This is a genomic window from Cupriavidus sp. GW823-FHT07B10 (assembly GCF_058794355.1).
Window position 1 is genome coordinate 474892 of record NZ_JBXAGS010000003.1, and the last position, 47958, is coordinate 522849.

Annotated in this window: 45 protein-coding genes and 1 pseudogene; 27 read left to right on the plus strand and 19 right to left on the minus strand. The window is 68.2% G+C overall.

Annotated elements, in window-relative coordinates; genetic code table 11:
- Positions 1-118: 118 nt before the first annotated feature.
- The gene (locus AC1Q6V_RS09950) at positions 119-1378 is read left to right on the plus strand and encodes an IS256 family transposase (protein WP_454750600.1); all 1260 of its coding nucleotides are present in this window, start codon (positions 119-121) and stop codon (positions 1376-1378) included.
- A gap of 514 nt (positions 1379-1892) precedes the next feature.
- Here the strand turns inward: AC1Q6V_RS09950 and AC1Q6V_RS09955 are convergent.
- Entirely contained in the window at positions 1893-2894 is a 1002-nt protein-coding gene (locus AC1Q6V_RS09955) for an AraC family transcriptional regulator (RefSeq protein WP_010810820.1), read from the minus strand.
- 116 nt (positions 2895-3010) lie between these two features.
- On the opposite strand from AC1Q6V_RS09955, the gene AC1Q6V_RS09960 reads away from it, so the two are divergent.
- From AC1Q6V_RS09960 to AC1Q6V_RS09975, 4 genes are read left to right on the plus strand one after another with little or no spacing between them, the layout of a single operon-like run.
- A complete protein-coding gene (locus tag AC1Q6V_RS09960) occupies positions 3011-4069 on the plus strand; it encodes a beta-keto acid cleavage family enzyme (protein ID WP_010810819.1) in 1059 nt (352 codons plus the stop codon).
- Between the two features lie 58 nt (positions 4070-4127).
- The gene (locus AC1Q6V_RS09965) at positions 4128-4328 is read left to right on the plus strand and encodes a DUF1289 domain-containing protein (protein WP_010810818.1); all 201 of its coding nucleotides are present in this window, start codon (positions 4128-4130) and stop codon (positions 4326-4328) included.
- Entirely contained in the window at positions 4325-5041 is a 717-nt protein-coding gene (locus AC1Q6V_RS09970; protein ID WP_454750709.1) for a DsbA family oxidoreductase, read from the plus strand. Before AC1Q6V_RS09965 ends, AC1Q6V_RS09970 begins: the two co-directional genes overlap by 4 nt.
- Before the next feature lie 53 nt (positions 5042-5094).
- Positions 5095-6069 carry a Bug family tripartite tricarboxylate transporter substrate binding protein gene (locus tag AC1Q6V_RS09975; protein ID WP_439672223.1) on the plus strand — a complete coding sequence of 325 codons (975 nt, stop codon included), beginning with the start codon at positions 5095-5097 and terminating at the stop codon, positions 6067-6069.
- 67 nt (positions 6070-6136) lie between these two features.
- Here the strand turns inward: AC1Q6V_RS09975 and AC1Q6V_RS09980 are convergent, their stop codons facing one another.
- Genes AC1Q6V_RS09980 through AC1Q6V_RS09990 form a run of 3 tightly spaced genes read right to left on the minus strand, consistent with a single transcriptional unit; the run spans position 6137 to position 9649 of the window.
- A complete protein-coding gene (locus AC1Q6V_RS09980; RefSeq protein ID WP_454750708.1) occupies positions 6137-7783 on the minus strand; it encodes a fatty acid--CoA ligase in 1647 nt (548 codons plus the stop codon).
- 11 nt (positions 7784-7794) lie between these two features.
- The gene (locus AC1Q6V_RS09985) at positions 7795-8643 is read right to left on the minus strand and encodes a TauD/TfdA dioxygenase family protein (protein WP_011617934.1); all 849 of its coding nucleotides are present in this window, start codon (positions 8641-8643) and stop codon (positions 7795-7797) included.
- Between the two features lie 25 nt (positions 8644-8668).
- On the minus strand, positions 8669-9649 hold the full coding sequence (locus AC1Q6V_RS09990; RefSeq protein ID WP_010810813.1) for a quinone oxidoreductase family protein: 981 nt from the start codon (positions 9647-9649) through the stop codon (positions 8669-8671).
- A 190-nt stretch (positions 9650-9839) separates the two neighbouring features.
- Between AC1Q6V_RS09990 and AC1Q6V_RS09995 the strand changes: the two genes are divergently transcribed.
- Positions 9840-10838, plus strand: coding sequence for an AraC family transcriptional regulator (locus AC1Q6V_RS09995; RefSeq protein ID WP_037024847.1), 999 nt, complete (start codon positions 9840-9842; stop codon positions 10836-10838).
- A gap of 14 nt (positions 10839-10852) precedes the next feature.
- On the opposite strand, the gene AC1Q6V_RS10000 is transcribed toward AC1Q6V_RS09995, so the two are convergent.
- Both AC1Q6V_RS10000 and AC1Q6V_RS10005 read right to left on the minus strand, forming a co-directional pair.
- Positions 10853-11986, minus strand: coding sequence for an NADH:flavin oxidoreductase (locus tag AC1Q6V_RS10000; protein WP_454750707.1), 1134 nt, complete (start codon positions 11984-11986; stop codon positions 10853-10855).
- Complete coding sequence (locus AC1Q6V_RS10005) at positions 11983-12381, minus strand: RidA family protein (protein ID WP_010810810.1); 399 nt, start codon at positions 12379-12381, stop codon at positions 11983-11985. The genes AC1Q6V_RS10000 and AC1Q6V_RS10005 overlap by 4 nt, the downstream gene beginning before the upstream one ends.
- Before the next feature lie 146 nt (positions 12382-12527).
- On the opposite strand from AC1Q6V_RS10005, the gene AC1Q6V_RS10010 reads away from it, so the two are divergent.
- The 3 genes from AC1Q6V_RS10010 (at position 12528) to AC1Q6V_RS10020 (ending at position 15137) form a co-directional block, all read left to right on the plus strand.
- Positions 12528-13415, plus strand: a complete 888-nt coding sequence (locus AC1Q6V_RS10010; protein ID WP_454750706.1) for a LysR substrate-binding domain-containing protein — start codon at positions 12528-12530, stop codon at positions 13413-13415.
- Positions 13416-13484: 69 nt separating this feature from the next.
- Positions 13485-14441, plus strand: a complete 957-nt coding sequence (pip, locus tag AC1Q6V_RS10015) for a prolyl aminopeptidase (protein WP_011617931.1) — start codon at positions 13485-13487, stop codon at positions 14439-14441.
- Between the two features lie 42 nt (positions 14442-14483).
- Positions 14484-15137: a glutathione S-transferase family protein gene (locus AC1Q6V_RS10020; RefSeq protein ID WP_058698797.1), complete on the plus strand. Its 654-nt coding sequence runs from the start codon at positions 14484-14486 to the stop codon at positions 15135-15137.
- Here AC1Q6V_RS10020 and AC1Q6V_RS10025 read toward each other — a convergent pair.
- Positions 15095-16402, minus strand: a complete 1308-nt coding sequence (locus AC1Q6V_RS10025; protein WP_439669484.1) for an SGNH/GDSL hydrolase family protein — start codon at positions 16400-16402, stop codon at positions 15095-15097. The two genes, AC1Q6V_RS10020 and AC1Q6V_RS10025, sit on opposite strands and share 43 nt — an antisense overlap.
- Positions 16403-16538: 136 nt before the next feature.
- Here AC1Q6V_RS10025 and AC1Q6V_RS10030 point away from each other — a divergent pair, with 136 nt between their 5' ends.
- Positions 16539-17444, plus strand: a complete 906-nt coding sequence (locus AC1Q6V_RS10030) for a LysR family transcriptional regulator (RefSeq protein ID WP_454750705.1) — start codon at positions 16539-16541, stop codon at positions 17442-17444.
- Positions 17445-17459: 15 nt separating this feature from the next.
- Here the strand turns inward: AC1Q6V_RS10030 and AC1Q6V_RS10035 are convergent, their stop codons facing one another.
- The 3 genes from AC1Q6V_RS10035 to AC1Q6V_RS10045 all read right to left on the minus strand — a co-directional run bounded on the left by AC1Q6V_RS10035 (position 17460) and on the right by AC1Q6V_RS10045 (position 20734).
- Complete coding sequence (locus AC1Q6V_RS10035; protein ID WP_454750704.1) at positions 17460-18677, minus strand: cation:proton antiporter; 1218 nt, start codon at positions 18675-18677, stop codon at positions 17460-17462.
- A gap of 25 nt (positions 18678-18702) precedes the next feature.
- Complete coding sequence (gene fabG, locus AC1Q6V_RS10040; RefSeq protein ID WP_011617927.1) at positions 18703-19434, minus strand: 3-oxoacyl-ACP reductase FabG; 732 nt, start codon at positions 19432-19434, stop codon at positions 18703-18705.
- A 70-nt stretch (positions 19435-19504) separates the two neighbouring features.
- Positions 19505-20734, minus strand: a complete 1230-nt coding sequence (locus AC1Q6V_RS10045) for an NAD(P)/FAD-dependent oxidoreductase (protein WP_011617926.1) — start codon at positions 20732-20734, stop codon at positions 19505-19507.
- Positions 20735-21030: 296 nt separating this feature from the next.
- On the opposite strand from AC1Q6V_RS10045, the gene AC1Q6V_RS10050 reads away from it, so the two are divergent.
- Both AC1Q6V_RS10050 and AC1Q6V_RS10055 read left to right on the plus strand, forming a co-directional pair.
- Positions 21031-22065 carry an aldo/keto reductase gene (locus AC1Q6V_RS10050; RefSeq protein ID WP_439669481.1) on the plus strand — a complete coding sequence of 345 codons (1035 nt, stop codon included), beginning with the start codon at positions 21031-21033 and terminating at the stop codon, positions 22063-22065.
- A 223-nt stretch (positions 22066-22288) separates the two neighbouring features.
- Positions 22289-25555, plus strand: a complete 3267-nt coding sequence (locus tag AC1Q6V_RS10055; RefSeq protein WP_454750703.1) for a transglycosylase domain-containing protein — start codon at positions 22289-22291, stop codon at positions 25553-25555.
- Here AC1Q6V_RS10055 and AC1Q6V_RS10060 read toward each other — a convergent pair.
- A complete protein-coding gene (locus AC1Q6V_RS10060; RefSeq protein WP_011617924.1) occupies positions 25528-25779 on the minus strand; it encodes a GlsB/YeaQ/YmgE family stress response membrane protein in 252 nt (83 codons plus the stop codon). The two genes, AC1Q6V_RS10055 and AC1Q6V_RS10060, sit on opposite strands and share 28 nt — an antisense overlap.
- Before the next feature lie 122 nt (positions 25780-25901).
- Positions 25902-27458: a methyl-accepting chemotaxis protein gene (locus AC1Q6V_RS10065; protein WP_011617923.1), complete on the minus strand. Its 1557-nt coding sequence runs from the start codon at positions 27456-27458 to the stop codon at positions 25902-25904.
- A 460-nt stretch (positions 27459-27918) separates the two neighbouring features.
- On the opposite strand from AC1Q6V_RS10065, the gene AC1Q6V_RS10070 reads away from it, so the two are divergent.
- From AC1Q6V_RS10070 to AC1Q6V_RS10095, 6 genes are all read left to right on the plus strand, one after another.
- The gene (locus AC1Q6V_RS10070; RefSeq protein ID WP_454750702.1) at positions 27919-28575 is read left to right on the plus strand and encodes a PepSY-associated TM helix domain-containing protein; all 657 of its coding nucleotides are present in this window, start codon (positions 27919-27921) and stop codon (positions 28573-28575) included.
- Positions 28576-28630: 55 nt separating this feature from the next.
- Entirely contained in the window at positions 28631-29155 is a 525-nt protein-coding gene (locus AC1Q6V_RS10075) for a DUF2271 domain-containing protein (RefSeq protein WP_454750701.1), read from the plus strand.
- A gap of 18 nt (positions 29156-29173) precedes the next feature.
- Entirely contained in the window at positions 29174-30013 is an 840-nt protein-coding gene (locus AC1Q6V_RS10080; RefSeq protein WP_058698784.1) for a DUF4198 domain-containing protein, read from the plus strand.
- Positions 30014-30027: 14 nt separating this feature from the next.
- On the plus strand, positions 30028-31035 hold the full coding sequence (locus tag AC1Q6V_RS10085; RefSeq protein ID WP_174549445.1) for an FAD:protein FMN transferase: 1008 nt from the start codon (positions 30028-30030) through the stop codon (positions 31033-31035).
- 11 nt (positions 31036-31046) lie between these two features.
- On the plus strand, positions 31047-32630 hold the full coding sequence (locus AC1Q6V_RS10090) for a sulfite reductase subunit alpha (RefSeq protein ID WP_454750710.1): 1584 nt from the start codon (positions 31047-31049) through the stop codon (positions 32628-32630).
- A 125-nt stretch (positions 32631-32755) separates the two neighbouring features.
- Entirely contained in the window at positions 32756-35188 is a 2433-nt protein-coding gene (locus tag AC1Q6V_RS10095; RefSeq protein WP_454750700.1) for a penicillin acylase family protein, read from the plus strand.
- Positions 35189-35296: 108 nt separating this feature from the next.
- On the opposite strand, the gene AC1Q6V_RS10100 is transcribed toward AC1Q6V_RS10095, so the two are convergent.
- Positions 35297-35974, minus strand: coding sequence for a type 1 glutamine amidotransferase domain-containing protein (locus AC1Q6V_RS10100; protein ID WP_439669474.1), 678 nt, complete (start codon positions 35972-35974; stop codon positions 35297-35299).
- A gap of 119 nt (positions 35975-36093) precedes the next feature.
- Here AC1Q6V_RS10100 and AC1Q6V_RS10105 point away from each other — a divergent pair, with 119 nt between their 5' ends.
- Positions 36094-37050 (plus strand): LysR family transcriptional regulator, encoded by a 957-nt coding sequence (locus AC1Q6V_RS10105; RefSeq protein WP_010810773.1) that lies wholly within the window; start codon positions 36094-36096, stop codon positions 37048-37050.
- Here AC1Q6V_RS10105 and AC1Q6V_RS10110 read toward each other — a convergent pair.
- Together AC1Q6V_RS10110 and AC1Q6V_RS10115 are read right to left on the minus strand one after the other, a co-directional pair.
- The gene (locus AC1Q6V_RS10110; protein ID WP_454750699.1) at positions 37037-37729 is read right to left on the minus strand and encodes an SDR family NAD(P)-dependent oxidoreductase; all 693 of its coding nucleotides are present in this window, start codon (positions 37727-37729) and stop codon (positions 37037-37039) included. The two genes, AC1Q6V_RS10105 and AC1Q6V_RS10110, sit on opposite strands and share 14 nt — an antisense overlap.
- Before the next feature lie 184 nt (positions 37730-37913).
- Complete coding sequence (locus AC1Q6V_RS10115) at positions 37914-38876, minus strand: LysR family transcriptional regulator (RefSeq protein ID WP_010810771.1); 963 nt, start codon at positions 38874-38876, stop codon at positions 37914-37916.
- A gap of 217 nt (positions 38877-39093) precedes the next feature.
- Between AC1Q6V_RS10115 and AC1Q6V_RS10120 the strand changes: the two genes are divergently transcribed.
- The 8 genes from AC1Q6V_RS10120 (at position 39094) to AC1Q6V_RS10155 (ending at position 45925) form a co-directional block, all read left to right on the plus strand.
- Positions 39094-40041 carry a hydroxymethylglutaryl-CoA lyase gene (locus AC1Q6V_RS10120; protein ID WP_011617915.1) on the plus strand — a complete coding sequence of 316 codons (948 nt, stop codon included), beginning with the start codon at positions 39094-39096 and terminating at the stop codon, positions 40039-40041.
- An 8-nt stretch (positions 40042-40049) separates the two neighbouring features.
- Entirely contained in the window at positions 40050-41207 is a 1158-nt protein-coding gene (locus tag AC1Q6V_RS10125; RefSeq protein ID WP_010810769.1) for a CaiB/BaiF CoA transferase family protein, read from the plus strand.
- A 76-nt stretch (positions 41208-41283) separates the two neighbouring features.
- Entirely contained in the window at positions 41284-42276 is a 993-nt protein-coding gene (locus tag AC1Q6V_RS10130) for a tripartite tricarboxylate transporter substrate binding protein (RefSeq protein WP_011617913.1), read from the plus strand.
- Positions 42277-42377: 101 nt separating this feature from the next.
- The gene (locus AC1Q6V_RS10135; protein ID WP_010810767.1) at positions 42378-42758 is read left to right on the plus strand and encodes a DUF427 domain-containing protein; all 381 of its coding nucleotides are present in this window, start codon (positions 42378-42380) and stop codon (positions 42756-42758) included.
- Between the two features lie 107 nt (positions 42759-42865).
- Positions 42866-43690, plus strand: coding sequence for an ABC transporter substrate-binding protein (locus AC1Q6V_RS10140; RefSeq protein ID WP_010810766.1), 825 nt, complete (start codon positions 42866-42868; stop codon positions 43688-43690).
- Positions 43691-43719: 29 nt separating this feature from the next.
- Entirely contained in the window at positions 43720-44460 is a 741-nt protein-coding gene (locus AC1Q6V_RS10145) for an ABC transporter permease subunit (protein WP_010810765.1), read from the plus strand.
- Positions 44453-45238: an amino acid ABC transporter permease gene (locus AC1Q6V_RS10150; RefSeq protein WP_246840230.1), complete on the plus strand. Its 786-nt coding sequence runs from the start codon at positions 44453-44455 to the stop codon at positions 45236-45238. The genes AC1Q6V_RS10145 and AC1Q6V_RS10150 overlap by 8 nt, the downstream gene beginning before the upstream one ends.
- Before the next feature lie 171 nt (positions 45239-45409).
- Complete coding sequence (locus AC1Q6V_RS10155; RefSeq protein ID WP_010810763.1) at positions 45410-45925, plus strand: DUF2306 domain-containing protein; 516 nt, start codon at positions 45410-45412, stop codon at positions 45923-45925.
- A 12-nt stretch (positions 45926-45937) separates the two neighbouring features.
- Here the strand turns inward: AC1Q6V_RS10155 and AC1Q6V_RS10160 are convergent, their stop codons facing one another.
- From AC1Q6V_RS10160 to AC1Q6V_RS10175, 4 genes and pseudogenes are all read right to left on the minus strand, one after another.
- On the minus strand, positions 45938-46288 hold the full coding sequence (locus AC1Q6V_RS10160; RefSeq protein ID WP_037024831.1) for a hypothetical protein: 351 nt from the start codon (positions 46286-46288) through the stop codon (positions 45938-45940).
- Between the two features lie 55 nt (positions 46289-46343).
- A complete protein-coding gene (locus AC1Q6V_RS10165) occupies positions 46344-46763 on the minus strand; it encodes a cupin domain-containing protein (RefSeq protein WP_010810761.1) in 420 nt (139 codons plus the stop codon).
- A 115-nt stretch (positions 46764-46878) separates the two neighbouring features.
- Entirely contained in the window at positions 46879-47697 is an 819-nt protein-coding gene (locus tag AC1Q6V_RS10170; protein WP_010810760.1) for a GntR family transcriptional regulator, read from the minus strand.
- Positions 47698-47787: 90 nt separating this feature from the next.
- Positions 47788-47958, minus strand: a pseudogene (locus AC1Q6V_RS10175) (allantoinase); the annotation flags it as partial.

Here is a 47958-nt window from a genome sequence, read left to right on the forward strand (position 1 = left end):
TAGCCGGCGAGTCACTTTTTGTCCGAGCGACAAAAAGCGTAGGCCGCCTGCTGCCAGCCGCATCGGGACCTGTCAGAAATTTTGTGTTTAGGGCATAACATGTCGCCAAGGAGCATGTATGCCACGCAAGACGAAGACCAGCCAAGCCGCAGGCCGTGAACTGCCGGCTATTCCCGAGGACCTGATCGCTCATTTCGTTAAGGGTCCGATGACCGCCGAAGCGGTTCAGGACGCCTCGATGGCATTCAAGAAGGCCCTGATCGAGCGGGCCCTAGGCGCCGAGCTAGGCCATCACTTGGGCTACCAGCCGGGCGCGGAGCGCCCGGCTGGCACAGCCAACCAGCGCAACGGCAAGAGCGCCAAGACCGTTCTAACCGAGGATGGCCCGCTGCGGGTCGACATCCCGCGCGACCGCGACGGCAGCTTCGATCCGATCCTGATTCCCAAGCACGAACGGCGCTTCACTGGGTTCGATGACAAGATCATCGCCATGTACGCCCGTGGCATGACCGTGCGCGAGATCCAGGCGTTTCTGGCCGAACAGTACGGCACCGAAGTCTCGCCCGAGTTCATCAGTTCGGTGACCGATGCAGTGATGGACGAGGTCACCGCCTGGCAGGCCCGCCCGCTTGAGGCGCTGTATCCGGTCGTGTTCTTCGACGCGCTGCGGGTCAAGATGCGCGAGGATGGCGTGGTGCGCAACAAGGCCGTCTACCTGGCCTTGGGCGTGCTGCCAGACGGCACCCGCGACATCCTGGGCCTGTGGATCGAGACCACCGAAGGCGCCAAGTTCTGGATGAAGGTGTTCAACGACCTGAAGACCCGCGGCACGCAGGACATCCTGATTGCGGTGACCGATGGGCTCAGGGGCATGGAGCAGGCCCTGAACGCGGTGTTCCCGAACACGACATTGCAGATCTGCATCGTGCATCTGATCCGCAACAGCCTGGAATACGCCAGCTGGAAGGAGCGCCGGGCCGTGGCGGCGGCGCTCAAGCCCGTGTACACGGCCCCCAGCGCGGAGGCGGCGCTGGCCGAGTTGGAGGCCTTCGAGCAAGGGCAATGGGGTGAGCGGTACCCCCCGATCGCCGCGTCCTGGCGCCGCGCCTGGGATCAGGTGATCCCGTTCTTTACGTTCCCGCCGGCGATCCGCAAGATCATCTACACGACCAACGCGATCGAGAGCATCAATGCGCAACTGCGCAAGATCATCAAGACGCGGGGCCACTTCCCCAGCGATGAGGCGGCGACCAAGCTCCTGTGGCTGGCCCTGCGCAACATCACCGGGAAGTGGGGCAGTTCAACGCATGACTGGAAGGCTGCCATGAACCAGTTTGCGATCCTCTACGAGGACCGCTTCACCCATCCGCATCGTTGAGATAATGCTGGCTCACCGGTCGAATTGACGGTGAGCCTTTACCTGCCCTGCACACAAAAAAACTGACAGGCCCCCGCATCGCGGGGACGCCTACGGCTGCTACGCAGGCTCAAAATGCGTTGACGGTCATTGGGCGCTTGCGCGGAGCGCAGCCGAAGGCGTTGATGCGATATCGCTCGAGAGCGCGGGCCACCGCCCGACTTGGGGATCGTTCAAAAGCCGGTTATCGCAGGCACTGTCCCTGACTCACATGGCGTAGCAGGGTCGAACCGCGATCACATCCAAACGGCAAGCACCGCCGCCCATATGACCGACGCCGCGTAATTGATTGCCAGCCGCATAGGCGACGCGTTTCTTGCCTACTTCTTGTCGCTTGGACAAGAAGTAGGTCGCCGGCTACGCCGGCGAAACAGCCACGCTAGTCAAGAACGACAACCGACCGCGTAGCGACAGCCCAATCAACCACACCCGCCAACAGCCACCACCCTCAAATTCGCAAAGAACCTTTCCTCTATTACCCCGCCTGCGCCCGCCATGCCGACACGCTGCGCCCAAAACGCCCGCTGAACCACCGCGAGAACGCGCTCAGCGACGAAAACCCCAGCAGCGCGGCCACTTCCGACAGCGGACGCTCGCGGTTCTCCAGGTAGCGGATTACCAGGTCGGCACGGGCCTCGGCAAGGATGTCGGAGTAGGTCGTATGTTCCTGCCCGAGCCGCCGATGCACGGTGCGCCGGTCGACGCTCAGGTGCTGGGCCACGCGTTCGACCGAGCACAGTCCGGTGGGCAGCAGCGCATAGACCAGCTTGCGCACCATGTCCGACATGGTCGCCGCGGTCGACTGCGCCAGCAGCGTGCCGAGATAGTGCTTCACCTGCTGCGCCATCACCGGGTCATACGACGGCAACGGCGCCTCCAGGTCCGAGGCCAGGCAGACGATGCCGTCGAAATCCTGGTTGAAGGTGCAGGGCATGCCGAACACGCGTGAAAACGTGGCCGCGTTGGCCGGCGCGGGGTGGGTGAAGCAGATGCTGCGCGGCCGCCAGGACTGCCCCAGGAACAGCCTCAGCATCCGGAACACCACGCCGACCGCGAGGTCGGCGGCCTGCCGCAAGGTGCCCGGCGCTTCGGTGAGCACCTGCAGCCGGATCATCACCAGTTCATCGCTGTCTTCGATACGCATCGACAGCGATTCATTCTGCAGGCCCATGTAGCGGACCATCGACTCCAGCGCGCGGCGCAGCGTGGGCTCTTCACGCACCACGAAGGCGAGCGGGCCGAGGTTGGAGAACTCGCGCAGCTCGGCCATGCGCAGGCCGAAATCGTCGGCCCCGGTGGCGTGTGCCGACGCATCCAGCAAGCGGCCGACCGAGGCCGCGGGGATGCGGATATCGGGATCGAGCAGGACCGAGCGGTTGATCTTTGCCGCCCTCAGTTGCTGGTACGGATCGAGCCCCAGCGAACGCGCGACTTCCACGTAATTGGTCAGGCTGGCGCTGCGCAGATAGTAGGACATTGGGCGGATTCCGTGCTTTCCCTGAGTGTCCCGAAATGTAAATCGGATGTCCCCAATCGTCAAATCGCGGCCGGTCGTTCACCGATACTCCAACCACTAACCAACCGGAGCCATCCATGCAATTCCTTGACGATTCCCTGCACCCCGAAAACATGGACAAGGTGGTGATCACCGTTGCGCCCTATGGCCCGGAATGGATGCCGCAGGACTTTCCCGAAGACATCCCCGTCACCATGGAAGAGCAGGTCCAGAAAGCCGTGGACTGCTACAACGCCGGCGCCACGGTGCTGCACCTGCACGTGCGCGAACTGGACGGCAAGGGCTCCAAGCGCTTGTCCAAGTTCAACGAGCTGATCGCCGGCGTGCGCGCCGCGGTGCCGGACATGATCATCCAGGTGGGCGGCTCGATCTCGTTTGCGCCGGAAGACGACGGCCAGGCGGCCAAGTGGCTGTCCGACGACACCCGCCACATGCTGGCGGAGCTGGAGCCCAAGCCCGACCAGGTGACCGTGGCGATCAACACCACGCAGATGAACATCATGGAGTTGCTCTATCCGGAATACCTGAAGGGCACCTCGCTGGAACACCCGGCCTACCAGGCCGCCTATCGCGAAATGACCGTGCCGGCCGGCCCGGGCTGGGTGGAAGAGCACCTGCGCCGGCTGCAGGCCTCGGGCATCCAGCCGCATTTCCAGCTGACCGGCATGCACGCGCTGGAAACGCTGGAGCGGCTGGTGCGCGCCGGCGTCTACACCGGCCCGCTGAACCTGACCTGGATCGGCATCGGCGGCGGCTTCGACGGCCCCAATCCGTTCAACTTCTTCAACTTCGTGCACCGCGCGCCGGACGGCTGCACGCTGACCGCCGAGTCGCTGCTGAAGAACGTGCTGCCGTTCAACATGATGGCGATGGCGATGGGCCTGCACCCGCGCTGCGGCATCGAAGACACCATCATCGACCAGCACGGCAACCGCATGACCTCGGTGCAGCAGATCGAGCAGTGCGTGCGCGTGGCGCATGAACTGGGCCGCGAGATCGCATCGGGCAAGGAAGCCCGCGAGATCTACCGCATCGGCACCTGGTACGACAGCGCCGACGCCACGCTGGAAGCCAATGGCATGGCGCCCAACCGCAAGGCGGGGCAGAAGAACCTGCCGCTGCGCGCGGCGGCCTGACCCTGGCCACAGGGCCGGCATACCGGCCGGCCCTTGCCATGCACTACCGGAGTTCGTGATGCATCACCCTGACGCCCTCGCCAATCCCTGCATCAACATCTGCCGCATGGACCTCGCCAACCGCTATTGCCAGGGCTGCGCCAGGACACGGCTGGAAATCGGGCGCTGGGCGCAGATGAGCGAGGCGGAGCGTGCGCAAGTGCTGGCGGCGGCGCCGGCCCGCCGCGGGCAGCGTGCCGCTACGGGCGCTCTGCCATGAACCAGCCCGTCTCCCTCTTCATCCAGGTCGGGTTCGACCTGGTCTGCCCCTGGTGCATGATCGGCAAGCGCCATCTTGAAACAGCGCTGGCGCAGCTGGCCCAGCAACGGCCCGATGTAGCGGTCACGGTCGAATGGCGCAGCTGTCCCCTGTTTCCGACGCTGCCGCCGGCCGGCATCCCCTATCGCAAGTTCAGCCTGGCGCGGCTTGGCAGCGCCGAAGCCGTGGCGCTGCGGCAGGCGCAGGTATGCGCCGCGGCGCGCGAGGCCGGCATCACGCTGGAACTTGACCGCATCGAAGTGCTGCCCAACACCGTGCTTGCGCATCGCCTGATCCGGTATGCGCGCCAGGCTGGTGGCGAGGCGGCCGCATCCGTGCTGATCGACCGATTGTTTGAAGAGTACTTCCTGCGCGGCGAGGACCTCGGCGATCCACGCGTGCTGCACGCCGCGGCGATCGCCTCCGGCATGCCGATGCCGCAAGCGGCGGCACCGGCCACTGCGCAAGACCTGGCATGGCTGCCGCCGCTGCATGGCGAGGATGTGCCGCTACCCAATCCCGGCCTGGGCGTGCCGCGCTTTGTGATCAACGGTGCGCCGCCGATCGCTGGCGCCAGGCCGCCGCGTGCCTTGCTGGAGGCAATGCTGCGGGCGCTGGCCCGCGCGTCTCCCGCTTCCCCACCCCCGCCAGGCATCGCGCTCACCGCCCGGTGACGCCGCGCCCGGCAATGCTGGACAGAAGATCCATACTACATAACGGAGACAACATGCCCACCCACCCTTCATTCCTGCTGCGTATCGCCGCCGTGGCGGCCGGCCTGGCGCTGGCGGCTCCCGCTGCCATGGCCTGGACCAGCAAGCCGGTCCGGATGCTGGTGCCCGCCCCCGCGGGCGGCACCATGGACGTGCTCGCGCGCCTGCTGGCAGACCAGCTGTCGGCCGACCTTGGCCACCCCGTGGTGGTCGACAACAAGCCGGGCGCCGGCGGCGGCATTGCCATCACCACCATGCTGGCCGCGCCCGCTGATGGCCAGACCATCATGGTCACCGCCAGCAATGTGCTGACCGAGATCCCGCATGTGCTCAAGCAGCCGTTCGACCCGCTGAAAGACATCAAGCCCGTCGCCGCCGTGGCGCGTTCGCGCATGGTGATGATTGGCGCGCCTGGCCTGCCGGCCAAGGACCTGAAGGGCCTGGTCAGCTACGCCCGGGCCAATCCGGGCAAGCTCAGCTTTGCTTCGTACAGCGCCGGCACCGCCTCGCACTACGCGGGCATGATCATGAACCAGAAGGCCGGGCTGGACTTGCAGCATGTGCCCTTTGCCGGTTCCGCGCCGGCGCTGACGCAGGTGATGGGCAATCAGATTGCCGTGATGTACGACGGCATGGTGACCTCGCTGCCGATGATCCGTGCCGGCAAGGTGCAGGTCTATGCCGTGGCGTCGAAGAGCCGCTCGGCGCTGCTGCCGCAGGTGCCAACCTTTGCGGAAATGGGTTACCCCGACATGGAGTTCAGCAACTGGGTGGGCGTGATTGCGTCGTCGAAGCTGTCGCCCGAACTGGCCGAGAAGGTCCACGCGGCTGCCTACAAGGCCGCGGCTTCTGCCAAGGTGCGCGACCGCATGGAGGCGCTCGGTTATGAGCCGCTGCCGGCGCAGCCCCTGCCGCAACTGAGCGAATCAGTGCGCACGGAGTTCGAGCGCAATGCCGGCATCGTCAAGGCGTTCAATATCCAGCCCTGAGTCAGTTCCCGGCAACGCAAAAGGGCAGCCTCATCCGAGGCTGCCCTTTCTTCTTCCTGCTGCCGGCTCAGGCGCCGGTGCTGCGCAAGCGCTTCTTGTCGATCTTGCCGACGCTGGTCTTCGGGATCTCGTCGACAAACAGGATCCGCTCAGATTCCGGCACCGCATATTTGCTGAGCCGGTTGGCCTCGACGCGCGCCAGCAGCGACGTACGAATCGCATCCGCGGTCACCGTTGTGCCAGGCTTGCGCACCACGAATGCCATCGGCCGCTCGCCCCACCTGGCGTCCGGCACGCCGATGACCGCGCACTCCTGCACGCCCGGCACCTGCGTGACCAGGCTCTCGACCTCGATCGACGAGACCCATTCGCCGCCGGTCTTGATCACGTCCTTGATCCGGTCGACGATCTGCACGAAGCCGTCGGCCCCCATTACCGCGATGTCCTGTGTATGCAGGTAGCCGCCGGCCCACAGCTCGGCCGATGCCTCGGGCTTGCCATGGTATGCCCTGGTCAGGAACGGTGCGCGCAGCACGATCTCGCCGCGCGCCTGGCCGTCGCGCGGCACCTCGTGCATCGATTCATCCACCAGGCGGAAGTCCACCATCGCCACCGGCCGCCCCGTCGAGCAGCGCATGCGCACTTCGGTCTCATGGTCGCGATGCGCGTCGCCTGGCGGCAACTGTGCCAGCGCGACGATGGGGCCGGTCTCCGACATGCCATAGCCGGCAAACACATCCATACCGCGCTCGAGGGCAGCCTCGCACAACGCCGGCGGCAGCGCCGAGCCGCCGATGATGAGCTTCCAGCCCGACAAGTCCTGGCCGCTTGCCTGCGCCGCCTGCAACAGCATCTGCAGCAAGGTCGGCACGCAGTGCGAGAACGTGACCCGCTCGGTCTCGCGCAACTGCAGCAGCATGTCCGGCGCATAGCGCCCCGGCAGCACGATGCGCAGCCCGAGCATGACCGCGACATACGGGATGCCCCAGGCGAGCACGTGGAACATCGGCGTGATCGGCATGTAGACGTCTTCCCGATGCAGGCGCTGTCCTTCGCGCGGCGCGCACAGGCTGGTGGCCGAGGCCAGCGCATGCAGCACGATATCGCGATGGCTGTAGCACACGCCCTTGGGATCGCCGGTGGTGCCCGTCGTGTAGAAGGTGGCGGCGCGGGTGTTCTCGTCGAACTCGGGGAAGTCGAAGTCGGGCGAGGCCGCGCTCAGCAGCGTCTCGTACTCGCCGCAGAACGGCAGAGATGTCGGCGGCACGTGCTGGCCGTCGGCCAGCAGGACAAAGCTGCGCACGCTGGTCAGCTGGCCGCGGATCTCTTCCATCACCGGCAGGAAGTCGGGATGGAGCAGCACCACCTCGGCGCCGGAATCGTTCAGCGTGTACAGGATCTGCTGCGCCGACAGCCGCACGTTGACCGTGAACAGCGTCGCGCCCATCATCGGCACGCCGAAATAGCATTCCAGGTAGCGGTGGCTGTCCCAGTCCATCACCGCCACGGTGGTGCCGTGCGCCACCCCCTGCGCCGCCAGCGCTGAAGCCAGCCGGCCGACACGCCGGTGGAAGTCGCGATAGCTATGGCGCAGTTGCCCGCGGTACGTGATCTGCTGGTCGCCGTAGAGCGACAGCGAATTGAGCAGCAGTTGCCTGACGAGCAAGGGATAGGCATAAGCCTGCGGCGCCGCAGGCACAAGGTTTGGTTGCATGTCTGCCTCCGTCAGAACGGCACGTCGCCGATGATGCCGGCGCGCTCCATTTTGCGCACCGTGGGCGCATAGTCCTGCACTGCGTAATGCTGGGTGCAGCGGTTGTCCCAGATCGCCACGCTGTTCTTCTTCCAGCGCCAGCGCACCTGGTACTCCGGGATCTCCGCCTGCGCGCACAGGTAGTGCAGCAGATCGCCGGCGCCGGGCATGAAATCCTTGCCGAAGCGGACCACGTCGTCGCGGTGGTAGTTGGCAAAGTGCGAGGTGAAGGCGTTGACGAACAGGACCTTCTCGCCCGTCTCCGGGTGGGTGCGCACCACGGGATGCTCCACCATCGGGAACTGCGCCGCCAGCGCGGCACGCTTCTCCGGCGGCATATTGGCGCCGAAGGTGTGTTCGATGCTGTGCTTGGCGCGCAGGCCTTCGATGCGGGCCTTGATGTCTTGCGGCAGGCGGCGGTACGCCTCGCCCATGTTCACCCAGATGGTGTCGCCGCCCACTGCCGGCGTTTCCACGCAGCGCAGCACGCAGCCCATCGGCGGCGCCTGGCGCCAGGTGGCGTCGCAATGGAACGAGTTCTCGTAGTGCTCGACCTTGCTGTCGGGCGACTTGTAGATCTGCACCAGGCCCGGGTGCTCCGGGTCGCTGCCTACCACCGGGTGGTCTTCCAGTTCGCCGAAGCGGCGGGCAAAGGCAACGTGTTCGGCGCGGGTGATGTCCTGGTCGCGCAGGAACAGCACCTTGTGCTGCAGCAGCAGCGCCTTGATCTCGGTGAACAGGCCGGCGTCGCGTGATGCATCGGCCAGGCTGACGCCGCTCAGTTCGGCGCCAATGGTGCAGGTCAGGGGTTCTGCATGCATGGTGTGGTCTCCTCTGTTGTTGTTCTCAGATGACGAAGATCGACGAGCCGGTGGTACGGCGCGCCTCCAGGTCCTGGTGCGCCTGGACCGCGTCTTCCAGCGCATAGCGCTGGTTGATGCCGATGCGGATGCGGCCCGCGCCCACGTGGTCGAACAGCTCGCCCGCCAGCGCTTGCTTCTCCGCAGGGTCGGCGATGTAGTCGGCCAGCGCCGGGCGCGTCAGGAACAGCGATCCCTTCATCGCCAGCAGCACGGGGTCGAACGGCGGAATCGGGCCCGATGCGGTGCCCACGCACACCATGGTGCCGCGCCGCTTGAGCGAATCCAGCGACGCCATGAAGGTGGTCTTGCCGACGCTGTCGAATACCACCGAGACCCCCACGCCGTCGGTCAGCTCGCGCACGCGCTTGGCTACGTCTTCGCGGGTGTACTGGATGATGTGGTCGCAGCCGTGCGCACGCGCCACTTCGGCCTTGGCTTCGGTGGACACCGTGCCGATCACCGTCAGGCCCAGCAGCTTGGCCCACTGCGACACGATCAGCCCGACCCCGCCCGCCGCGGCGTGCAGCAGGATGGTGTCCCCCTGGCTGAACGGATAGATGCGGCGCATCAGGTAGGCCGAGGTCAGCCCGCGCATGGTCATGGCCGCGGCGGTTTCGAAGGCAATGCTCTCGGGCAGGCGGATCAGCGGCGCGGCCGGTACCAGGCGCTCGGTGCTGTAGGCGCCCAGCGTGTTGACGAAGCCGGTGTAGGTGACGCGGTCGCCCGCCGCCACGTTGGTCACGCCCGGGCCGACGGATACCACCACGCCGGCGGCTTCCACGCCCATGCCGCTGGGCAGCGGCACGGGATAGGTGCCATTGCGGAAGTAGGTGTCGGCGTAGTTCAGTCCCACTGCGACGTGGCGGATGCGGACCTGTCCGGGGCCCGGATCGCCCACTTCCATGTGTTCATAGCGAAGCACTTCGGGGCCGCCGGTCTCGTACATGCGGACAACGTTTGCCATGGTCTTGTCTCCTGGAGTCTGGTTGGTGCAGAACACGCTGCAGCTGCAGGGAACTGTAGAGATTGCTGCCCCGGCCGGCTTTGCATTGGCTCCCGATGACTTTGCATTTCATGCCATGCGGCCCTATGATCGCTGCTGCGGCGGGCAGACCGCGCCCCCGACTGACATCTCATCGCAAGGCAACGCTGGCTTGGAAACCCTGATACGTGCTGCCGCACTAACCAACTTCCTCGAGGTTTCGCGCGACCTCGGCCTGGATCCGCAGCCGTTGCTGCGCCAGGCGCGACTGCGGCGGGCCTGGCTGGACGATCCCGACCAGCGCGTCCCGCTCAGCGCCTGCGTGGCGCTGCTGGAAGCCGCCGCGCAGGCCTCGGCCTGCCCGACCTTCGGGCTGCGCATGGCGGAGTCGCGCCAGCTGTCGGACTTTGGCGTGATGAGCCTCTTGATCAGCCAGCAGCCCACGCTGCGCGCCGCGCTGGCCACCACCATCCGCTACCGGCACCTGGTCAATGACTCGGTGGCGCTGTTGCTCGAGGATGCCGGCAGCGCCGTGGTCATCCGGCAGGAAGTGCTCAGCGACGCGCCCTCGCGGCAGGCCACCGAGCTGGCCATCGGCGTCGTCTTCCGCATGTGCGCGCTGCTGCTGGGTCCGCGCTGGCAGCCGATCGGCGTGAGCTTCACGCATGCGCCGCCGGCCGACCTGCGCATCCATCGCCGCCTGTTCGGTTGCCCGCTGGAGTTCAACGCGGACTGCAATGGCATCATCTGCCGCGCGGCCGACCTCGACGCGCCGAACCCGACGGCGGATCCGGTCATGGCACGCTACGCGCAGCAGTTCATCGACACGCTGCCGCGCGCCAACCCGCAGTCCATCGGCCATGAAGTGCGCGCCGCCATCTACCTGATGCTGCCAATGGGCCGCGCCACCTGCGAGGCCGTGGCGGAGGGCCTGGGCCTGAGCCTGCGCACCATGCAGCGCCAGCTCGACGACGCGGGCGAGACCTTTACTGAGATCCTGAACGACGTGCGGCGTGAACTGGCGCGACGGTACGTGGAGAACCCGCGCTATTCGCTGCTGCGGGTGTCGCAGTTGCTGGGGTATGGGTCGGCCAGCTCCTTTACCCGGTGGTTTTCTGCGCAGTTCGGGATGGCGCCGGCCAGCTGGCGCAGGGATCACGCGCAACGCTAGCGCGGACGATGCCGTCAGCCTGGCGTCACCGTCGCGCGTGCTTCGCGCAGCGCCAGCTCGGCATCCTTGATATTGCCCAGCGGCGCGAGGACGGCCGCATCGAACGGCCGCACCGGCTGTCCCTCGCACACCAGCACCGGCCAGTCCGGATTCGCAAGGGCGCCGCGTCCGAGCGCGACCAGCGTCGCGCCATCGTCCAGCAGGCCGGCCGCGCGCGATGGCTCATGCAGGCTGCCGTTGGCCATGATCGTGAGCCCGGGCGCGGCACGGCGTGCAAGCTGCACCAGCGTCGCGCCGTCGTCCGCGAAGGCGGGCTGCCATGCTTCGTGCTCCGTCACGTGGAGGTAGTCCACGGTGCTTGCCGCGAGCGCGGAGAAAACGGCGGCCGCGCCTTCCGCGCCTTCCGGCCACTTGTGGACGAAATCATTGACCTTGCCTTGCGAGATGCGCACGCCGACGGGGAAGCCAGCTCCCACGGCAACGCGCACCGCGCGGACGGTTTCCAGCGGCAGGCGCATGCGCTGTGCGATGCTGCCGCCCCAGGCGTCCTGGCGTTGATTCGTATAGCCCGTCAGGAACTGATCCAGCAGATAGCCATTGGCACCGTGGATTTCAACGCCGTCGAAACCCGCGTCACGGGCCAGCCGGGCGGCCTGCGCAAAGCCTTCGATGGCCTGCAGGATGTCCGCCTCTTCCATGGCGCGCGGCATCCGGTATGGACCCTTGCCGGCATACACGGTCATCTGCAGCCCCTTGGGCTGCACCGCCGAGGGCCCGACCGTGTGGTCGCGGAAGCGGTTGGCCTGCGACAGCGCACCGGCGTGCATCAGCTGGGCCACGATGCGCCCGCCCTGCTGGTGGACCGCGGCAACCACCTGGCGCCACGCGGCCACTTGCTGCGCATCCGTCAAACCGGGCTGGCCGGCATAGCCCTGGGCATAGGCACGGTCGGTATAGATGCCCTCCGTGACGATGAGGCCAAAGCCGCCGCGGGCAAAGCCTGCGTAGTAGCGCGTCATGGCCTCGGTGGGAACGCCTGCGGCGGTGGCGCTGATGCGCGTCATCGGCGCCACCGCGAGCCGGTTGCGCAGCGGCACGCCGTTCAGGGCCAGCGTATCGAACAGTGAGGGCGCGGCGGGCGTGGTCATCGCGCAGCCTCTGCGGCCAGGGCGATGGCTTCGATCTCGATCTTCGCGTCCGGCGAGTAGAGCGCCGAGACCTCGACGATGGTGTCGGCCGGATAGGGAGCAGAGAACCACTTGCGGCGCAGTGCGACGATCTTCGGGAAGTGTGCCATCGAGGTCAGGAAAATCGTCACCTTCACCACGCGGTCCAGCCCCGAGCCGCCCGCCTGCAGCGCGCGCCTGAGGTTGCTGAACGCCTGCTCGGCCTGGGCATCGAAGTCGTCACGGCCCACGATGGCGCCATCGTCGCCGACCCCGGCCTGGCCGGAGACAAAGAGGAAGCCGCCGGCCCGGATGGCTTGCGAAAGCAGATAGGGAGCATAAGGGTCGGGTTGGGTGTGGACTTGTTCCAGTAGCATTGCTGACTCCGGTAGATGATTTAGTAGAATTCACCTGATCGCGTGGGTGGCCGATCAGCTAGGTCAAGTATCGGAGCGGAGATCAGGCCGCGACAAATGGTCGCTTTTCAGTCGACACATGAATACATCTCATCTAAGGGGGAGGCTTGCGCAAACTGCCGCCACTGGGTGCCCTGCGCACCTTTGAAGCCGCCGCCCGGCGCGCCAGCTTCAAGCACGCGGCGGACGAACTGCACGTCACGCCGACGGCGGTCAGCCACCAGATCCGGTTGCTGGAAGAGAGCCTTGGCGTGAAGCTGTTCGAGCGCCAGACCCGCAAGGTGCGCCTGACGCCCGCCGGGCATCAGTTGTTTCCCGCGGTGCGGGACGGCCTGGACGGGATGGAGCGCGCCGTGCTGGCGGTGCAGCGCAGCGGACAGGCCAACGTTGCCACGCTGAAGTCGACGGTTGCCTTCATGGCCAGGCGGCTGGCACCGCGCGCCGGCCAGTTCCGCACGGCCTACCCTGACTGGACGCTGCGCCTGGATGCGTCGGACCAGGTCGTCGACCTGGACCACGATGCGGACGCTGCCATCCGCTACGGCAGCGGCAGCTATCCCGGCCTGGTGGTCGAGCCGTTGTTCTGCGACCGGTTTGCGCCGGTCTGCAGCCCCGGCCTGAAGCTGGCCAGCGTGCAAGACCTGAAGCACGCCACGCTGGTGCACTTCGAATGGGGCGCCGGCGCGCGCGATGACGAGCGCGCGCCGGTATGGCACCAGTGGCTGGCGCACGCCGGCGTCGAGATCACCGATCCACAGGCGGGCCTCAGCTTTACCGACGAGATCCACGCCGTGCAGGCCACCATTGCGGGACAGGGAGTCGGCCTGCTCAGCCTGACGCTGGTCGCCGAAGAGCTGGCCTCGGGCGTGCTGGTGCAGCCCTTCGGGCTTACGCTGGAGAGTTTCCGCTATGACCTTGTCTACAGCGAGCGCGCCGCGGAGCGTCCCGCCACGCGGTTGCTGAGGGACTGGGTGAAGGCGGTGTTCGCCGGTTAAGGGGCGGGCTACTGTTTGACGTTCCCTCCGGCGTACACTGTGGCTCCCGATCTCCGTAGACCCATATCCATGCCGGCCTTGCGTACCCTCTATCCCGAAATCGAGCCCTATGAAACCGGCACGCTGGATGTCGGCGACGGGCATGTCATCTACTACGAGCGCGTGGGCACGCCCGGCGCCAAGCCGGCGGTGTTCCTGCACGGCGGGCCCGGTGGCGGGATCTCTGCGGACCACCGGCGGCTGTTCGATCCGGCGCGCTATGACGTGCTGCTGTTCGACCAGCGCGGCTGCGGGCGTTCGACGCCGCATGCGGGGCTGGAGGCCAACACCACCTGGCACCTGGTCGACGATATCGAGCGCCTGCGCGATCTGGCCGGCGTGGAGCGCTGGCTGGTGTTCGGCGGCTCATGGGGCTCGACGCTGGCGCTGGCCTATGCGCAGAAGCACCCGCAGCGCGTCAGCGAGCTGGTGCTGCGTGGCATCTACACGGTGTCGCAGGCCGAGCTGGACTGGTACTACCAATACGGCGTGTCCGAGATGTTCCCCGACAAATGGGCGCGTTTCCAGGCGCCGGTGCCCGAGGCCGAGCGCGGCAACATGATGGCCGCGTACCGCAAGCTGCTGACTGGTGACGACCAGGACAAGCAGGTGGAAGCGGCACGCGCATGGAGCGTTTGGGAAGGCGAGACCATCACGCTGCTGCCGGACGCCGGCAACAGCGCCAAGCATGACGACGGGCACTTCGCGCTGGCGTTCGCGCGGCTGGAGAACCACTATTTCACGCACCGCTGCTGGCTGGAAGACGGGCAGCTGCTGCGCGACGCGCACAAGCTGGCCGACATCCCCGGCGTGATCGTGCACGGCCGCTATGACATGCCGTGCCCGGTGCGCTATGCCTATGCGCTGCACCAGGCGTGGCCCGCGGCCGATTTCCACCTGATCGAAGGCGCCGGCCATGCGTGGACCGAGCCGGGCATCATGGACCAGCTGATTGCCGCGACCGATCGCTTTGCGGCGCAGCAGTAGTCGCGCGCCGACCACCACCGAAGATCACCACCGGAGACCACGATGGAGCTATACGCCCACCCGTTTTCGTCCTATTGCCAGAAGGTCCTGGTTGCGCTGTACGAGAACGCCATCCCCTTCGAATTCCGGATGCTGTCGCCTGAACACGCGCAGAACATGGACGAACTCGCCAGGCTGTGGCCGCTCAGGCGCATGCCGGTGCTGGTCGATGGCAGCCGCACGGTGTTCGAGTCCAGCATCATCATCGACTACCTGGACCAGCATCACCGCGGCCCGGTGCGCTGGCTGCCGGATTCGCCCGACGCCGCGCTGGAAGTGCGCATGCTCGACCGCTTCTTCGACCAGTACGTGATGACGCCGATGCAACGCATCGTGGCCGACTACCTGCGCCCGGCGGAGCACCGCGATGCCTATGGCGTGGCCGAGGGGCGCAAGCTGCTTGACTCGGCCTACGCCTGGCTCGAGCCAACGCTGGCCGGCCGGGAATGGGCCGCGGGCGGCGCCTTCACTCTGGCCGATTGCGCTGCCGCGCCATCGCTGTTCTACGCGGACTGGGTGCATCCCATCCCCGATGCGCGCGGCAATGTGCGCGCTTATCGCAACCGGCTGCTGGCGCGGCCATCGTTCGCGCGCGCGGTGGACGAGGCGCGGCCTTACCGTCCGCTCTTTCCACCGGGTGCGCCGGACCGGGACTGACGGCCAAGCTCAGGCAGCGCCGCATCGATCTGCGCCGCCATGGCGCGATAGCCCGCGTCGCCGGGATGCAGGTGGTCGCCGCTGTCGAACGCCGGCAGCAGCGCCTGCGGGCGCGCGGGATCGCGCACCGCGGCGTCGAAGTCCACCACCCCATCGAACGCGCCGCCGTTGCGGATCCAGTCGTTGACCGCCAGCCGCACCGCTTCCTTGCCCGGGCTGTCATAGCCGCGGATCGGCGTATCGCGCAGCGCCCCCGCAAACGGCGTGATGGTGGCGCCGATCACGCGCACGCCGCGCGCATGGGCGCGCGCGATCAGGCGGCGGTAGCCCTCGATCAGCTCGGCGGCCTGCGGCACCGCATCGCCCGGTGCAAAGGTGGAGCCTGGCCAGGCGATATCGTTGATGCCGATCGCCACGATCACGGTGCGCACATGCGGCTGGCTCAGTACGTCGCGATCCAGCCGCGCCAGCGCGGACTCCCCCATGCCATCGCGCAGCAGCCGGCCGCCGGAGATGCCGGCATTGAGCACAGCCACGCCGTTGCCGGCAGCACGCTGTGCCAGCACGTCGGGCCAGCGGCGGTTGGTGTCGGGGGTTGAGCCGTTGCCCTCGGTGATCGAATCGCCGAGGGCCACCACGGCGCCGGCATGCCCGGGCGCATCGACCTGCACCTCGCTGAGCAGGATACGTGCGCTGAACGACTGCGGCGCAGGCAGCGTGGCCTGCCTGGTCGCATTGCCGGCCACGAGCCACGCGGTCTGGCGCCCATCCCAATGGAACGACTCGATCGCTGTCGGTTGCGGCAGGTAGAGGCTGAGTGCCAGTTCGCCCAGTACGGGGGAGTCGAAGACGACCGGATCGCTTGCCACGGACTGGCCAGCCGGGAGAATCACCGACGCGCTGCCGCGGAACGTCACCGCGCTGCTGCCCGCCGCATCGGTACTGCCACCGCCGGCATGGCGCGCGAGTTGCGCCGCGCCGACCGCGACCGGGTGGCGGCCGTAGGGGTTGGACAGCACCACGCGCACGCGCTTGCCGCCCACGCTGAGCCGTACCACCTGGCGCAGCGTCTGGCCGGACAGCACCGCGGGCACGCCGGTCGGCAGCGGCTGGGCGCCGGGCTGCCACACCGGCTGCTGGCTTGCCATCCAGCTGGTCAGCCAGGCCGGGTCTTGCAAGGGGCTGGCCAGCGCCGCGGTGCTGGCGATGGTGGCGGACAACGTCAGCGCAGTCAGGCGGCGCAGGATGCGGGGAATGCGGAACATGGGTTTGCCTCGGTTCGTGGACCGGCGTTGGTGCCGGGATGGCGCCAAAGGTAGGGCATTCCAGAAATGACAGGTAGCGGGCAGAATGGCATATCGCTCATGCCATGATGGAATGAGTGGGCACACAAGGAACGGCATGGACACCATCAGGGCAATGCAGGTCTTCGTGCGCGCCGTGGAGCTGGGCAGCCTGTCGGCGGTGGCGCGCGAGCTGCAGTCGACCCAGCCGACCATCAGCAAGGTCGTGGCTGCGCTGGAGAAAGAGATGGGCGTGCGGCTGCTGGAGCGCAGCACCACCAGCCTGTCGCCGACCGAGGCGGGGCGGCGCTTCCATGAGCGCGCGCGCCGCGTGCTGGATGAATACGGCGAGGCGGTCAGCGATGCGCGTGGCATGTCCGGGCAGCCGGCCGGGCGGGTGCGTGTCAGCGCGCCGGCCAGCTTCGGCGTGCTGCGGCTCAATGCGCTGGTGCTGGCGTTCCAGCAGCGCTATCCGGAGGTAGAGGTGGAGTTGCTGTTCGACGACCGCTTCGTCGACCTGGTGGAGGAGGGCGTCGACATCGCGGTGCGCCTCGGCGCCTCGCTGCCGCCCAATGTGGTCGCGCGCCGCATCGCGGTGTCGCCGCGGCTGCTGGTAGCCTCGCCCGACTACCTCGCACGCCATCCGCGCATCCGGCAGCCGGCCGACCTGGCGCGGCACCAGATCCTGCGCTTCACCTGGCTGGCCGCCGGCGACGAGATCGTGCTCGACGGGCCCGGCGGGCAGGCGCCGGTCAGCGCGTCCTGCCGCTACCGCGTCAACAACTCGCTGGCGATGCGCGAAAGCTTCCTGGCCGGCGCCGGCTTTGGCATGACGCCGGCATGGCTGGTGCAGGACCTGCTCGACAGCGGCGCCCTGCAGCGCGTGTTGCCACGCTGGAGCGGTCCGGCGCAGGAAGCCTTCCTGGTCTATCCGTCGCGGCGCTACCAGCCGGAGCGGGTGCGGCTTTTGCTGGACTACCTGGCGCAGGCGATTGCAGGGTTGCCGGGATTGACTCCGGTGTGAGCGGCCGGATGGCGCTTAATGCAACCGGCCCCGCGCTACCAGCATCGTCAACGGCCGCGCCAGCAGCGTGCTGGCCAGCGCCATCAGCAACAGTCCGGAAAACGCCGCGGTGCTGATGATGCGCGCGTCCAGCAGCACGGTCAGCACCACCACCTCGACCAGGCCCTTGGTCTGCAGTAGCGTGCCCAGTGCCAGCGATTCGTGCCAGCCCATGCCGGCGCGGCGTGCGGGCAGCGCGACGCCGGCCATCTTGCCGGTGATCGCGATGACCAGCGACAGCAACGCGATCCACAGTGTCATCGGATTATCCAGCGAGATCTCGGTGCGCAGTCCGGCGGCCAGGAAAAAGAAGGGCAGCAGCACCACCACCGTGACCGGTTCGAGCTGCTGGCGCACACGCTGCGCTTCGCGTGCGGGCCATACCAGTCCGGCGACGAAGCCGCCCATCACATGGTGCAGCCCGGCCAACTCCCCCAGGAATGCCGACGCCAGTACCAGGAACAGCGCCATCGCCAGCAGCAGCTCGGTCTCCGGCGCGCGGCGGCGCAGCAGCCATGCCAGCGCGGGGCGCACCGCCAGGAACATGAACGCCAGGTAAACACCGGCGCGGGCCGCCACGATGAGGCCGCTGGCGCCGTCCTGGCCGCCATGCTGCAGCAGCACCAGGGTCAGGAACAGCCACACCCAGGCATCGTTGACGGCCGCGCAGCGCAAGGCCAGCTGGCCCAGGCGGGTGCCGGTCAGGCGCATCTCGCGCAGCAGCGCACCCAGCACCGGCAGCGCCGTGACGGCGGTGCAGATGCCCATGGCGCAGGCAAACCAGGAGGGGCTGGCCAGTTCCCCCGCGACCGGCCAGCCGGCCGTGGTCATCCACCAGCCGGCAGCGGCCCCCAGCGCGAACGGCGCCGCAATGCTGCCCAGCGAGATCTGCAGGGTCGCGCGCCAGTGCGCGGGCACGCTGTCTTCGCGCAGGTGCAGGCCGGTCAGGAAGCAGAACAGCGTCACCGCCAGCCACTGCAGGCCGGACAGCATCGGCAGGCGATCAGGGCCGAACAGCGCGGTCCAGCCCTGCGGTGCCAGTTGCCCGAACACCGACGGCCCCAGCACGATGCCGGCCAGCACCTGCACACCGACCAGCGGAAACACCGAGCGCAGGCCGGCACCACGCCATAGCAGGTAGGGCAGGGCGACCACCAGCATCGCCTGCAGGAAGAAGATGCTGACCCCGTTCATGGGGTCACGCTGGCGACGACGCGCTTCATCCGAACATGCCCCCGTTGACCGAGATCACCTGGCGCGTGATATAGCCAGCGTCGGGCGACATCAGGAAGGCCACGGTCGCGGCCACTTCGTCGGGCGTGCCGAGCCGCCGCGCCGGGATCATGCGCAGCGCCTCGTCGCGCACGTGCTGCTCGACCATGTCGGTGTCGATCAGGCCGGGCGCCACGCAGTTGACTGTGATGGCGCGTTTGGCAAGTTCGATCGCCAGCGCCTTGGTGGCGCCGATGATGCCGGCCTTGGCCGCGCTGTAGTTGGTCTGGCCGCGGTTGCCCACCAGGCCCGAGACCGACGACAGCGTGACGATGCGCCCGGGCTGGCGCCGCTGCACCATCGGCATCACCACCGGGTTGAGCACGTTGTAGAAGGCGTCGAGGTTGGTGTGCACCACCTCGTCCCATTCGGCGCCGCTCATGGCCGGGAAGGCCGCGTCGCGCGCCAGGCCGGCGTTGCACACCACGCCGTAGTAGCAGTCATGTGCGGCGATATCGGCCAGCAGCGCGGCAGCGGCTTCCTCGCGCCGGGCCACGTCGAAGCACAACACGCGGGCCTTGCGGCCGCAAGCGCGCACCGCGTCGGCGACGGAGTCGGCTTCGTCGCGGCGCGAGCGGCAATGCACCACCACGTCATAGCCGTCGCGGGCCAGCCGCAGGGCGATGGCGCGACCGATGCCGCGCGACGATCCCGTAACCAGTACGGTCGGATTGGTCATACCAGGTGTCCTTGAAAAAAGTCCTCTGCGGGCGCAGGCGCGAACGCGGAAAGCGTGCAGATGCGGCGCATCATACGCGGCAGAATTCTTCCAGCACCGCCAGCCGGCGGCGCGGCTCGGCCACGAAGGGGTTGCTGCGGTCCCACGCGTAGCCGGCCAGGATCGACGAGATCATGTCGCGGATCTCGGAGTTGGCATTGGGATGGAAGATCAGTTGCTGGAAGCGGCCCTCGTACCAGGCTTCGACAAACACGCGGAAGCAGTCCACGCCGGCCTTGAGCGGCTGGGCGAAGTCCTGCTCCCAGTCCACGGTGTCGCCGGCAAGCTGGCGCACCAGGCATTGCGCCGCCAGGCTGGCCGACTTGAAGGCGATGGTCACGCCGGACGAGAACACCGGGTCCAGGAACTCCCCGGCATTGCCGAGCAGCGCATAGCCGTTGCCCCACAGGGACTTCACATTGGCCGAATAGCCGGCGATCTGGCGCGCGGGGGTGTCCCACTGCGCGTTGCCAAGCAGCTTTGCCAGGCCGGGTTCCTCGGCCACCAGCGCCCGCAGCCGTTCGGTCTCGGTGCCCGTGTAGCGGTCCAGGAATGCCTTCTCGGCAACCACGCCCTGCGAGCAGCGGCCGTCCGAGAACGGGATGGTCCAGTACCAGACGTCAGGGTGTTGCGGATGCACGCTGATCAGGATCTTGTTGCGATCGAAGGCGCCCGGCGCGATGCGGTCTTCCACGTGGGTGAAGAGCGCGCTGCGCACCGGGAAGCCCGACGGCGATTCCAGCTGCAGCAGGCGCGGCAGGATGCGGCCAAAGCCGGAGGCATCGAGCAGGAACTTCGCGCGCACGCTGTACCGGCTGCCGTCCGGCGCACGCACGGTCACCTCCGGCTGCGCGCCACTGACGTCGACGTCCTCGACCAGGTGCGAGAAGCGCACCTCGGCGCCCTGGCGCGCCGCCTCGCGGATCAGCACGTCGTCAAAGCGCGCGCGCTGCACCTGGTAGGTGGTGCCCCAGCCGGGCGAGAACTTCTCGCGAAAGTCAAAGGCGGTCTGCTGGTCGCCGCGCGCGAAGGCGGCGCCGTTCTTGTACTGGAAGCCCGCTTCCACCACCGCGCGCAGCATGCCTGCCTCTTCGATGTAGGCCATGCTCTGCGGCAGCAGGCTTTCGCCGATGGAAAAGCGCGGGAACGTCTCCTTCTCGATCACCAGCACCGGAATCCCATGCTTGCGCAGCAAGCCGGCCGCGACCGAGCCCGCGGGCCCTGCGCCGATGATGACGACATCCGTGGTTTCCGTTTTCATAAGGTTCGACTCTTTTCTTCTCTTGCATGAACGCCGCGAGGGTAGCGCAAAGCGTCATCCTCCGCGGCAAACGCGAGAATATGACTGCAAATTGGCTCCCGTTGGCCGGCCTGCAACATATTGAAACCAATTCTCCCGGGCTGGATCCCCGATGGGCCGCACGGAAACCGGCAGGGGGCCAGCAAGCCACGCCGACTCGCGGCAAAATGTGGAACCGTGGTCACAGTCTGCCGTTTCCGCCTGTGCCCTGTGCTTTCACCAACCCGACGCCATCCCACCCCACCCAAGGAGCCACCATGCCCGCCACCACCATGCCCTACCGCCGCCTCGGCGCCAGCAACCTGCGCGTTTCGGCACTTTGCCTGGGCACCATGATGTTCGCCGACCAGACCGATGAGGCCGAAGCCGCCCGCATCGTCGCCAGCGCGCGCGACCACGGCGTGAACTTCATCGACACCGCCGACGTGTATACCAAGGGCGCGTCGGAGCAGATGGTCGGGCGCCTGCTGACCGCCAGCCGCCACGACTGGGTGCTTGCCACCAAGCTGGGCAACGCGATGCAGGCGGCGCCCAATCACGGGCACTATTCGCGGACCTGGATCCTGCGCGCGGTGGAGGACAGCCTGCACCGGCTGGCGACGGACTACATCGACATTCTCTACCTGCACCGTGACTATCCCGGCGCGAACCTGGAAGAGGCGGTGCGGGCGATGGGCGACCTGGTGCGCAGCGGCAAGATCCGCTACTGGGCGGTGTCGAACTTCCGCGGCTGGCGCATCGCAGAGATCGCACGGCTGTGCGGCGAGCTGGGCGTGCCGCGCCCGGTGGCATGCCAGCCCTATTACAACCTGCTGAACCGGATGCCGGAGGTGGAGATCCTGCCGGCATGCGAGCACTACGGGCTGGGCGTGGTGCCCTACAGCCCGGTGGCGCGCGGCGTGCTGACCGGCAAGTACGCGCCCGGGCAGGCACCGGGCGAGGGTACGCGCGCAGGCCGCGCAGACCGCCGCATGATGGAAACCGAGTTCCGTGAAGAGTCGCTGCTGATTGCACAGCAGCTCAAGGCCCATGCCGAAGGGCGCGGGCTGACCCCGGGCCAGTTCGCCACGGCGTGGGTGCTGGCCAACCCGATCATCTCGTCGGTCATTGCCGGTCCGCGCACGCTCGCGCAATTCGAGGACTACCTGGGCGCGCCCGCTGCCGTCATCACGCCCGAGGAAGAATCGATGGTCGATGCGCTGGTGTCGCCGGGCCATGCCTCGACGCACGGCTACAACGACCCGGGCTATCCGTTCGGGGGGCGGCCCGTGGCACGTGCGCAGGCAGCCTGATGACCGTTTCGGACAGGGGCGCAATGTGGCTCAGGCGCTGCCTGGAGTGATGCCTGTATGCAACGGCACAATGCCCGCGCGTGCGCTTGCTGCAGGCTGCCTTTACTCCTACTAATATCAAGACAGGCGGCGCGCGGCGTGCGCGCGCCGCGAGAACATTGCGCTTCGAGCCGGTGCATGACAGCCCCTGCGCGCTGCATCGGCCCAACAGGGAAGCCCAAACGTGTCGCGTCGTGGCTGGATCTTCGCTGGCTTGGCGGTCGCCCTTGGTGGGGGCGCCTATGTTGTGTACAGCTTTGTCGCAAGCGAAGTGCACAACTCGCACTTGCAGGCGCGGCTGATCGGCAGCCTGGGGCAGCGGCTGACATTCGAGATCCTGCCGGGCGCCAGCGACAGCATCCGTTTCCCGCATTCCGGGCCCTATGACGCCCGCATGGGCTACGGCCAGGTGCCGCTGTTCGCGCAGCGGCTGGAGCAGCGCGGCTACGTTCCCGCCGAACAGGCGCGCATGTCGCCCGAGATGGTGCGGCTGATCGACGAAGGCCTGTTCACGCCCTACCGCGAGAAGAACCAGGCGGGCCTGCTGCTGCGCGACTGCAACGGGCTGACGCTGGCGTTCGAGCGTTATCCGCAGCGCCAGTACCCGGACTTCGGCACGGTGCCGCCGCTGCTGGTGAGCGCCTTGCTCTATGTCGAGAACCAGGGCCTGCTCAACCCGGAATACCCCAATATGAACCCGGCGCTGGACTGGCGCCGGCTGTCGCGCGCGGTGCTCGACCAGGTGATCCGGCTTGCCGACAAGTCGCATGACGCGCCCGGCGGCAGCACGCTGGCCACGCAGATCGAGAAATACCGGCACTCGCCCGAAGGGCGCACCGCATCGATCCCGGAGAAATTCCGCCAGATGGCGTCGGCGTCGCTGCGTGCCTACCTGGACGGCCCCGACACTCAGCGCGCGCGCGAGCGCATCGTGGTCGACTACCTGAACACGGTGCCGCTGTCGGCGCGCGCCGGCTTCGGCGAGATCAACGGCATCGGCGATGGGCTCTGGGTCTGGTATGGCGAGGACTTCGGCGAGGTCAACCGGCTGCTCAAGGAACTGGACCAGCACGCGCCCGAGCCGCGCCAGGCGCAGGCCTTCAAGCGCGCACTGTCGCTGATCATCTCGCAGCGCCGCCCGTCCTACCACCTGCGCCGCGACGACACCAACCTGGATGCGCTGACCGGCAGCTACCTGCGCCTGCTGGCGGCCAACAACGTCATCACCGCCGAGCTGCGCGACGTAGCGCTGGCGCAGCCGCTGGACAAGGCCGCGCCACCCCAGAGCCCGCCGCAGGAGCCCTTTGTCACGCGCAAGGCCGTCAACCGGGTGCGTGCCGATATCACCCGGCTCACCGGGGTGGAGAGCCGCTACGACATGGACCGGCTCGACCTGACCGTGGACAGCACCGTCAACCGCGAGGCGCAGCGCATCGTCACCGAAACGCTGCAGCGCGTGAACAACAAGGCCGATGCGCGCGCCATGGGCCTGTACGGCCACAACCTGCTGCGCGACCACGACGACCCGTCGAAACTGATGACGAGCTTCACGCTGTATGAGCGCGTGGGCAATGCCAGCGTGGTGCGGATCCAGGCCGACAATATCGACCAGCCCTTTGATATCAACAGCGGCGCGCGCCTGAACCTGGGTTCCACGGCCAAGCTGCGCACGCTGGTGACCTACCTGGAGATCATCAGCGAGCTGCACGCGCGCTATGCCGGCATGACCAGCGCACAGCTGGCCGCGGTGCCGCTGGCACGCCAGGACGCGCTCAGCCACTGGGCGGTCGATTACTTGCTTAAGGCGCGCAAGCCCGCGGAGCGCGAGCTGATGGCCATGCTCGATGCCGCCATGGAGCGCAAGTACTCCGGCGGCGCCGGCGAAGCCTTCTACACCGGCGGCGGCCTGCAGAGCTTCAGCAATTTCGAGCGTGAATCGGGCATGCGCAACCTGACGGTGCGGACCGCATTCCAGCACTCGGTCAACCTGGTCTTCATCCGCATGATGCGCGACATCGTGCGCTACGAGACCTTCCACGCCAGCCCGGACATTGGCGAGCTCTTCGATGACCGCGACGCGCCCGGCCGGCGCGCCTACCTGGAGCGCTTTGCCGACCAGGAGGGCAGCGCCTACATGACGAACTTCTACCAGCGCTACCGCGGCAAGAGTTCTGAGCTGCGCCTGGCCACGCTGCTGGGCCGCGTGCGCATGACTACGCCGCACCTGAATGCGGTGCGCATGTCGGTGACGCTGCTGAGCGCGCGGCCGCACCTGGACGAGGACAGCTACATCCGCATCATGCGCGGCCGCCTGGGCGACAAGCAGCTGGCCGGCGAAGACCTGAGCGCGCTGTACCGCAAGTACGGCAAGGACAAGTTCAACCTGAACGACCGGGGCTACCTGTCACGGGTGCATCCGCTGGAACTGTGGATGGTGGAGTACCTCGACCAGCACCCCGACGCGACGCTGGCAGAGATCCTGAAGGCCAGCACCGCCGAGCGCCAGGAAGTGTACAAATGGCTGTTCCGCACGCGCAGCAAGGCCGGCCAGGACAACCGCATCCGCACGCTGCTGGAGCAAGACGCCTTCACGCGGATTGCGCGGCGCTGGCAGCGGCTGGGCTATCCGTTCGATTCCCTGACGCCGTCGTACGGCAGCGCCATCGGTGCCGCGGGCGACCGGCCGGCCGCGCTGGCGGAGCTGGCCGGCATCCTGCTGGCGGGCGGCGTAGTCACGCAGAACACGGCGGTGCGCAGCCTGGCGTTTGCCGACGGCACGCCGTACGCCACGCGCTACGTGCTGCAGCCGGGTCCGGGCAAGCGGGTATTGCCGGCCGAAGTGGCCGAACTGGCGCGGCGCTCGATGCTGGATGTGGTGGAGCGCGGCACCGCCAGGTCGATCCGCGGCGCCTTCACGGTGCCCGGGCGCGACGGCGCCACGCTGGCGGTGGCGGGCAAGACTGGCACCGGCGACCAGCGCTACCAGGTCTATGGGCCGGGCGGGCGGCTGATTTCGTCGCGCTCGGTGAACCGCTCGGCCACCTTTGTGTTCACGCTGGGCGAGCGCTTCTTCGGCACCGTAGTGGTCAATGTGAGAGAACCCTATGCGGCGCGCTACAGCTTTACCAGCGCGCTGGCGGTGCGGGTTCTGCGGGCGGTCGCGCCGCAGGTGTCGGCGATGGCGCCGGGTGGCGACCGCCCGCTGCTGCGTTGCCATGATGCCGCGCCCGGCCTGCGTACGCCGCGCGTGCCCGCCATGGCCACGCCGGCCGACGCCGTGCCTGGCGCCACGCTGGCCCAGGGCCTCCAGGGGCCGGCGCGCAGCGGCACGCCCAATACTGCCGCGGTACCGCAGGCGCCTGCCGCGCCCGAGGTACCGGCCCTGGCCGACGCGCAGGACGCCGCCGGCGTGCGCCGCGCCAGTCAGCCCTTGCGCCGGACCATGCCGTAGATCACCAGCAGCACGATCGCGCCAATCACCGACGCAATCCAGCCGGCCGGCTGGCCCGGCAGGTACCAGCCCATGGCGCGGCCGACGTAGCCTGCAGCCAGCGAGCCCAGCACGCCCAGGACGATGGTCATGATCCAGCCCATCTTGTCGTCGCCGGGTTTGACCGCCCTGGCGATCAGGCCGACGATAAGGCCAACGAACACGGTGCCAATGAATGCCATCATGATGCGCTCTCCCGGTAGTGGTCTGAGTCCATGCCGGCCGCAAGGGGCGGCCGGTTGCGCTTCATGATACACGCAGCAGTCTGGTGCGTATGACGCTCAAGTGACAAGCGCAGGCGCTGCCGTCAGGCCTGCGCCAGCCGGAACTGGCCGACCGCGTGATGCAGCGCATCGGCCTGGTCTTCCAGCGAGGCGGCGGCGGCCGCGGCTTCTTCCACCAGCGCGGCGTTCTGCTGCGCCATCTGGTCCATCTGCGACACCGCCTGGTTGACCTGCTCGATGCCGCCGGTCTGCTCCTCGGTAGCCGCGCGCATCTCGGCCATCAGGTCGGTCACGCGCTTGACCGCGCCGACGATCTCGTCCATCGCCTTGCCCGCGCTTTCAACCAGCACCGCGCCGTCATCCACGCGCTGCGCCGAGTTGCCGATCAGCGCCTTGATCTCCTTTGCAGCGGTGGCGCTGCGCTGCGCCAGCGTGCGCACCTCGCCGGCCACCACCGCGAAGCCGCGGCCCTGGTCGCCGGCACGTGCCGCTTCCACGGCCGCATTGAGCGCGAGGATGTTGGTCTGGAAGGCAATGCCCTCGATCACGCCGATGATGTCGACCACCTTGCCCGAGGCATTCTTGATCTCGCCCATGGTGTCCACCACCTGGCTGACGATGGTGCCGCCGCGCACCGCGATGTCCGATGCGCCTTCGGCCAGGTGGCTGGCCTGGCGCGCGTTCTCGGCGCTCTGGCGCACGGTGCTGGTGAGCTGCTCCATGCTGGCGGCGGTTTCCTGCAGCGACGCGGCCTGTTCTTCGCTGCGGCGCGACAGGTCGGCGTTGCCCGCGGCGATCTGCTTGGCCGCGCCCGCGATCGAATCGGCCGAGCCGCGGATGCTGCCGATTGCGCCGGTCAGGCGCGCCTGCATGCGATGCATCGCATAGAGGACGCTGTGCTCGTCGCCGGGGCGCACCTCTACCTGGCTGCCGAGGTCGCCTTCGGCAATGCGCCCGGCGATGTGCGCCGTGGTGGCAGGTTCGCCGCCCAGCTGGCGCTGCAGGCTGGCCGCCACGCGCACCATCACCAGCGACATCAGCAAGCCAACCCCCAGCAGGATGCCGAACGCCTTCATCAGTTCGGCGCGGAACGCCGCCTCGATGTCGTCCAGGTACAGGCCCGCGATGAAGTTCCAGTCCCACGGGCGGAAGTTGGCCACGTAGCTCAGCTTGGGCTGCGGCGCATCCGCGCCGGGCTTGGGCCACAGGTACTCGACGAAGCCCTTGCCAGGCCCTTTGCCGATCCCGGCGATTTCGCGGAAGAGGTAGACGCCGTTGGGGTCCTTGGTGCCTTCCATGGCCTTGCCGTTCATCTCCGGCTTGAACGGGTGCATCAATACCACGGTGTCCGAGCGCATCAGCGTGAAATAGCCATCGCTGCCGAAGCGCATCGCGCGCACGCGCTCGATGGCCTGATTCCTGGCCTCGTCCTGCGTCAGCTTGCCGGCCTTGGCCAGCGCCTCGTACTCGGCCACCACCGAGAATGCGGTGTCGGTGACGTGGGCCAGGTCCAGGCGCCGCTCTTCCATGCGTAGCGAGCGGATCTGCCACGCGTTCCACAGCGTGATGCCGAGCAGGCAGATCCAGCTCAGCACCAGCGGCAATAACAGCTTCTTCTTCAGGCTCAGGTTGTGCAGCATTGCTTCCACTCCTCCATATTCCGCGCTCTGCGCGTTTTCTTGTCGGCGACACGCCGGCGGCGTCATGCATCGGTGGCGCCTGTCGCATGCGTGTGAGTCATCGCCTTAACGGCGCAGGAGGCAACTAACTTGACTGGGGTAATTTCACCCCTTCGGGTGATGTGGTTGATTGGCTTACATGTGCCGTCTTGCTTGTGCGTTGCACATCTCTTCCAGCGAACCAGAGCGCCGCGGACAAGTGATCCGTCCCGCTGCTTCACGTTGTAATGCGCTGTAATCCAGCGCCGTCCCGGACCGTTTGCGATTTCAAATGCGAACGATTATCCTTCTCTCTTCCGCCAACCATTGTGCAGACAATGGCACGCCTGAGCCCGTGTGATGCGCGCAAGGGACGCTCCAGCTATCCGTACACAAGGCAAGACCGGGCCGCCACTTGGGCCGCGCCCGCCGACCAACCGCAATGACCGAAACCCAGCCGGCCTCCGGCCAACAGCGCCGTGCCTTCTGGCTCAAGCATCTCCACCAGTGGCACTGGATCAGTTCCGCGATCTGCCTGATCGGGATGCTGATGTTTGCCGTTACCGGCTTCACGCTCAACCACGCCGCACAGATCGAGGCCAGTCCCGCGGTCGAGACACGCCACGCCACCATGCCCACGCGCGTGCTCGACAAGGTGCGGGCCGAAGCGCCGGCGGGCGATGCCCAGGGGCGTGAAAAGAAGGCGCCGGTGCCGCCGGTGCTGGCCGACTGGCTGGCGCAGGCGCTGGACATCGACGCCAGCGGGCGCGAGGCCGAATGGTCCGCCGACGAGATCTACGTGGCGCTGCCGCGTCCGGGCGGCGACGCCTGGGTCAGCCTGGAACTCGACAGCGGCGAAGCCCAGTACGAGAAAACCACGCGCGGCGCCATCTCCTACCTGAACGACCTGCACAAGGGCCGCAACACCGGCGCCGCGTGGAGCCTGTTCCTGGATGTGTTCGCGCTGGCATGCCTGGTCTTCAGCGTGACCGGCCTGTTCCTGCTCAAGCTGCATGCGGCCGGGCGCGTGGGGACCTGGCCGCTGGTGGGGCTGGGGCTGGTGGTCCCGGTGCTGCTGGCGCTCCTGTTTATCCATTGAGTCAACCGCTCCAACCGTTTTCCTTCCTGCATCCCACTGACGAGGTTTCTCCGATATGCGCCGACTGCTCACCGTCACCCTGACCGGCATGGCCGCGGTTCCCCTGGCCGGCCCCGCGCTGGCCGCGGACCTGAACGTCAAGGTCGAAATCCCGCGCCTGACCGTGGCCGAGTACCACCGCCCCTATGTGGCGATGTGGGTCGAGCGCGCCGACCAGAGCCCGGTGCAGACCCTGGCGGTCTGGTACGACGGCAAGCTCAAGGACGGCGAAGGCACCAAGTGGCTCAAGGACATGCGCCAGTGGTGGCGCAAGGCCGGCCGCGACCTGCACATGCTGGCCGACGGCATCTCCGGCGCCACGCGCGCGCCGGGCGAGCACGGCGTGAGCTTCAGCGACGGCAAGGCGCCGCTGGGAAAGCTGCCCGCCGGCAACTACCAGCTGGTGGTGGAAGCCGCGCGTGAAGTGGGCGGGCGCGAGCTGCTGCGCGTGCCGTTCACGTGGCCGCCGCAAGCCGCACAGACCGCCCGCGCCAAGGGCGAACACGAACTCGGCGGCGTGACCGTCGAACTGAAGCCGTAATCCTTCCGGAGCCAGACGATGAAACCTTCCCTTATGTCCGCCGCATCTACCCGCATGGCCACCCGCGTGGCCGTGCTCGCCCTGGCCGCCCTGGCGCCGCTGGCCGCGCACGCGCACCGCCAGTGGCTGCTGCCGTCGGCCACCGTGCTGTCAGGCAGCGATCCGTGGGTGACCGTGGACGCCGCTGTCTCCAACGACCTGTTCTATTTCGAGCACGTGCCGATGCGGCTCGACAACCTGCAGGTGACCGCGCCCGACGGCAGCGCCGTCAAGGCCGAGAACGCTGCCACCGGCAAGTACCGCAGCACCTTCGACCTGCACCTGACCCAGCCCGGCACGTACCGCGTGGCGGTGGTCAACAACGGCCTGTTCGCCAGCTACAAGGTCGACGGCCAGGCCAAGCGCTGGCGGGGTTCGGCCGAGAACTTCGCCAAGGAAGTCCCGGCCAATGCGCAGGACCTGCAGGTCACCCAGGCCGAAGGCCGCATCGAATCCTTCGTCACCGCCGGCAAGCCCAGCGACAAGGGCCTGCGCACCGCCGGCCGCGGCCTGGAACTGGCCCCGATCACGCACCCGAACGACCTGGTCGCGGGCGACACCGCCAGCTTCCGCATGCTGCTCGACGGCAAGCCCGCCAGCAACCTGAAGGTCTCGGTGGTGCCGGGCGGCATCCGCTACCGCGACCAGCTGCAGGAGTTCAGCGCCACCACCGACGCCGACGGCAAGTTCAGCGTCAAGTGGCCGGCCCCAGGCATGTACTGGATGGAAGCCGAGGTGAAGGATGACAAGACCACCTTCAAGCAGGCCAAATCGCGCCGTGCCGTCTATGCGGTGACGGTCGAGGTGCTGCCGCAATAAGCCGGTTGCCGGGTTTGAACCGCGTCCTGGTACCTGTTGCGCTGACCGCGCCCCCACAGCCGCCCGCAGCCGATATGCGGCTGCAGCGCTGGGGCGGCGCGACCATGGGCACGACCTGGTCGGTGGCGGCACTGCTGCCGCCGGCCACGGATGCGGACGCCATCGCCGCCGGCATCCAGGCCGTTCTGGATGGCGTGATCGCGCAGATGAGCAACTGGGAAGCGGATTCCGATCTGAGCCGTTTCAACGGCGCGGCACCCGGCAGCTGGCACGCGCTGCCTGAAGACTGCTTCATGGTGCTGCAATGCGCGCTGCTGGTGGCGCGCGACAGCGGTGGCGCCTATGACCCGAGCGCCGGTCCGCTGGTCGACCTGTGGGGCTTCGGCCCAGCACCGGCGCGCACCGCGCCGCCGTCGCCAGACGCGGTGCAGGCCACGCGCGGCCGCTGCGGCTGGGCCCGCATCGAAGTCGATGCCACGGGCCGGCGCGCCTGGCAGCCGGGCGGCGTGTCGCTGGACTTCTGCGCCATCGCCAAGGGCTTTGCCGTCGACGCGGTGGCAGGCTACCTGTGTGAGCAGGGCCTTGACCACCACTTGACGGAGATCGGCGGCGAACTGCGCGGCCATGGCGTCAAGCCCGACGGCATGCCGTGGTGGGTCGCGCTGGAGGCCCCGCCGGGGCTGGGCAGCGATGCCGCGGGGCAGACGCTGGTGGCACTGCACGGCCTGTCCGTCGCCACTTCCGGCGACTATCGCCGCTATTTCGACAGTGACGGTCGCCGCTACGCCCATACCATCGATCCGCGCACCGGCTATCCGGCCAGCCACGCGCTGGCCTCGGTCACGGTCATCCACGCGCAGTGCATGCTGGCCGATGCGCTGTCCACCGCGCTGACCGTGCTGGGCCCGCAGGCAGGCATGGCGCACGCGCGCCGCCACGGCATTGCCGCGCGCTTCCTGGTGCGCACGCCGGGCGGCTTCGACGAACAGTTGTCCCCGGCCTTTGCCGCGATGCTGGCATGAGCGCGAAGGCCATGCCGTCCGCCATCGCCGGCGCAAGCTGGCTTGCCGTTGCCGGCGGCGTCGCGCTGTCCGTGCTGGGGCCGTCGCGCATGGCTATGGCGGCCGGCGTGGTGGCCGCCTATGCGGGCTTCTGCAGCGCGGTGCTTGCCCACCATCGCCAGCGGCGCGTGCGCGTGGTGGCACTGGCTGGCACGGAAGAGGGCGCGACGCTGGTTGCCTACGCCTCGCAGACCGGGTTTGCCGAACAACTGGCGTTGCAGACCGCCAACGCGCTGCACGGCGCGGGGGTGCCGGTGCAACTGCTGTCGCTGGCCGATGTCGATGCGCGGCGCCTGCAGGCATGCCGCCAGGCGCTGTTTCTGGTCAGCACCACCGGCGAGGGCGACGCCCCCGACAGCGCGTCCGGTTTTGCGCGCCGCTTGCTGGCCGGCGCGGATGGCCTGCAGTCCTTGCGCTACGGCATCCTCGCGCTCGGCGACAGCAGCTACGTGCGCTTCTGCGCCTTCGGCCACGCGCTCGACGGCTGGCTGCAGCGTCACCATGCGCAGCCGCTGTTTGACCTGGTCGAAGTCGACAACGGCGATGCCGGCGCCCTGCGCCACTGGCAGAACCACCTGTCGGCCCTGAGCGGCGGCGCGGAGATTGCCGACTGGGAACGCCCGCGCTATGACCGCTGGCGGCTCGCGCAACGCCGTCATCTGAACCCCGGCAGCCAGGGCGCGCCGGCATTCCACCTGTCGCTGGCGCCGCAGGACGATGCGGCAATGGACTGGCAAGCCGGCGACATCGCCGAGATCGGCCCGTGCCACGCGCCGGCCGAGGTCGAACGGCTGCTGGCGCGGCTTAGCCTCGACGGCGCCACACCGGTGCGCTGCGACGGCCGCGACGCCACGCTCGCCGAGGCGCTGGGCACACGCATGCCGCTGCCTGAGGCGCACTTCGCGGCGATGCAGGGCCTGCCGCCGCAGCAACTGGTGGACACGCTGCCGCCGCTGCCGCACCGCGAATATTCGATCGCCTCGCTGCCGCGGGACGGGCAACTCGAACTGCTGGTGCGGCAGACCCGCTACGACGACGGCCGCCTGGGCCTGGCCTCCGGCTGGCTGACCGAACACGCGGCCGTGGGCACCCGCATCGCGCTGCGCATCCGCACCAACCGCAGCTTCCACCCGCCGGCCGATGACCGGCCCCTGATCCTGGTCGGCAACGGCACCGGGCTGGCCGGGCTACGCGCCCAGCTCAAGGCCCGCGCCGCGGCCGGGCGGCGCCGCAACTGGCTGCTGTTCGGCGAGCGCTCGGCGCAGCATGATGCGTTCTTTGCCGGGGACCTGGCCGCATGGCAGGCCGACGGCACGCTGCAGCGCGTGGACCATGCCTGGTCGCGTGACGGCGGCGCGCCGCGCTACGTGCAGGACGCCTTGCGCGCGCAGGGCGATACGGTGCGCCAATGGGTGGCGGACGGCGCCGCCATCTATGTCTGCGGCAGCCTGCAGGGCATGGCCGGCGGCGTCCATGACGCACTGGCCGGGATCCTCGGCGCAGACGCGCTGCGCCGGCTTGCCGACGACGGCCGCTACCGGCGCGACGTCTACTGAGCGAACCCGCAGCGGCACACGCCGTGCGGAGATCGGCCGCGCGGCTCGCGCGCTGGCCGGCGATGCACTATCTTCGGTGTGAACTGCAAGACATCTGCAGCCAATCACAACACCGAGGAGACCTGATGTTACGCACCCCCCGCCGCCTGGCCGCTGCGCTGGCCCTGCTCGCCACCACCATCCCGGCCGCCATGGCCGAAGCCCCCGTCCGCAACAACGTGCTGGCCGTGCCCGGCCTGGAAAAGCCCGCCAGCGTGCTGGTCGACCGCTGGGGCGTGCCGCATATCTATGCCGGCACGCTCTACGACGCCTTTTTCGTGCAGGGCTTCATGGCCGCGCGCGACCGCCTGTGGCAGATCGACCTGTGGCGCAAGCGCGGACTCGGCGAAATGGCCAGGGACTTCGGCCCGGCCTATGCCGATGGCGACCGCATGGCGCGCGCGGTGCTGTTCCGCGGCGACATGTACCGCGAATGGCTGGCCTATGGCTCCGACGCCAAGCGCGTGGCCGAGGCCTTCGTGGCCGGGGTGAACGCCTATGTGGCGCTGACCGAGCAGAAGCCCGAGCTGCTGCCGCCGGAATTCCGCAAGCTCAACTACAAGCCTGCGCGCTGGCGCGCCGACGATATCGTGCGCATCCGCCACCACGGCCTGACGCTCAACTTCACCGGCGAAGTCGAACGCGCCCAGCGCTATTGCCAGGCCAAACAGGACGCCCCGCGTGCCGACTGGCTGCGCCGCGAACTCGACCCGCAGATCGAGCCCAGGCTCAGCCCCGGCATCGACCCCTGCACGGTTCCCGCCGCCGAACTGCGCCGCGCCTACGAACTGGCCACCGCCGCAGCGCGCTTCCCGAAAGAGGCGTGGGGCAATGCGCAGGCCGCCAGCATCCCGCTCGACCAGCTCTACGCACTGGTGGACCCCAACAGCGATGCCGGCCGCAGCCTCGGATCGAACAACTGGGTCATCGGCGGCAAGCGCACCACCACCGGCCGCCCGATCCTGGCCAACGACCCGCACCGCTCGCACGGCGCGCCCAGCCTGCGCTATATCAGCCACCTGAACGCGCCGGGGATGTCGGTGATCGGCGCGGGCGAGCCGTTCCTGCCCGGCATCTCGATCGGGCACAACGGCACCATTGCCTTTGGCCTGACGCGCTTCTACATGGACCAGGAAGACCTGTACGGCTACGAGCTCAATCCGGCCAACCCGCATGAGTACAAGTACAAGGGCCGCTGGGAACCGATGGAGAGCATCACCGAAGAGATCGTGGTCAAGGGCGAGTCCGCGCCGCGCAAGGTCACCATCGACTTCACGCGCCACGGCCCGGTGCTGGTTGCCGATGCCGGCCGCGCGCAGGCGTGGGCGCTGCGCGCCGCGTGGCTCGACTACGGCATGGCGCCGTACTTCGGTTCGATGGACTATATGCGCGCGCGCAACTGGGACCAGTTCCGCGCCGCCATGAACCGCTGGGGCGCGCCCGGCGAGAACCAGGTCTATGCCGATAGCAGCGGCAATATCGGCTGGATCCCGGGCGGGCTGACCGTCAAGCGGCCCAACTGGGACGGCCTCACGCCGGTGGCGGGCGATGGCCGCTACGAGTGGGCCGGCTACCGCAACATGGACGAGCTGCCGTGGGCCTACAACCCCGCGCCAGGCTACATCGTCACCGCCAACGAGAACAACATCCCGCCCGAGCACCCGGCCGCGAAACTTGGCGTGGGCTATGAATGGAGCGACAGCTCGCGCGCGCGCCGGCTCAAGGCCGTGGTGGGCGCCAATGCGCGCAGCTCGGTGCAGGACTCGATGGCGTGGCAGAACGACACCGTTTCGCTGCCGGCCCAGCGCGTGGTGGCGCTGCTGAGGGATGTGCGCAGCGACGACCCGCAACTGGCCCGCGGCCTGGACCTGCTGCGCGGGTGGGACGGCAACGAGCGTGCCGACAGCGCCGCTGCGGCATTGTTCGAAGTCTGGTTCAGCAAACACCTGCGCCAGGCCGTGGTGCGCGCCGCGCTGACGCCCGAAGCCGCACGCCTGGTCGGTGCCGGCGATGCCGCGCGCGTGGTGGCGGTGCTGGAGCAGCCCGGTCCGTGGATGCCGGTGGAGCGCCGCAATGCGGTGATGCTCGAATCGCTGAAGGCCGCCATGGCGGAAGCGGAAGGCAAGCTCGGCCCCGACCCGCGCGCATGGCGATGGGGCAAGCTCCACACCGCCGTGTTCACGCATCCGATGGACCCGATCCTGAGCGACGCGGAACGCCAGCAGTTCAACGTCAACGCCGGTCCGATCGGCGGCTCGGCCTTCACGCCGATGAACACCAGCTACCGCAATACCGACTTCCGGCTGACCGCGGGCGCGTCGTTCCGCATGGTGCTGGATGTGGGCAACTGGGATGCCTCGCGCGTGATCAACACGCCGGGACAATCGGGCAATCCCGCCAGCCCGCATTACCGCGACCTGGCGCCGTTGTGGGCCAAGGGGGAGTATTTCCCGCTGGTGTATACGCGCAAGGCGGTGGAGAAGGCCAGCCGGGAGCGGTTGGAGTTGGTGCCGCAGTAAGTGGGACAACCCATGCGTTTGAAGTAGCCATCAAGCTTGGCGTACGCACCCCTCTCCCGCAAGCGGGCGAGGGGTGCAAACCGGCGGCGGCGCGTTTGCCGCCTTCCCTTACTTCAACATCTTCAACAGCGCCTGCGCCGCAGCATCAGACGATGCCGGATTCTGCCCCGTCACCAGCCGCCCCGCGACCACGACATGGCTGGCCCAATCCTCGCCACGCGTGAAGCGCCCGCCATTGGCCTTGAGCATATCCTCCACCAGGAACGGGACCACCTTGGTCAGCTGCACGGCTTCTTCCTCGCTGTTGGTGAAGCCGGTCACTTCCTTGCCCTTGACCAGCGGTTCCCCGTCCGCGCCCCTGGTATGGCGGAACACCGCCGGTGCGTGGCATACCGCTCCCACCGGCTTGCCGGCGCGGTCGAACTGCTCGATCAGCGCGGCCGAGCGCTTGTCTTCGGCCAGGTCCCACAGCGGGCCGTGGCCGCCCGGGTAGAAGATGGCGTCGAAGTCTTCCGCCTTCACCTGGTCCAGCGTCAGCGTGCTGGCCAGTGCGGCCCTGGCGGCCGGGTCACCCTGGAAGCGCCGGGTGGCGTCGGTCTGGGCGCCCGGATCGTCGCTTTTCGGGTCGATCGGCGGTTGGCCACCCTTGGGCGAGGCCAGCGTGATGTCGGCGCCGGCGTCCTTGAAGACGTAGTAGGGCGCTGCGAATTCCTCCAGCCAGAAGCCGGTCTTCTTGCCGGTATTGCCCAGCTGGTCGTGCGATGTCAGCACCATCAGGATTTTCATTGTTCCGCTCCATGTCGGTTCACAGGCAGCCGGGCGAGAAATGCCTCGGCACTGGCAACATCCTAGGCAGCGGACTATGATTCGAAAACTTCTATTATTCGATCTCTGCTATCCAAAAAATGAATATCGGCAGCAAGGACCTGAACCTGCTGTACGTGTTCCACGTGCTGTATCAGGAGGGCAATGCCTCGCGCGCGGCCGCGCGCATGGCGCTGAGCCAGCCGGCGCTGAGCCACAAGCTCAACCGCCTGCGCGACGAGCTCGGCGATCCGCTGTTCGTGCGTGCGCCGCGCGGCCTGACGCCGACGCCGCGCGCGCACGCGCTGGCGCCACAGGTGCAGCGGCTGGTCGGGGATCTCGACGCGTTCTATGATGCCTGTGCCGGCCACGACTACCTGGCGCGCAGCGAGCACCTGCACATCTACACCACCGACTACATGGAGCAGCTGCTGCTGCCCGCCCTGCTGCCGCGGCTGCGCAGCCAGGCGCCGGGCGTGGTGCTGGTCACGCACAACACGCGCGGCGAGCTGCCGCGCGAGGAACTGGAGAAGGGCACCTGCGACCTGGCGATCGCGGGTTTCTATGAGAACCTGCCCGATACCTTCCACCAGCAGCGGCTGTGCAGCGAGGACTTCGTGGTGCTGGCCTCGCGCGCCAATCCGCGCATCGCCGATGGCCTGGATCTCGACGCCTTCCTGGCGTGCGAACACCTGCTGACCACGCTGACCGGCGACCTCAACGGCGTGGTTGACCGTGCGCTTGCCCGGCAGGGGCACAAGCGCAGGGTGGTGGCGGGATTGTCGAGCTTCCTTGCGCCGAGCCGGCTGGTGCGCGGCACGGAACTGCTGCTGACCTGCCTGCGCTCGGTCGCGGAAGAGGCCGTGGCGCGCGACCCTGATCTGGTGCTGCTGCCGGTGCCGTTCGCGCTGCCCCACGTCGACATGATGCAGATCTGGCACGCGCGCACCGATGCCGACCGGCTGCGGCGCTGGCTGCGCCAGCAGATCCAGGAGGCGGCCAGCGCCATCAGCGCGGCCGAGCCGGCCGCGCGCAAGCCCCGCGTCAGGCGCGGTTGACCACCGGCAGCAGCGCGCCCTGCACCGCGCGCGCCGCATCCGAGGCCAGGAACAGGATCACGTCGGCCAGCGCATCCAGGCTGACCCAGCGCGCGGCATCGGCATCCGGCATGGCCTGGCGGTTCTCGGGCGTATCCAGCACGCTGGGCAGCACCGCGTTGACGCGGATGCCCTGGTCGCGCAGCTCTGCCGACATCGATTCGGTCACACGCGCCAGCGCGTCCTTCGAGGCGCAATAAGCGCTCATCTGCGCCAGCCCGCGCGCCGCCGAGTTGGCACCCACGTTGACGATGGCGCCGCCGCCGGCGGCCAGCATGTGCGGCACCACCGCGCGCGCCATGTTCAGCACCGTGCCCACGTTCATGTCGAACACGTGGTTCCAGGCCTCGGCGCTGGTTTCATGCACGCTTGGGCCCATGGCGAAGCCGCCGGCCAGGTTGCACACCACGTCGATGCGGCCGCATGCCTGAACCGCTTGCGCGACGGCCTCGCTCAGCTTGGCGGCATCCAGCAGGTCCGCCTGCAGCGTGAGGTGGCCGGTGCCCGCTTCGGGCAGCGGCGCTGCATGCCGGTCCAGCAGCACCGCGCGCGCGCCTGCCTGCGCGAAGGCCTGTGCCACGGCGCGGCCCAGGTTGCCGCGTGCGCCGGTGATCAATACGTTCTTGCCGTTGAAGTTCATTTGCGTGCTCCTGCGCCGTCGTGGCGCGCATGGTCGGGGTCAGCATCGCCCGGGGGCCGGCTTTTACCATCGTGGGCCGGGGCGAAAAAAGCAAGCCAGTCTACGCACCGCTCCCCAACATTTGCTTGCGAAATTGCCTCGGGCTAACCCTTGAACGGCACAGGAAGTTGCGCGCCACGCCGCGTCATTGCCGATTGCGCCGTGGCTTGCGCGCTGGCGTGGTGTCCGCGGGGGCGGCCGCCGCTTCCGCCGCCGCGGTCTGTTCAAGGAAGGCCACCAGCAGCCGCGCCGCCGGCGACAGCAGTTCCAGGTCGCGGAAGCAGATCGCAAAGCGCCGCCGCGCCCAGTCGTTGCGCAGCGGGATCACGCGCAGGCCGAAGGTAGGCGCGATCGGCGCGGCGATCTCGGCCGGGATGATGGTGATGCCCAGGTCGGCACGCACACAGCGCAGCGCAGCGTCGAAAGTCGAGACCACCGCGCGGTAGCCAATGCCGCGCCCGAGGATGGCCGCATAGCGCGTCAGCATGGTCTGCACCGCGGTCTGGGCGGGCATGCCGATATGGTCGTAGTCCAGCGTGTCCTCGAAGCGGCAGTCCTCGGCCTGCGCCAGCGGATGCGAGGCGTGGACCACTGCCGCGAGCTGGTCGGTGCGGTAGGGCCGGGTCTGGAAGCCTTCCAGGTCGGCCGCGTCCCAGCAGATGCCCAGCGGCGCCGAGCCCTCGCGCAGCGCTCGCACCACGTCACTGCTCAGGCTTTCCTCGATGGTCACGCGCACATCGCGGTTGGCCGGCTGCTGCAGGAAGGCGGCAATATCGTCCGGCAGCGATTCCGCCATTGAGGACACCGTCGCCAGCAGCCGCACCTGCCCGCGTATGCCTGCGCCGTAGTCGGCCATGTCGCGCGCGACGCGGTCCGCCGCCGCCAGCATGGCGCGCGCATGCGCCAGCACCATTTCGCCCGCGGGCGTCGGGATCACGCCGCGGCGGCGCCGCTCCAGCAGGGTTGCGCCAACCGTCCCTTCCAGTTGCGCCAGCCGCTTGCTGATGGCCGATGCCACGATGTGCTCCTGCTCGCCCGCACGCGCCATGTTGCGGGTTTCGCAGACGGCGACGAACAGGCGCAGGGTGGTGAGGTCGAGGTCTCGCATGGTAAGGGGCTGCGTGTTTCCGGAATGGAATGTTAAGCCCCTTTGGTTGCCGGTAATCATTCATCCGGGAATTTCTGGATGTAGTTGTGCGGCGCCCGGCAGACATTCCGGTTCGGAATGTTATCGTGCGCGAATCACCGCTTCAGCTCTTGGGCAGAAACTCATAGAGTTCTTCCGTCGCCCCCACTGCGGGGCGCAAACCGGAAGCCCCTGAATCATGTCTGTTCCCTTTCCCCGCCACGCCGTTATCCGCGAAGTCGGATTGCGCGATGGCCTGCAGAGCATCCGCACCATCCTGCCCACGGCCAGCAAGGAAGCGTGGATCCGCGGCGCGTACGCGGCCGGTCTGCGTGAGCTGGAGGTGGGCTCGTTCGTGCCCGCGCACCTGCTGCCGCAACTGGCCGATACCGCGCAGCTGGTCGCGTTCGCGCGCACGCTGCCGGGTTTGTTCGTCTCGGTGCTGGTGCCGAACCTGCGCGGCGCGCAGGATGCGCTGGCCAGCGGCGCGGACCTGATGCTCGTGCCGCTGTCGGCCAGCCATGCGCACAGCCTGGCCAACCTGCGCAAGACGCCGGATGAAGTGGTGGCTGAAGTGGCGCGCATCCGCGCCGCGCGCGATGCCAGCGGCGCGAAGACGCTGATCGAAGGCGGTGTCGGCACCGCGTTCGGCTGCACGCTGCAGGGCCATGTCGATCCCGATGAAGTGCTGCGCCTGATGCAGGCGCTGCTCGATGCCGGCGCCGACCGCGTCAGCCTGGCCGATACCGTCGGCTATGCCGACCCGCACATGGTGCGCGAGCTGTTTGCGCGCGCCGTCGATATCGCCGGCGATCGGTTCTGGTGCGGCCATTTCCACGATACCCGCGGGCTTGGCCTGGCCAACGTCCACGCGGCGCTGGAAACCGGCGTGACCCGCTTTGACGCCTGCCTGGCCGGCATCGGCGGCTGCCCGCACGCGCCCGGCGCCAGCGGCAATGTCACGACCGAAGACCTGGCCTACATGCTCGGCAGCATGGGCATCGACACCGGCATCGATATCGGCCGCTTGCTGGCGCTGCGTGAAGACGTGGCTGGCTGGCTCAAGGACGAAACCCTGCACGGCACGCTGTGGCGCGCCGGCCTGCCCAAGACCTTCCCGGCCCAGCCTGCTGGCGCCGCTGCCTGAGACGCAAGATGACCCAAGACAACAGCAACTCCCTGCCGCTGGCCGGCATCCGCGTGGTCGAATTCACGCATATGGTGATGGGCCCCACCTGCGGCATGATCCTGGCCGACCTGGGCGCCGAGGTGATCAAGGTAGAGCCGCCCGGCGGCGACAAGACGCGCAACCTGCCGGGCCTGGGCATCGGCTTCTTCCGCGCCTTCAACCGCAACAAGAAGAGCGTGGTGCTGGACATCACCACCGAGGAAGGGCGTGCCACCGCGGCCGAGCTGGCGGGCCAGAGCGACGTGCTGCTGGAGAACTTCCGGCCCGGCCTGATGCAGAAGCTGGGGCTGGACTACGCCACACTGTCGCGCGACTACCCGCACCTGATCTACGTCTCGCACAAGGGCTTCCTGCCCGGCCCGTACGAGAACCGGCTGGCGCTCGACGAGGTGGTGCAGATGATGGGCGGGCTGTCCTACATGACCGGCCCAAGCGGGCGGCCGCTGCGCGCGGGCACCTCGGTCAACGACATCATGGGCGGCATGTTCGGCGCCATCGGCGTGCTGGCCGCGCTGCGCGAGCGCGACCGCACCGGGCGCGGCCAGGAGATCCAGAGCGCGCTGTTCGAGAACTGCGTATTCCTGGCTTCGCAGCATATGCAGCAGTTTGCGATGACCGGCGAGGCGCCGCCGCCGATGCCGTCGCGCGTGTCGGCGTGGAGCGTGTATGACGTCTTTACGCTGGCCGGCGACGAGCAGCTGTTTATCGGCGCGGTCAGCGACAAGCAGTTCGCGACGCTGTGCCAGGTGCTGGAGCATCCGGAGCTTCTCGGCAAGCCCGAGTACGCCAGCAATGCCTCGCGCGTGGCGGTGCGTCCGCAACTGCTCGATGAGCTGGGCGCGATCCTGCGCCACCACCGCAGCGCAGAACTGGCGCCCAGGCTCGAAGCCGCCGGCATCCCCTATGCGCCGATCGTGCGCCCGGACCAGCTGCTCGACGATCCGCACCTGCTTGCCAGCGGCGGGCTGGTGCCGATGCAGGCCGACGACGGCTCGACCACGCCCACGGTGCTGCTGCCGCTGCTGATGGGCGGGCGCCGCCCGGGCGTGCGCCGGCCGCTGCCCAGGGCCGGCGAGCACAACGAAGAGATCCTGTCGCAGCTCGGCCAGGGCCGCGCCGGCTGACCGGTACCACGACGGGCATGCCGCGGCACAGCGGCAGCCCGCAAAGATCCTACGATAACGATACGGAGACAACCTCATGCACCCCCGTCGCATCCTTCTCAAGTCAGCGCTGGCGCTGGCCGCCACCGTGGCCGCCGCGCTGGCCGCGCCCGGCATCGGCGCGCTCGCGCAGGGCAATACCGGCAAACCGGTGCGCCTGATCCTGCCGATCAGCGCCGGTTCCGGCGTGGACACCATCGCGCGCGCGGCCGGTCCGGCCCTGGGCAAGGCCTTTGGCCAGCCGGTGGTGATCGAGAACCTGCCCGGCGCCGGCGGTATCACCGGGGCCGCGGCCGTGGTCAAGGCGCAGCCGGATGGCAGCACGCTCGGGCTGGTCTCGAACAACCATGTCATCAACCCGAGCGTGTTCCGCACCATGCCGTTCGATGCCATCAAGGACATCACCCCGATCAGCGTGATCGGCACCACGCCGCTGGTGCTTGTCGTGAATCCCAAGGTGCCGGCAAGGAACGTGAAGGAACTGGTGGCGCTGCTCAAGGCCAGGCCCGACGGCTACAACTACGGCTCGTCCGGCAACGGCACCATCATCCACCTGGCCGGGGAGATGTTCTTGGACGAGGCCGGCGTGAGTGCGCGCCACGTTCCGTACAAGGGCACGGGCCCGATGATGAACGACCTGATCGCCGGACAGGTGGAACTGGGCGTGGTTGCGCTCAACGCGGTGGCGCCGCACCTGAAGGCCGGCACACTGCGCGCGATCGGCGTGTGCGGCGACAAGCGCTCGTCCGCCGCGCCGGAGATCCCCACCATCGCCGAACAAGGCTTGCCCCACTACAACGTCGCCGGCTGGTTTGCCGTGGTCGGCCCCGCCGGCATGCCGCCGGCAGAGGTAAAGCGCGTGCATGACGCATTTGCCAGGGCCTTCACCTCGCCCGAAGTGCTGGAGGCCATGAAGAAGCAGGCCACCGTGATCGAGCCCGGCACACCCGAGGCGGCCGCCAGCTTCTTCCGCAGCGAGGCCACGCGCTACGCCGCACTGGTGAAGAAGGCCAACGTCAAGGTCGAATAGCGGCGGCTGGGCTGAACCATCGGGCGCGGCCTGCAGGCCGCGCGGCGAACGCCTAGAATGCAGCATCGCCCCCGTGACGATGCCCTGCAGGAGGACGCGCCATGACCGACAAGCCAGTCAGGATCCCCGGCCCCGACCACCCGATCACCATCAAGCCGACGGCCGGCAGGGTGGTGGTCAGGGTGGCGGGCATTGCCATTGCAGACAGCGACGCGGCGCTGACCCTGCAAGAGGCGACCTACCCGCCGGTGCAGTACATCCCGCGCGAGCATGTCGACATGGCGCAGCTGGAGCGTACCGCGCACACAACGTACTGCCCATACAAGGGCGATTGCAGCTACTTCTCCATCCCCGCCGGCGGCGAGCGCGCGCGCAATGCGGTGTGGAGCTACGAGACGCCTTACCCCGCGGTGGCGGCGATCGCCTCGCACCTGGCCTTCTACCCGGACCGCGTCGACAGCATCGAGATTCTCGGCGCCTGAGCGCGCGCCGCCCGGCATGGCGGCATATCCATCTGCGAAACCATTCGTTCCTGATCGGGGCGCGCACCGCTATCGTCTGCCCATCCAGACTTCAGTGAGTGCCTTCCATGTCCTTCCGTTCCTTCCTGCTGCGCGGCGCCATCGTCGCCGGCGTTGCCGTCATGGCCTCCGGTACCGCGCTGGCGGATCGCCTCGACGATATCCGCAAGGCCGGCGTGCTGCACGTGGGCGTGTTCGATGCCAACCCGCCGTTCGGCTTTGTCGATCCGAAGACGCATGCGCCAGCGGGCCTGGATGTCGACTATGCCAACGAGATTGCCAGCCGCCTTGGCGTCAAGGCGGAGTTCCGCGCCACCAACCCCGCCAACCGCATTCCGCTGCTGGCCTCGCAGAAGGTGGATATCGTCGCGGCCAACTTCACCATCACCGATGAACGCCGCCAGCAGATCGGCTTCTCCACGCCTTACTTTGCCAGCGGGCTGCAGTTCATCGCAAGGAAGGGGGCGCTGCGCCAGCCCGATGAACTGAAGGCCTGGCGCCTGGGCGTGGACAAGGGCACCACGCAGGAAACCACGCTGCGCCAGCGCTACCCCGACGCGCGCGTGATCGCCTATGACGATTCGCCGCTGGCGCTGCAGGCGCTGCGCACCGGCGCGATCCAGGCCTTTGCGCAGGACGGCGCCAAGCTCGGCGCGCTGCTGGCCACGCTGCCCAACCGCGACCAGTTCGAGATCTCGCCCTTCACGCTGACGCGCGAATACATGGGCGTGGGCGTGCCCAAGGGCGAGGAGCGTCTGCAGGCCGCCATCGACCAGATCCTGCTGGAGCTGGAGAAGAGCGGCACGGCGGCGCGCATCTACGACAAGTACTTCGGGCCGAAGAGCCAGGCGCCGCTGGCGCGCGACTTCACCATCGGCAGCACGGTCAAGTAAGCACGCCACAGCCTGATCGCCCCTGACCCATGGTTTCCATTCTCTGGCAGTCGTTGCCGGCCAAATACCTGCACTGGCTGCTCGGCGGCTTTGCCATGACGGTGGCGCTGTCGCTGGCGGTGTTCCTGCTCGGCTGCGCGCTGGCCGCAGCCTGGCTGGCGCTGCGCAGGGTGCCGTGGCGCCCCGTGGCCATCGCGGCCAATGCGGTGATCGGGCTGCTGCGCAAGACGCCGCTGCTGGTGCAGCTGTTCTTCTGGTACTTCGGTGCCGCGCAATTGCTGGGCGATGCGGCCATCGGCGCGATCTCGGACTGGCGCGGCCTCCAGATGTGTGCCGTGGCCATTCCCGCGCCGTCGCTGGAAGCGCTGGCCAGCGTATTCGGCATCGCCCTGTATGCCAGCGCCTTCTATGCGCAGGAACTCGAAGCCGGAATCGCCGCGGTGCCGCGCGGGCAGTTCGCCGCGGCGCTGGCGCTGGGCTTCGCGCCGCGTGCCGCGTGGTGGCGCATCGTGCTGCCGCAGGCGCTGCGGATTGCGGCGTGGCCGATGGTGGGGCAGTTTTGCCAGACCATTAAGAACACCTCGCTGGCCATGGCGATCGGCTTTGCCGAACTCTCTTACACCGCGCGCCAGGTCGAGACCGATACGCTGATGGCCTTCCAGGCTTTCGGCATTGCCACGCTGCTCTATGCGGCGTTGATCCTGTCGCTGCAGGCGGCGGCGCCGGCCTTGCTCAGGCGCCTCGGCTGGACCGGAGCACGTCATGCCTGATGGGATGGCAAGCCTGCCGGCGGGCCTGGCGCTGGTATGGGGCCAGCTGCCCTACTTGCTCAAAGGCGCTTTCCCCGAGGGCCCGCTGGCCGGCGCGGCGCTGACGCTGTGGATAGCGGCGCTCGCCTGCGCCGGCGCCACGGTGCTGGGCATTGCGCTGGCGCTGCTGCTGGAGCTTGCGCCGTCCAGCGTCACGCGCGTGCTGCGCGCCGTGCTGGCGTTGCTGCGCGCGGTGCCGGTGCTGATGCTGATCTTCTGGACTTACTTCTTGCTGCCGATGCTGGCCGGCGTGCAGGTCAGCGAAGTGCTGACCGTGGTGCTGGCGCTGGCACTGGTGGGCGCCGCGTTTATCGCGCAGAGCCTGCACGCGGGAATTGGCGCGATCGGCGCGGGCCAGCGCCAGGCGGCGCTGGCGCTGGGCATGTCGCGCACGCAGGCACTCTGGCATGTGGTGCTGCCGCAGGCGCTGCGCGCCATGCTGCCGTCCCTGGCCAACACCTGGGTGGCGCTGACCAAGGATACGTCGCTGGCTTATATCGTCGGCGTCAGTGAGCTGTCGACACTGGCCACGCAGGTCAATGGCCGCAGCATGGGCTATGCGGCGGAAGTGTTCGCAGCGGTTGCGCTGCTCTACTTCGTGCTGTGCGTGATGATCGAGGCGGGTGCCGCTGCGGCGCTGCGCCGCCTGCAGGGATCGCACCGGCGCGGCAGGGCCGAGGTCGCGGTGGCGCGCCAGGCCATGGCGCAGTCTGCAAGGGCCGGTGCCCCGATGCTCTGACATCGGCAAAGGCGGGTGCCCCGCGGCTGCCGCCATCCTTGCAATCCCCGCAAGCTTCGCCTTACATGAAGGCTTGCTGTTGCGGCCCGCCCCCACGCAACTCGCCTTGTCTTGCGCGCCGCCACGCCTGTCCAGATCCATTGCGGCACCCACCCGGCTGGAGGCACCATCATGCTCGGACTCACGCAGCTTGGCATCATCCATACCCTGATCAGTCTAGCGGGACTGGCCTGCGGCCTGGTGGCGCTCTCGAGCACCGGCATGGTGCGCCTGCATACCCGGCTCGGACTGGCCTATGTCATCGGCACCGTGCTGAGTTGCCTGACCGGGTTTGGCATCTTCCAGCACGGCGGATTCGGCAAGCCCCATGTGCTGGGCATCGTCACGTTGCTGGTGCTGGCGGTCGCGGTCTGCGCGGCACGCGGTGCATTCGGGCGCATGAGCCGCTACGTGGAGGTGGTGTCGCTGTCGCTGACGGTGTTCTTCCACTTCATCCCGGGCCTGACCGAGACCGGCACGCGCCTGCCGGTGGGCAATCCGGTCTTTGCCAATGCGGAAGCGCCGGAACTGAAGGGGATCGTCGGCGTGCTGTTCCTGGTATTCCTGGCGGGGGCGGTGCTGCAGGTGCGCTATCTGCGACGCCAGCCAGGAGCAGGCGCAGGTTCGTTCCCGGGCCGGATAGCGTGACTGCCGGGCGGCCTAGGGGCCGAGTGCCGCGTCTATCATGGCCACGGCCAGCCCGACCAGCAGCGCAAGCGCCGACGCGATGAACCATCGCACGGTCTTGCGGTATTCATCCACTGCATCGTCCTCGATGCGCAGCGCGCGGTAGAGCGCCACGATCTGCAGCGACACCGCGGCCAGTAGCGAGACCGCGGCGAACAGCGCGCGCAGGTTCCAGTGGCCGGGACTCTCGAAGCCCCAGAACCGCCAGAACGCCAGCGAGAAGCCGAGCAGCACCGTGATCGCGGTGATGATGCCCTGGCGGTAGCCGTTGGGCACCAGTTGCGGCGCGGGCTTGGGCGGAGCCGCTGGCTCGGGAGCAATCATCATGGGGCTCCGTGATCGTGTTGCGTGGCCACAGCCCTGCCGGCACGCCGCGGGCTCAGCTTCGGTTCTCCGGCAACTGCACCACGGCCAGCGTGGCATCGGCAGTACCGACGACCCTGCTGACATGCCCCTTGCCCGTGGTGTCTTCCAGCAATAGCGCACTGCCCGCCGACAGCGGCCGGCGCTCGCCATCGCTGGCTTCGAACTCCATCGCACCAGCCAGCACGAAAATCCACATGCGCAGCGGCGACGGGTGCAGTGCGCCCACCCAGCCGGCCGGCACCAGCAGGAAGCCCTGCCGCGCGGCTTCGTCCAGCGGCGACACCCAGAAGGCGCGCGCGGGCGGCGCGAACAGGCGCTCGGTGATGGCAACGGAAATGGGGCCGAAGTGGGATTCGCCGGCGGCATCCGCGTAAAGCCGTTCGAAGGCCAGCGGTGGACGGGCGGTTGTGACGGGTTCTGCAGCGACAGCCATGGCGCACCTCCCTGCGGCGCATTGCGCGCGGCATTGTTATGCAGCCAGTCTAGGTTGCCGGGCGCGGAGTGCAATGCCGGCCATGAGGCGCGCGCTGGCGCCCCCGCACCGTGCTTCAACCCTTGCTGAAGATGCTGTAGAAGTCCGGCGCGCCGCTGTCGGGCACGCTCAGGTCGAGCGAACCCTCGATGTGTTCCAGGTGTTCCGCCATCAACGCGCTGGCGCGCGCGGCGTCGCGCTGCTCGATGGCGTCGATCAGCTGGCGGTGCTCATGCTCGGCGCAGGCCGGTGCGCCGGGGCGGTCATACAGCGTGATGATCAGGCAGGTCAGTGACACCATCTCGCGGATCAGCTTTTCGAGGATGGCATTGCCGGCCATCTCCGCCAGCAGGATATGGAATTCCCCCGACAGGCGGATCATCGCGGCGCGGTCGCCGCGCGCGCGCGCGTTGTCTTCTTCCATGGCATGGCGGCGCAGGCTGCGGACTTTGGCCGGCGTGGCACGCTGGGCCAGTTCGGCCGCCAGCGCGGGCTCGACCACGCGGCGCGCCTGGAACACCTCGCGCGCCTCGTCCACCGTGGGGCTGGAGACAAAGGCGCCGCGATTGGGCACCAGCGTGACCAGCTTCTCATGCGCCAGGCGCGCGAAGACCTGGCGGATGCGGGCCCGGCTGGCGCCGGTCACTTCGCACAGCCGTTCCTCGACCAGCTTGGTGCCGGCCAGCAGGCGATGCTCCATGATCGCGGTCAGCAGGCTGAGGTAGATGGCCTCAGTGGCGGAAGCTTCGCTGGCGGCGGCCTCCGGGCCGGCGCTTTCCTCCGGTGCGGCATTGGCGGCGGCCTTGGGTGCCGTTTTCAGGGTTGCCTTGGACGCGGGCCGGCGCGGCGTTTTTGCTGCCGCGCCGGGCGCCGCCTTCTTCGATGTGGTTGCCATATCAGGGGACGGACATTTCAGCCTGTCGCCGGAACTGGCGACGAAAGACAGCTATATCGTACACAAATATGGCGACACGGACGGCATTTGTCAGGCCGGGGCAACTTCCTCGGGCATCGTGCCCACGGCTGCGGCATCGCCCGCGGCTTGGAACGGGTGCACCTGCACCCAGTGGCGGGCGATATCGACACGGCGGCAGATCCACACCTTGTCGTGTCCCTGCACATAGTCGAGGAAGCGCTGCAGCGCGCGGAAGCGGCC

What these genes read in the sequence shown, in the direction of transcription:
- AC1Q6V_RS09950 (WP_454750600.1), top strand. Translation starts at nt 119, where the DNA reads ATGCCACGCAAGACGAAGACCAGCCAAGCCGCAGGCCGTGAACTGCCG.
- AC1Q6V_RS09955 (WP_010810820.1), bottom strand. Translation starts at nt 2,894, where the DNA reads ATGTCCTACTATCTGCGCAGCGCCAGCCTGACCAATTACGTGGAAGTC.
- AC1Q6V_RS09960 (WP_010810819.1), top strand. Translation starts at nt 3,011, where the DNA reads ATGCAATTCCTTGACGATTCCCTGCACCCCGAAAACATGGACAAGGTG.
- AC1Q6V_RS09965 (WP_010810818.1), top strand. Translation starts at nt 4,128, where the DNA reads ATGCATCACCCTGACGCCCTCGCCAATCCCTGCATCAACATCTGCCGC.
- AC1Q6V_RS09970 (WP_454750709.1), top strand. Translation starts at nt 4,325, where the DNA reads ATGAACCAGCCCGTCTCCCTCTTCATCCAGGTCGGGTTCGACCTGGTC.
- AC1Q6V_RS09975 (WP_439672223.1), top strand. Translation starts at nt 5,095, where the DNA reads ATGCCCACCCACCCTTCATTCCTGCTGCGTATCGCCGCCGTGGCGGCC.
- AC1Q6V_RS09980 (WP_454750708.1), bottom strand. Translation starts at nt 7,783, where the DNA reads ATGCAACCAAACCTTGTGCCTGCGGCGCCGCAGGCTTATGCCTATCCC.
- AC1Q6V_RS09985 (WP_011617934.1), bottom strand. Translation starts at nt 8,643, where the DNA reads ATGCATGCAGAACCCCTGACCTGCACCATTGGCGCCGAACTGAGCGGC.
- AC1Q6V_RS09990 (WP_010810813.1), bottom strand. Translation starts at nt 9,649, where the DNA reads ATGGCAAACGTTGTCCGCATGTACGAGACCGGCGGCCCCGAAGTGCTT.
- AC1Q6V_RS10000 (WP_454750707.1), bottom strand. Translation starts at nt 11,986, where the DNA reads ATGACCACGCCCGCCGCGCCCTCACTGTTCGATACGCTGGCCCTGAAC.
- AC1Q6V_RS10005 (WP_010810810.1), bottom strand. Translation starts at nt 12,381, where the DNA reads ATGCTACTGGAACAAGTCCACACCCAACCCGACCCTTATGCTCCCTAT.
- pip (WP_011617931.1), top strand. Translation starts at nt 13,485, where the DNA reads ATGCCGGCCTTGCGTACCCTCTATCCCGAAATCGAGCCCTATGAAACC.
- AC1Q6V_RS10020 (WP_058698797.1), top strand. Translation starts at nt 14,484, where the DNA reads ATGGAGCTATACGCCCACCCGTTTTCGTCCTATTGCCAGAAGGTCCTG.
- AC1Q6V_RS10025 (WP_439669484.1), bottom strand. Translation starts at nt 16,402, where the DNA reads ATGTTCCGCATTCCCCGCATCCTGCGCCGCCTGACTGCGCTGACGTTG.
- AC1Q6V_RS10030 (WP_454750705.1), top strand. Translation starts at nt 16,539, where the DNA reads ATGGACACCATCAGGGCAATGCAGGTCTTCGTGCGCGCCGTGGAGCTG.
- AC1Q6V_RS10035 (WP_454750704.1), bottom strand. Translation starts at nt 18,677, where the DNA reads ATGAACGGGGTCAGCATCTTCTTCCTGCAGGCGATGCTGGTGGTCGCC.
- fabG (WP_011617927.1), bottom strand. Translation starts at nt 19,434, where the DNA reads ATGACCAATCCGACCGTACTGGTTACGGGATCGTCGCGCGGCATCGGT.
- AC1Q6V_RS10045 (WP_011617926.1), bottom strand. Translation starts at nt 20,734, where the DNA reads ATGAAAACGGAAACCACGGATGTCGTCATCATCGGCGCAGGGCCCGCG.
- AC1Q6V_RS10050 (WP_439669481.1), top strand. Translation starts at nt 21,031, where the DNA reads ATGCCCGCCACCACCATGCCCTACCGCCGCCTCGGCGCCAGCAACCTG.
- AC1Q6V_RS10060 (WP_011617924.1), bottom strand. Translation starts at nt 25,779, where the DNA reads ATGATGGCATTCATTGGCACCGTGTTCGTTGGCCTTATCGTCGGCCTG.
- AC1Q6V_RS10065 (WP_011617923.1), bottom strand. Translation starts at nt 27,458, where the DNA reads ATGCTGCACAACCTGAGCCTGAAGAAGAAGCTGTTATTGCCGCTGGTG.
- AC1Q6V_RS10070 (WP_454750702.1), top strand. Translation starts at nt 27,919, where the DNA reads ATGACCGAAACCCAGCCGGCCTCCGGCCAACAGCGCCGTGCCTTCTGG.
- AC1Q6V_RS10075 (WP_454750701.1), top strand. Translation starts at nt 28,631, where the DNA reads ATGCGCCGACTGCTCACCGTCACCCTGACCGGCATGGCCGCGGTTCCC.
- AC1Q6V_RS10080 (WP_058698784.1), top strand. Translation starts at nt 29,174, where the DNA reads ATGAAACCTTCCCTTATGTCCGCCGCATCTACCCGCATGGCCACCCGC.
- AC1Q6V_RS10090 (WP_454750710.1), top strand. Translation starts at nt 31,047, where the DNA reads ATGCCGTCCGCCATCGCCGGCGCAAGCTGGCTTGCCGTTGCCGGCGGC.
- AC1Q6V_RS10095 (WP_454750700.1), top strand. Translation starts at nt 32,756, where the DNA reads ATGTTACGCACCCCCCGCCGCCTGGCCGCTGCGCTGGCCCTGCTCGCC.
- AC1Q6V_RS10100 (WP_439669474.1), bottom strand. Translation starts at nt 35,974, where the DNA reads ATGAAAATCCTGATGGTGCTGACATCGCACGACCAGCTGGGCAATACC.
- AC1Q6V_RS10105 (WP_010810773.1), top strand. Translation starts at nt 36,094, where the DNA reads ATGAATATCGGCAGCAAGGACCTGAACCTGCTGTACGTGTTCCACGTG.
- AC1Q6V_RS10110 (WP_454750699.1), bottom strand. Translation starts at nt 37,729, where the DNA reads ATGAACTTCAACGGCAAGAACGTATTGATCACCGGCGCACGCGGCAAC.
- AC1Q6V_RS10115 (WP_010810771.1), bottom strand. Translation starts at nt 38,876, where the DNA reads ATGCGAGACCTCGACCTCACCACCCTGCGCCTGTTCGTCGCCGTCTGC.
- AC1Q6V_RS10120 (WP_011617915.1), top strand. Translation starts at nt 39,094, where the DNA reads ATGTCTGTTCCCTTTCCCCGCCACGCCGTTATCCGCGAAGTCGGATTG.
- AC1Q6V_RS10125 (WP_010810769.1), top strand. Translation starts at nt 40,050, where the DNA reads ATGACCCAAGACAACAGCAACTCCCTGCCGCTGGCCGGCATCCGCGTG.
- AC1Q6V_RS10130 (WP_011617913.1), top strand. Translation starts at nt 41,284, where the DNA reads ATGCACCCCCGTCGCATCCTTCTCAAGTCAGCGCTGGCGCTGGCCGCC.
- AC1Q6V_RS10135 (WP_010810767.1), top strand. Translation starts at nt 42,378, where the DNA reads ATGACCGACAAGCCAGTCAGGATCCCCGGCCCCGACCACCCGATCACC.
- AC1Q6V_RS10140 (WP_010810766.1), top strand. Translation starts at nt 42,866, where the DNA reads ATGTCCTTCCGTTCCTTCCTGCTGCGCGGCGCCATCGTCGCCGGCGTT.
- AC1Q6V_RS10145 (WP_010810765.1), top strand. Translation starts at nt 43,720, where the DNA reads ATGGTTTCCATTCTCTGGCAGTCGTTGCCGGCCAAATACCTGCACTGG.
- AC1Q6V_RS10150 (WP_246840230.1), top strand. Translation starts at nt 44,453, where the DNA reads ATGCCTGATGGGATGGCAAGCCTGCCGGCGGGCCTGGCGCTGGTATGG.
- AC1Q6V_RS10155 (WP_010810763.1), top strand. Translation starts at nt 45,410, where the DNA reads ATGCTCGGACTCACGCAGCTTGGCATCATCCATACCCTGATCAGTCTA.
- AC1Q6V_RS10160 (WP_037024831.1), bottom strand. Translation starts at nt 46,288, where the DNA reads ATGATTGCTCCCGAGCCAGCGGCTCCGCCCAAGCCCGCGCCGCAACTG.
- AC1Q6V_RS10165 (WP_010810761.1), bottom strand. Translation starts at nt 46,763, where the DNA reads ATGGCTGTCGCTGCAGAACCCGTCACAACCGCCCGTCCACCGCTGGCC.
- AC1Q6V_RS10170 (WP_010810760.1), bottom strand. Translation starts at nt 47,697, where the DNA reads ATGGCAACCACATCGAAGAAGGCGGCGCCCGGCGCGGCAGCAAAAACG.